General features: G+C 69.2%; 49 protein-coding genes and 2 tRNA genes (1 of these 51 running past the window's edge). 36 read left to right on the top strand and 15 right to left on the bottom strand.

The annotated features are described in order from the left end of the window. The first annotated feature begins 163 nt into the window (after window positions 1-163). The 3 genes from WC971_04980 to WC971_04990 all read left to right on the top strand — a co-directional run bounded on the left by WC971_04980 (window position 164) and on the right by WC971_04990 (window position 1,887). The gene (locus WC971_04980) at window positions 164-1,000 is read left to right on the top strand and encodes a hypothetical protein (GenBank protein ID MFA5844169.1); all 837 of its coding nucleotides are present in this window, start codon (window positions 164-166) and stop codon (window positions 998-1,000) included. 65 nt (window positions 1,001-1,065) lie between these two features. Next, entirely contained in the window at window positions 1,066-1,488 is a 423-nt protein-coding gene (locus WC971_04985; GenBank protein ID MFA5844170.1) for a hypothetical protein, read from the top strand. 48 nt (window positions 1,489-1,536) lie between these two features. Beyond that, window positions 1,537-1,887 carry a cupredoxin domain-containing protein gene (locus WC971_04990; protein MFA5844171.1) on the top strand — a complete coding sequence of 117 codons (351 nt, stop codon included), beginning with the start codon at window positions 1,537-1,539 and terminating at the stop codon, window positions 1,885-1,887. 1 nt (window position 1,888) lies between these two features. Here WC971_04990 and WC971_04995 read toward each other — a convergent pair whose 3' ends face one another. From WC971_04995 to WC971_05015, 5 genes are all read right to left on the bottom strand, one after another. After that, window positions 1,889-3,040, bottom strand: coding sequence for a cystathionine gamma-synthase (locus WC971_04995; protein ID MFA5844172.1), 1,152 nt, complete (start codon window positions 3,038-3,040; stop codon window positions 1,889-1,891). Further along, entirely contained in the window at window positions 3,037-4,404 is a 1,368-nt protein-coding gene (locus WC971_05000; GenBank protein MFA5844173.1) for a pyridoxal-phosphate dependent enzyme, read from the bottom strand. The genes WC971_04995 and WC971_05000 overlap by 4 nt, the downstream gene beginning before the upstream one ends. A gap of 145 nt (window positions 4,405-4,549) precedes the next feature. Then, complete coding sequence (metW, locus tag WC971_05005; GenBank protein ID MFA5844174.1) at window positions 4,550-5,167, bottom strand: methionine biosynthesis protein MetW; 618 nt, start codon at window positions 5,165-5,167, stop codon at window positions 4,550-4,552. Next, window positions 5,164-6,321: a homoserine O-acetyltransferase gene (locus WC971_05010; GenBank protein ID MFA5844175.1), complete on the bottom strand. Its 1,158-nt coding sequence runs from the start codon at window positions 6,319-6,321 to the stop codon at window positions 5,164-5,166. The genes metW and WC971_05010 overlap by 4 nt, the downstream gene beginning before the upstream one ends. 2 nt (window positions 6,322-6,323) lie before the next feature. Further along, window positions 6,324-7,625, bottom strand: coding sequence for a PLP-dependent transferase (locus WC971_05015; GenBank protein MFA5844176.1), 1,302 nt, complete (start codon window positions 7,623-7,625; stop codon window positions 6,324-6,326). A gap of 796 nt (window positions 7,626-8,421) precedes the next feature. On the opposite strand from WC971_05015, the gene WC971_05020 reads away from it, so the two are divergent. The 5 genes from WC971_05020 to WC971_05040 all read left to right on the top strand — a co-directional run bounded on the left by WC971_05020 (window position 8,422) and on the right by WC971_05040 (window position 16,516). Then, the gene (locus WC971_05020) at window positions 8,422-12,450 is read left to right on the top strand and encodes a hypothetical protein (protein MFA5844177.1); all 4,029 of its coding nucleotides are present in this window, start codon (window positions 8,422-8,424) and stop codon (window positions 12,448-12,450) included. A gap of 100 nt (window positions 12,451-12,550) precedes the next feature. After that, window positions 12,551-13,267 carry an HAD-IA family hydrolase gene (locus WC971_05025; protein ID MFA5844178.1) on the top strand — a complete coding sequence of 239 codons (717 nt, stop codon included), beginning with the start codon at window positions 12,551-12,553 and terminating at the stop codon, window positions 13,265-13,267. A 12-nt stretch (window positions 13,268-13,279) separates the two neighbouring features. Beyond that, entirely contained in the window at window positions 13,280-14,569 is a 1,290-nt protein-coding gene (locus WC971_05030; protein ID MFA5844179.1) for an efflux RND transporter periplasmic adaptor subunit, read from the top strand. Between the two features lie 4 nt (window positions 14,570-14,573). After that, a complete protein-coding gene (locus WC971_05035) occupies window positions 14,574-15,323 on the top strand; it encodes an ABC transporter ATP-binding protein (GenBank protein MFA5844180.1) in 750 nt (249 codons plus the stop codon). 5 nt (window positions 15,324-15,328) lie between these two features. Then, window positions 15,329-16,516, top strand: a complete 1,188-nt coding sequence (locus tag WC971_05040; protein MFA5844181.1) for an ABC transporter permease — start codon at window positions 15,329-15,331, stop codon at window positions 16,514-16,516. Between the two features lie 19 nt (window positions 16,517-16,535). Here WC971_05040 and WC971_05045 read toward each other — a convergent pair whose 3' ends face one another. Next, window positions 16,536-17,054, bottom strand: coding sequence for a bifunctional nuclease family protein (locus tag WC971_05045; GenBank protein MFA5844182.1), 519 nt, complete (start codon window positions 17,052-17,054; stop codon window positions 16,536-16,538). Window positions 17,055-17,093: 39 nt separating this feature from the next. Between WC971_05045 and WC971_05050 the strand changes: the two genes are divergently transcribed. The 3 genes from WC971_05050 to WC971_05060 all read left to right on the top strand — a co-directional run bounded on the left by WC971_05050 (window position 17,094) and on the right by WC971_05060 (window position 18,249). Continuing rightward, the gene (locus WC971_05050; GenBank protein MFA5844183.1) at window positions 17,094-17,489 is read left to right on the top strand and encodes a secondary thiamine-phosphate synthase enzyme YjbQ; all 396 of its coding nucleotides are present in this window, start codon (window positions 17,094-17,096) and stop codon (window positions 17,487-17,489) included. A gap of 68 nt (window positions 17,490-17,557) precedes the next feature. Next, window positions 17,558-17,634: transfer RNA gene (locus WC971_05055), tRNA-Ile, on the top strand. Between the two features lie 96 nt (window positions 17,635-17,730). Continuing rightward, on the top strand, window positions 17,731-18,249 hold the full coding sequence (locus tag WC971_05060; GenBank protein ID MFA5844184.1) for a DUF4926 domain-containing protein: 519 nt from the start codon (window positions 17,731-17,733) through the stop codon (window positions 18,247-18,249). Here WC971_05060 and WC971_05065 read toward each other — a convergent pair. Then, window positions 18,246-18,701, bottom strand: a complete 456-nt coding sequence (locus tag WC971_05065) for a GNAT family N-acetyltransferase (protein ID MFA5844185.1) — start codon at window positions 18,699-18,701, stop codon at window positions 18,246-18,248. The genes WC971_05060 and WC971_05065 overlap by 4 nt on opposite strands. 81 nt (window positions 18,702-18,782) lie before the next feature. Between WC971_05065 and WC971_05070 the strand changes: the two genes are divergently transcribed. From WC971_05070 to WC971_05085, 4 genes are all read left to right on the top strand, one after another. Beyond that, window positions 18,783-19,802: an acyltransferase gene (locus tag WC971_05070; protein MFA5844186.1), complete on the top strand. Its 1,020-nt coding sequence runs from the start codon at window positions 18,783-18,785 to the stop codon at window positions 19,800-19,802. Continuing rightward, a complete protein-coding gene (locus tag WC971_05075) occupies window positions 19,723-22,506 on the top strand; it encodes a carboxypeptidase-like regulatory domain-containing protein (GenBank protein ID MFA5844187.1) in 2,784 nt (927 codons plus the stop codon). The genes WC971_05070 and WC971_05075 overlap by 80 nt, the downstream gene beginning before the upstream one ends. A 105-nt stretch (window positions 22,507-22,611) precedes the next feature. Next, window positions 22,612-22,854 carry a hypothetical protein gene (locus WC971_05080; GenBank protein ID MFA5844188.1) on the top strand — a complete coding sequence of 81 codons (243 nt, stop codon included), beginning with the start codon at window positions 22,612-22,614 and terminating at the stop codon, window positions 22,852-22,854. A gap of 44 nt (window positions 22,855-22,898) precedes the next feature. Next, entirely contained in the window at window positions 22,899-23,660 is a 762-nt protein-coding gene (locus WC971_05085; GenBank protein MFA5844189.1) for a hypothetical protein, read from the top strand. Between the two features lie 10 nt (window positions 23,661-23,670). Here the strand turns inward: WC971_05085 and WC971_05090 are convergent, their stop codons facing one another. Beyond that, on the bottom strand, window positions 23,671-32,358 hold the full coding sequence (locus WC971_05090) for a glucoamylase family protein (protein MFA5844190.1): 8,688 nt from the start codon (window positions 32,356-32,358) through the stop codon (window positions 23,671-23,673). Window positions 32,359-32,536: 178 nt separating this feature from the next. Between WC971_05090 and WC971_05095 the strand changes: the two genes are divergently transcribed. Beyond that, on the top strand, window positions 32,537-33,016 hold the full coding sequence (locus WC971_05095) for a rhodanese-like domain-containing protein (protein MFA5844191.1): 480 nt from the start codon (window positions 32,537-32,539) through the stop codon (window positions 33,014-33,016). A 24-nt stretch (window positions 33,017-33,040) separates the two neighbouring features. Continuing rightward, window positions 33,041-33,256: a thioredoxin family protein gene (locus tag WC971_05100; protein MFA5844192.1), complete on the top strand. Its 216-nt coding sequence runs from the start codon at window positions 33,041-33,043 to the stop codon at window positions 33,254-33,256. A 395-nt stretch (window positions 33,257-33,651) separates the two neighbouring features. Here the strand turns inward: WC971_05100 and WC971_05105 are convergent, their stop codons facing one another. Next, window positions 33,652-33,990 (bottom strand): P-II family nitrogen regulator, encoded by a 339-nt coding sequence (locus WC971_05105; protein ID MFA5844193.1) that lies wholly within the window; start codon window positions 33,988-33,990, stop codon window positions 33,652-33,654. Beyond that, window positions 33,987-35,567, bottom strand: coding sequence for an ammonium transporter (locus tag WC971_05110; protein MFA5844194.1), 1,581 nt, complete (start codon window positions 35,565-35,567; stop codon window positions 33,987-33,989). The genes WC971_05105 and WC971_05110 overlap by 4 nt, the downstream gene beginning before the upstream one ends. A gap of 218 nt (window positions 35,568-35,785) precedes the next feature. Here WC971_05110 and WC971_05115 point away from each other — a divergent pair. From WC971_05115 to WC971_05145, 7 genes are all read left to right on the top strand, one after another. After that, window positions 35,786-35,861, top strand: a tRNA-Ala gene (locus WC971_05115). 291 nt (window positions 35,862-36,152) lie between these two features. After that, window positions 36,153-37,259, top strand: coding sequence for a glycosyltransferase family 2 protein (locus WC971_05120; GenBank protein MFA5844195.1), 1,107 nt, complete (start codon window positions 36,153-36,155; stop codon window positions 37,257-37,259). A 37-nt stretch (window positions 37,260-37,296) separates the two neighbouring features. Beyond that, window positions 37,297-38,226, top strand: a complete 930-nt coding sequence (locus tag WC971_05125; protein ID MFA5844196.1) for an ABC transporter ATP-binding protein — start codon at window positions 37,297-37,299, stop codon at window positions 38,224-38,226. 1 nt (window position 38,227) lies between these two features. Continuing rightward, on the top strand, window positions 38,228-39,433 hold the full coding sequence (locus WC971_05130) for an ABC transporter permease (protein ID MFA5844197.1): 1,206 nt from the start codon (window positions 38,228-38,230) through the stop codon (window positions 39,431-39,433). Next, entirely contained in the window at window positions 39,433-40,647 is a 1,215-nt protein-coding gene (locus WC971_05135; GenBank protein MFA5844198.1) for an ABC transporter permease, read from the top strand. Before WC971_05130 ends, WC971_05135 begins: the two co-directional genes overlap by 1 nt. Before the next feature lie 13 nt (window positions 40,648-40,660). Then, the gene (locus WC971_05140) at window positions 40,661-41,278 is read left to right on the top strand and encodes a LysE family transporter (protein ID MFA5844199.1); all 618 of its coding nucleotides are present in this window, start codon (window positions 40,661-40,663) and stop codon (window positions 41,276-41,278) included. 70 nt (window positions 41,279-41,348) lie between these two features. Then, a complete protein-coding gene (locus WC971_05145) occupies window positions 41,349-42,248 on the top strand; it encodes a DMT family transporter (protein MFA5844200.1) in 900 nt (299 codons plus the stop codon). Here the strand turns inward: WC971_05145 and WC971_05150 are convergent. Further along, window positions 42,245-42,526 (bottom strand): acylphosphatase, encoded by a 282-nt coding sequence (locus tag WC971_05150; GenBank protein ID MFA5844201.1) that lies wholly within the window; start codon window positions 42,524-42,526, stop codon window positions 42,245-42,247. The two genes, WC971_05145 and WC971_05150, sit on opposite strands and share 4 nt — an antisense overlap. Before the next feature lie 98 nt (window positions 42,527-42,624). Between WC971_05150 and WC971_05155 the strand changes: the two genes are divergently transcribed. The 4 genes from WC971_05155 to WC971_05170 all read left to right on the top strand — a co-directional run bounded on the left by WC971_05155 (window position 42,625) and on the right by WC971_05170 (window position 45,396). Further along, window positions 42,625-43,419 (top strand): nitroreductase family protein, encoded by a 795-nt coding sequence (locus tag WC971_05155; protein MFA5844202.1) that lies wholly within the window; start codon window positions 42,625-42,627, stop codon window positions 43,417-43,419. A 68-nt stretch (window positions 43,420-43,487) separates the two neighbouring features. Continuing rightward, complete coding sequence (locus tag WC971_05160; GenBank protein MFA5844203.1) at window positions 43,488-44,150, top strand: hypothetical protein; 663 nt, start codon at window positions 43,488-43,490, stop codon at window positions 44,148-44,150. Window position 44,151: 1 nt separating this feature from the next. Next, window positions 44,152-44,844 (top strand): hemolysin III family protein, encoded by a 693-nt coding sequence (locus WC971_05165; protein MFA5844204.1) that lies wholly within the window; start codon window positions 44,152-44,154, stop codon window positions 44,842-44,844. Between the two features lie 33 nt (window positions 44,845-44,877). Further along, complete coding sequence (locus tag WC971_05170; GenBank protein MFA5844205.1) at window positions 44,878-45,396, top strand: hypothetical protein; 519 nt, start codon at window positions 44,878-44,880, stop codon at window positions 45,394-45,396. Between the two features lie 13 nt (window positions 45,397-45,409). Here WC971_05170 and WC971_05175 read toward each other — a convergent pair whose 3' ends face one another. Further along, on the bottom strand, window positions 45,410-46,153 hold the full coding sequence (locus tag WC971_05175; protein MFA5844206.1) for a hypothetical protein: 744 nt from the start codon (window positions 46,151-46,153) through the stop codon (window positions 45,410-45,412). 114 nt (window positions 46,154-46,267) lie between these two features. On the opposite strand from WC971_05175, the gene WC971_05180 reads away from it, so the two are divergent. The 4 genes from WC971_05180 to WC971_05195 all read left to right on the top strand — a co-directional run bounded on the left by WC971_05180 (window position 46,268) and on the right by WC971_05195 (window position 50,517). After that, entirely contained in the window at window positions 46,268-47,044 is a 777-nt protein-coding gene (locus WC971_05180) for a YdcF family protein (GenBank protein ID MFA5844207.1), read from the top strand. Window positions 47,045-47,199: 155 nt separating this feature from the next. Continuing rightward, entirely contained in the window at window positions 47,200-49,269 is a 2,070-nt protein-coding gene (locus WC971_05185) for an EAL domain-containing protein (protein MFA5844208.1), read from the top strand. 34 nt (window positions 49,270-49,303) lie between these two features. Then, window positions 49,304-49,999, top strand: a complete 696-nt coding sequence (locus tag WC971_05190; GenBank protein ID MFA5844209.1) for an FAD-dependent oxidoreductase — start codon at window positions 49,304-49,306, stop codon at window positions 49,997-49,999. Between the two features lie 104 nt (window positions 50,000-50,103). Then, a complete protein-coding gene (locus tag WC971_05195; protein MFA5844210.1) occupies window positions 50,104-50,517 on the top strand; it encodes a hypothetical protein in 414 nt (137 codons plus the stop codon). Here the strand turns inward: WC971_05195 and WC971_05200 are convergent. After that, window positions 50,514-50,936: a peptidylprolyl isomerase gene (locus tag WC971_05200; protein MFA5844211.1), complete on the bottom strand. Its 423-nt coding sequence runs from the start codon at window positions 50,934-50,936 to the stop codon at window positions 50,514-50,516. The two genes, WC971_05195 and WC971_05200, sit on opposite strands and share 4 nt — an antisense overlap. A 298-nt stretch (window positions 50,937-51,234) precedes the next feature. On the opposite strand from WC971_05200, the gene WC971_05205 reads away from it, so the two are divergent. Beyond that, the gene (locus WC971_05205; GenBank protein ID MFA5844212.1) at window positions 51,235-51,621 is read left to right on the top strand and encodes a hypothetical protein; all 387 of its coding nucleotides are present in this window, start codon (window positions 51,235-51,237) and stop codon (window positions 51,619-51,621) included. Between the two features lie 19 nt (window positions 51,622-51,640). Here the strand turns inward: WC971_05205 and WC971_05210 are convergent, their stop codons facing one another. Both WC971_05210 and WC971_05215 read right to left on the bottom strand, forming a co-directional pair. Further along, the gene (locus WC971_05210; protein MFA5844213.1) at window positions 51,641-52,954 is read right to left on the bottom strand and encodes an HD domain-containing phosphohydrolase; all 1,314 of its coding nucleotides are present in this window, start codon (window positions 52,952-52,954) and stop codon (window positions 51,641-51,643) included. Next, window positions 52,951-54,933, bottom strand: coding sequence for a HEAT repeat domain-containing protein (locus tag WC971_05215; protein ID MFA5844214.1), 1,983 nt, complete (start codon window positions 54,931-54,933; stop codon window positions 52,951-52,953). Before WC971_05215 ends, WC971_05210 begins: the two co-directional genes overlap by 4 nt. Window positions 54,934-55,082: 149 nt before the next feature. Between WC971_05215 and WC971_05220 the strand changes: the two genes are divergently transcribed. The 3 genes in view from WC971_05220 to WC971_05230 are tightly spaced (at most 24 nt apart) and all read left to right on the top strand, a layout consistent with a single transcriptional unit that may run on beyond the window. Next, on the top strand, window positions 55,083-56,381 hold the full coding sequence (locus WC971_05220; protein ID MFA5844215.1) for a hemolysin family protein: 1,299 nt from the start codon (window positions 55,083-55,085) through the stop codon (window positions 56,379-56,381). A 24-nt stretch (window positions 56,382-56,405) separates the two neighbouring features. Next, window positions 56,406-56,843 (top strand): PspC domain-containing protein, encoded by a 438-nt coding sequence (locus WC971_05225; protein ID MFA5844216.1) that lies wholly within the window; start codon window positions 56,406-56,408, stop codon window positions 56,841-56,843. A gap of 6 nt (window positions 56,844-56,849) precedes the next feature. Next, window positions 56,850-57,671: the 5' portion of a DUF5668 domain-containing protein gene (locus WC971_05230; GenBank protein MFA5844217.1), read on the top strand. 126 nt of this gene lie beyond the right edge of the window; only the first 822 of its 948 coding nucleotides appear in the window; its start codon is at window positions 56,850-56,852; the stop codon falls past the right edge of the window.

Below are 57,671 nucleotides of genomic sequence, written 5' to 3' on the forward strand. Positions count from 1 at the left end.
CGCTGGGCATCCCCATCGCGGCCTTCGGGCTGCTGCGCCCCGAGATAGCCGGAGCGGCGATGGCGCTCTCGAGCGTCAGCGTCGTGAGCAGCTCGCTGCTGCTGCGCCGCTTCAAGCCGAGCATGGTCAAGGCCGCGTAGGCGACCAGGAAAGGATGACTCCCATGAGACGGATACTCGGGATCGCGGCGACCGCTTTCGGCGTGCTCGCCATCCTCGCGATGACCGGCTACACGTTCGCGAACGCGGGCGACGCCGGCAAGATGTCAGGCGTGATCGTAGATAAGAAGAACGCCGCGATCGAGGTCATGGACCAGCCCGGAGCGAAGGGCTCCATCACGGTCGCGCGCGTGCTCGCCCCCGGACGCTCCTGGATCGCCGTGCACCTCGACGAGGGCGGCAAGCCCGGCAAGCGCGTCGGCCTACTCGAGATCGGTGAGGGCGAGAGCCGCGACGTCAAGGTCGAGATCGACGACGTGAAGCTCAGCGACAAGCTCATCGTCGCGCTCCACGCCGATCGTGGCGTCGCCGGAGAGTTCGAGTTCGCCATGGACGACTTCGCCCTCAGCCCCGACAAGCCCTACTTCGTCGACGGCATGGAGCTCGCCATGGAGGCGAGCGTCGCCGAGAAGCCGTTCGGCGTCACGGCAGCCGAAGGGGAGGCGGCCATCGAGGTCGCCGACCAGCCCGGGGCCGCCGGCTCGATCGCGGTAGCCCGCGCGCTAGCGCCGACCGGCGCCTGGATCGTCGTGCACCTCGACGACGGCGGCAAGCCCGGCAAGCGCGCCGGCTTCCAGCGGATACCCGCCGGAGACAACGCGGACGTGGTCGTGAGCCTCGACCCGACCGTCACACTCACCGACAGGCTCTTCGTCGCCATCCACGCCGATCGTGGCGTCGCCGGCGAGCTCGAGTTCGACATGATGGACAAGTACAACAGCCCCGACCAGCCGTTCTTCGTGGACGGAGAGGAAGTGGCGACCGCTGCTCGCGTGAGGTAGCACCCCTCCCCGGCGCCCCCGCCGTCCCCCCGGCGGGGGCGCCCCCCCTACACAGAGGAGTCCCGATGAGGAAGGTCCGGCCGAGTCTCCCGGCGTCGCTCGCGATCGCCGCCCTGATCGTTCTCGCCCTCGCGCTGTCCGGATGCGCGCGGGCCGCCGCGACCGGCGCCCCCGGGCCCCAGGTCGCGCCGCCGACCGTCAAGCTGCTCGAGCCGCCGGCCGGGGCCGAGGTCCCCGCCGGCGAGGTCGCGGTGGCTGTCGAGACCTCCGGCCTGAAGTTCGTCATGCCCAGCAACACGGTCGTCCCCGGGGAAGGGCACGTCCACTTCACTCTCGACGACGAACCGTTCGAGATGAGCACCTCGCCCGAGTACGTGCTGAAGGACGTCGCTCCCGGGTCGCACCGCCTCAAGGCGGAGCTCGTGCAGAACGACACGAAGCCTTTCGATCCCCCCGTGAAGCAGGAGATCGAGTTCACCGCGAAGTAAGGGGTCGCCATGCGCTCTCTCGACAACACCGGACTCACGAGACGACAAGTGGGTACGCGACTTGCCGCCGCACTGCTCGTAGCGGGCGCACTGCTCGCTCCTGCGCTCGCCCCCCAGCCCGCCGCCGCGCTCGTGACGTCCGGCGTCCAGAGTTTCCGCATCCGCATCGGCTGGTTCGGATACGAGCCCAGCAAGATAGTGGCCGCCGCCGGGCGGCCGATCGTGCTGTACGTGGGAAGAGGATTCGGGTGCGCCGGGGGGTTCATAATGCCCCGGCTGCGGGTCGAGAGGAACAACACCAGGGGGGCCATCACGGTCCGGCTAGGGAGCCTGCGGCCCGGGCGCTACATCTACAGCTGCGGCATGGGGATGATCACCGGCACGCTCGTCGTGAGGTAGGTCAGGCGCTCGCCGCCGCGTGAAGCGCGACACGGAGGTCGTCGAGCAGGTCGCCGACGTCCTCGATCCCCACGGAGAGCCGCACGAGCCCGCCCGAGATGCCCCGCCTCTCGCGGTCGGCCTCGGGGAGCGAGACGTGCGTCATCGAGGCCGGGTGGCACGCGAGCGACTCCACGCCGCCGAGGCTCTCGGCGAGCGAGAAGACCCGCAGGGCGCGCAAGAACCGGTCGGCCGCCGGCAGGCCGCCGCGCAGCCGCGCCGAGACCATTCCGCCGAACCCCGACATCTGCCGCTGTGCGAGTTCGTGCCCGGGATGGGATGGAAGCCCCGGATAGTACACCGTCTCGACCTGCGGGCTCGTCGCGAGCATCGCCGCCACCGCGTGCGCGTTCGTCTCGTGCTCGCGCATACGCACGGCGAGCGTCTTGATGCCGCGCAGCGTCAGCCAAGCGTCGAAGATACCGGGCACCGACCCGGCTGCGTTCTGGTAGAAGCGGATGCGTTCGTGCAGGGAGGCGTCGTGCGTGACGACCGCACCGCCTACCGCGTCCGAATGCCCGCCGAGGTACTTCGTCGTGCTGTGCACGACCAGGTCGGCGCCGAGGTCGAGCGGGCGCTGCAGGAACGGCGTCGCGAACGTGTTGTCCACGACGAGCATCGCCTCGTGCGCGTGCGCGAGATCCGCGGCCGCCGCGATGTCGGTGAGGTGCAGAAGGGGGTTGCTAGGGGTCTCGATCCACAGCATGCGCGTGGTGGGGCGGACGGCGGCCTCGAGAGCGCCCGCGTCCGTGCCGTCGACGTAGGTCGTCTCGATGCCGAGCGGGACGAAGACTCGCTCGAGGAGCCGGACCGTGCCACCGTAAAGGTCCTCGTTCGCGACGATGTGGTCGCCGGGGGCGAGCAGCGACAGCACCGCGGTCTCGGCCGCCAGCCCCGAGGCGAACGCGGAGCCGTACGGCGCTTCCTCGAGCGCGGCGAGGCAGGTCTCGAGGGCGGTCCTCGTCGGGTTCCCCGAGCGCGAGTACTCGTATCCCAGGTGTTCTCCGGGGCCCGACTGCGTGAAGGTCGACGTCTGGTAGAGGGGGACGATCGTCGCCCCCGTGGCCGCGTCGGCGGATTGACCGGCGTGGATGGCGCGCGTCGAGAACCTCACGCGGGCACCTTCTTCCGGCCGGGATGCTGCGAGAGGTAACCGACGAGGTCGCTTCGTGAGAGGAAGCCCAACGCCATGCCCTCGCGGGTGACCACGACCCCGCCGTGGCTGCCGAGCAGCTTGCGGTAGACCTCCTCGGTACCATCCCCCTCGTCCACCTGCGGCATGGGACGGCCCATGACCTCGTCGACGGTGGCCGCACGCAGGTCCGCGTCGTCGTGGAGGCGCCGCAGGAGGGTGACCTCGTCGAGCGACCCGATGACCCGGCCGTTCGACGTGACCGGGAGCTGTGAGATCGCGTAGGAATCCATGAGGCGCGCCGCATCGGCCGCGCGCATCCGCGGACTCGCGGTCACGAGCGGCTGCATCCGCTTCGCGCGCAGGAGGTCGCCCGCGGTCTCGGGCGCGTCTCCATCAAGGAACCCGTTGTCGCTCATCCAGGAGTCGGAGAACTGCTTCGACAGGTAGTTGCGGCCGGTGTCGGGAAGGAGGACGACGACGGTGGCCCCCCGGGGCAGGTCGCGCGCGACGGTCAGCGCGGCGTGGAGCGCGGTGCCGGACGAGCCGCCGACGAGGATGCCCTCCTCGCGGGCGAGACGACGTGCGGCCGCGAACGACTCGGCGTCCGAGACCCGGACGTAGCCGTCGACGATGTCGGCGTCGAACGTCTTCGGGATGAAGTCCTCGCCGATGCCCTCCACCTTCCAGGAGCCGGGCGTGCCGCCCGAGAGTATCGAGCCTTCGGGATCCGCGACGATGACCTTCACCGAGGGGTCGCGCTCCTTGAGGTAGCGTCCGACCCCGGAGACCGTTCCGCCCGTGCCGACCCCGGCGACGAACACGTCGATGCGTCCGCCCGCGTCCTCCCAGATCTCGGGGCCCGTCGTCTCGTAGTGGGCGGTGGGGTTCGCCGCGTTCCCGAACTGGTCGGGCCGCCAGGCCCCGGCGATCTCGTGCGCGAGCCGATCGGCGAGCCGGTTGTAGTTCTCCGGCGAGTCCGGGGGGACGTCCGTCGCCGTGATGACGACCTCGGCGCCGTAGGAGCGCAGCAGCGCCGCCTTATCCGGGCTCATCTTGTCGGGGATCACGAAGAGGCAGCGGTAGCCGCGCACGGCGGCGACCATCGCGAGGCCGACCCCGGTGTTGCCGGCGGTGGCCTCGATGATCGTCCCGCCCGGCTTCAGCACGCCGCTCGCCTCGGCCTCCAAGACCATGGCGAGCGCGATGCGGTCCTTCGAGCTGCCGCCGGGGTTGAGGCACTCGAGCTTGCCGAGGATCGTGACGCCGAGTCCGGCGGAGATACCGGGCAGCTCGACGAGGGGCGTGCGTCCGAAGGCTTCGAGGATGGATGCGTAGCGAGCCATGGCGACCTCCCGCGGTCTGCGCGTCCGCGGAGGCGGGCGCGACCGATGCTGACCTCACCAGCATGCGAGCGCCGGGGGATGAGCCGCAATGGCTAGCAACGCAGTATGTCTATGCGAAAAGTGAGAAACGCACTCGGCCCGTGCGTTAGGCAGTCCCTCGCTCGACGACGGCGAGGACGGTGTCGGCCCTCAGATTCGGCGCGAGACGCACGGCGTGAAGACTCCCTCCGCGCGAGACGAGGGGCAGTTCCTGCTCGACGACGCCGCCGCTGTCGGCGACGAAGTCGCGGAAGTCCTTGAGCGTGGTGTGGTGGATGTTCGGCGTCTCGTACCACGCGTACGGGATCGAGCGCGAGACCGGCATGCGTCCGCGCAGCGCGAGGTGCGCGCGTATCCGCCAGTGAGCGAAGTTCGGGAATGAGACGACCCCGCGCGTCCCCACCCGCAGCATCTCGCGGACGACGAGATCCGGGCGGCGCACGACCTGCAGCGTCTGCGAGAGGACGACGACGTCGAAAGAGTCGTCCGGGAACCCGGCGAGGCCGGCGTCGAGGTCGGCCTGCACGACGGGGACGTCACGGCCCACGCAGGCGATGATGCCGTCGAGGTCGAGCTCGACGCCGCGCACGATCGCCCCTCGCTCGCTGCGCAGCAGCTCGAGCAGCGACCCGTCCCCGCACCCGAGGTCCAGCACGCGGGCGCCCCGCGGGACGAGGGAGGCGATGAGCCGGAAGTCGTTGCGCAGCAACTCGGCGGCGGTCACGCGGCGTCCTCTCCCCTCAGGATGTCGCGGCACGCGGTCGCGGCGTTGGCGAGGAAGGGCCGGATCAGCGCGGACTGTCGCTCGACCTCGAGAAGGAAGGCGTCGTGTCCGTACCCGCTCTGGATCTCGGCGACGGTCACGTACGCCCCGTTCGCGAGCAGCGCGTCGGCGAGCTCGCGTGCCTGGTACGTCGGGAAGAGCCAGTCGCTGCTGAACGATAGGACGAGGAATCGCGCGTCGACACCGGAGAGGGCCTCAGCGAGCGAAGGAGCGTCGCCCGTGAGGTCGAAGTAGTCCATCGCCTTCGTCATATGGAGGTAGGTGTTCGCGTCGAAGCGCTCGATGAAGCGGCGTCCCTGGTGCTCGAGGTACGTCTCCACCTCGAACTCGTGGACGAAGTCGTAGGCGTAGCCCGCGCCGTCGGCCAAGCGGCGCCCGAACTTCGAGCCCATGGACTCGTCGGAGAGGTATGTGATGTGGCCGACCATCCTGGCGATCGCGAGTCCCGAGTCGGGTTGCTCCTCGCGGTCGAAGTAGTCGCCGCCCGCGAAGGCCGGGTCCTCGAGGATCGCCCGGCGCCCCACCTCGTTGAAGGCGATCGCCTGCGCGGTGATGCGTGGCGTGGTGGCGTCGGCGACGCATGCGGTCACGCGCTCGGGATAGCGCTTCACCCAGGCCAGCGCCTGCATGCCGCCCATCGAGCCGCCCACGACCGCGGCGAGACGCCGCACGCCGAGCGCGTCGAGAAGGCGCGCCTGGACGTCGACCATGTCCTCGATCGTGACGAGCGGGAAGCGCGCGCCGTACGGGCGTCCGTCGGCGGGGTCTGTCGACGCGGGACCGGTCGTGCCGCTGCAGCCGCCGAGCAGGTTCGAGCAGACGACGAAGAACCGGTCGGTGTCGATCGCGCGGCCCGGGCCGACCATCGGCTCCCACCAGCCCGTCCGCTCGCTCTCGCCGCTCGTGACGTGCGAGTCGCCCGACAGCGCGTGGCAGACGAGGACGGCGTTCGACGCGTCGGCGTCGAGACGGCCGAACGTCTCGTACGCGACGACGACCTCCTCGAGACGCCGTCCCGAGGCGAGGTCGATCCCGCCGGTGAGGGTGAGGAGCCGGGCGCCCTCCGGCGGGGCGCCCGGGACCGTGCCGCCCATCGTCAGACCTGCGCGAGCGCGCGATCGAGGTCGGCGATGATGTCGCCGATGTCCTCGATCCCCACCGAGAGGCGCACGAAGTCCGGGCCGATGCCGGCGCGCACGAGTTCTTCTTCAGAGAGCTGGGAGTGTGTCGTGGACGCGGGATGGATGATGAGCGACTTGGCGTCGCCGACGTTGGCGAGGTGGCTGAAGAGCTCGACCGAATCGATGAGCTTGCGGCCTGCCGCCGATCCGCCCTTCACGCCGAAGACGACGACCCCGCCATACCCGTTCTCGAGATAGCGGTCGGCGTTCGCCTTCGTGGGATGGTCGTCGAGGCCGGGGTAGGAGACCCACGAGACCTTCGGGTGGGAGGCGAGGTGCCGCGCGACGGCGAGCGCGTTGTCGCTGTGGCGCTGGACGCGAAGGGAGAGCGTCTCGATGCCGAGCAGGAACTGCTGCGCGTTGAACGGCGAGAGCGACGCGCCGAGGTCGCGCAGGAGCTGTACGCGCGAGCGGATGGCGAACGCCACGTTGCCCAGGCCGGGGAAGTCGCCGAAGACGTCCCAGTACTTGAGCCCGTGGTAGCTCGGGTCCTCCTCGGTGAACTGCGGGAAGCGCCCGTTGCCCCAGTCGAAGTTCCCGCCGTCGATGATGGCGCCGCCGATGGAGGTGCCGTGGCCGCCGAGCCACTTGGTGAGCGACTCGATCACGATCGCGGCGCCGTGCTCGAACGGCCGCGTGAGGTAGGGCGTCGCGAAGGTGTTGTCGACGACGAGCGGCACGCCGAGCGCGCGGCCCGCGGCGGCGAGCGCGGCGAGGTCGGGCACGTCGAGGCGCGGGTTACCGATGGTCTCGATGAACCACGCCTTGGTGGTGTCGTCGGTGGCCGCCGCGAAACCGGCGGTGTCGGTCGGCTCGACGAAGCGCACGGTGATGCCGAGCCGCTTGAACGTGTGCAGGAAGATGTTCCACGTCCCGCCGTAGAGCGAGGTCGAGCTGACGATGGAGTCGCCCGAGCCGGCGAGGTTGAGCAGCGCCAGGACCTCGGCGGCGTGCCCGGAGGAGACGGCGAGCGCGGCGCTGCCGCCGTGGAGTGCGGCGAGCCGCTGCTCGAGGACGTCGTTCGTCGGGTTCATGATCCGCGAGTAGATGTTGCCGAAGGCGCGCAGGCCGAAGAGGTCGGCGGCGTGCTCGGTGTCTTTGAACTGGTACGCGACCGTCTGGTAGATGGGGACGGCGCGCGAGCCCGTGGTCGGGTCTGGGGAGGCCCCGCCGTGGACGGCGAGGGTGTCGAACCTGGGTGTGGCCGAGTCGCTCATGGTGTTCTCGCTTTCCGCTCAGTGGAGGATGGGATGAAGCTGGATCCGCCCGAGTCCGACGCATGCGCCGAAAGACCCGGGCTGGGCCATCATCATGTCCATCGCCATCGTACAAGCGGTGCGAGATGTCATGGGGCTCGGTCTCACCTCCTCGGTGCCGTTCGGGGGGCGTTCTCGCCCCGGAGTGGTGCGATACATAATAAGGAGGTGCCGGGGTCGCGTCTACGGGTTCCAGCGCACCTTACCCGTGCGGGATCGAGTCCCTGCTGGTGAGAGCATCCTCATCGTCCGCTCACGGAAGTCTCATGTGGAAGCCTGAGGCTACATAGAAGTAGGCGTAGTAGGCGGCGGGTCTCTCCTCGCCGTAATGGATCCGGTTTCCCGATGTTGCCGAGTGGTATAGAAGCCACGAGGGATATGCGCGGAGGGGACCGGTTCCAGGTTTCCCAGAAGATGGGACGTCCGTGCTTGTCGCCATCGGAATAGTAGTGCTAGGGTGTCACAAGGTCCGACATGCGTCGGGCTCTTTGCCGTTCGCTTTTGAGCAGGGGACAGCGGCGAAGTGTGGCATATCCCGGGAGGGTATTCCTTCCCGACCATGCCAAGGAGGTGGGGCCTGAAGGACAGCTGAGCGTGTTCGGCCGTGCGTACGCGTTCGTTGTCTAGGCGAACCAAGCTCCAAGGCATGGCGGCTCGCGAACCGGTTCGATCATCGACACATTGAACAGATGAGAGCCGGCATCGCGAGCAGAACGAGTCACAGTAGGCTCTAGATATGAACAGGGAGGGATAGTGTATGAGCAGTCATTTTGGGAAGAGTCGGCTCCGCAAGAGCATCTCTAGCGTGCTCTCGGTAGCCATGGTGTTGTCGCTTGTCATCCTGCCGGTCACGCCGACCGTCGCCGCAACCGCGGCGACTGGTGGTCCTACCGTGACTTCCGGCGGGACCAACCTCTCGTCCGTCGTCTCTACGACGACCTCGAGTAACGGCATCAACGGCACCCACAGGCTCGACGTCACCGGCACCATCGCCACGCAGAGCGAGTTGCGTGGCGCACGTTACGTGCAGGGCGGCGACTTGATCGCGGATATGAATGTGACGAACACGATCATCGCGATTCAGACGACCGATACCGCCGGATACTCTACGATCACCACGATCACGGGTCTCCTGTCCACGGCGACCGTCAACGTCGTCATCGCCGCGATCAACTCGCAGGTGACATCGGTCACGGCCAGTATTAGAGGCCAGTACATCTACATCACGGCCAAGAAGGTCGGGGACTACGGCATCGGCGTATTGGGCATCAGCGGTATCGCCACTCCGGCAGCCGAAGGAACCCGCTCGCTGGCCGCGAAGCTGTTCAGCCTCGGGCCGAATGACATCTACTACTACGGTGCTCCCTATATCACGGGGACGAACACCGCTTACGGCACGGCGTACGGCACCATGCTGGTGCGCGGCGACGACTACGGCGCCTCGCCGTACGGCGGCGCTGTCGCGTTCACGGTCAGCGACAGGTTCGTCGGCTCGACCATGACCTCGTATGCGCCGTTCGCGCAGCCTGTCTCTGGCCACCTGAACGCCAACTTCAGTCCCGCGAGGTTCGAGGCGACCGTCGAAACCGCCACCGGCTTCAAAACGGCCGTGCGGCTCGGCGAGGGCTATGACCTCGTGCTCTACACGGGCAGCGGCAGCACGGGTCTCGGCAAGGGCACCGCGCTCGTGTCGGTCTCCGGCGGCGCACGCGACAACGTCGTGCCGACGAGCTTCGAGGTGTCGGCGGGCCCGGTGGGCACGTCGTTCGTCACGACGCTCGCAGCCGGCGTGGTCGCCACGCAGGTCGTCCTTTCGCTCGACCCGACCGCCGCTGTGCTCGCAGCCACGGACGAGACGCACGTCATCGAAGCCGCGTCGTTCACGGCCCCGACAGGCTTCGTGGTCTCGACGGCAGTCGCGGCTCAGGCGCGGGCGCAGGTCAGCCATGACGACGGCTCCGGAAGCGAGCCCGCCAGCGTCACGGTCAGCGGCCAGGTCATCTCGGTCACCAACTTCTCGATGAACCCCACCGAGTCCCTCTCCGTGACCCTCACGGTCAACGCCCCGACCGCGATGGGCGTCTACACGTGGACCGGCACATACACCAACATGAGCGACACGGCGCGGGCGATGTTCAGCGATCCGAACGTCACCACAGACGGCAACCGTGACATCACGGTGTGGCCGCTCTACGCGGTGTCGTCGATCGCGTTCACGCAGCCTTCCGGGTACTACGGTCGCGCCGGTACGACCATCACGGTCTACGCCCGCGCTTTCGACCGCTACAGCAACCCTGTCGGCAACTACTGGCCGACGCACTTTGTGTACTTCGACGTGCCGGGCTCCTCGCCGGTCGTCCCGACGACGACCGTCAACGCATTCGACACGGCGAGCCAGATGTTGCAGTACACCTACAAGATCCCGTCCACGCCGGGCACGAGCACCATCCGCGCATTCATTGCGGGTGAGGCCACCACGACCGTCAACGTGATCTCCACCGGCGTCGGCGCTCCCGCCGCCATGGTCCTGTCTTCGGCGAAGAACCCGAACCCCGCGCCGACCGGCGCGACGGCGGGTACCGCGATACCGACGACGTTCACGGTCTCGTTCGTGGACGCCAACGGCAGGCCCGCGGGCTTCACGTCCTCCGACCTACCGCCGGTCCGCAACATCAAGATCTTCTACGGCTCGGCCGGCGTCAGCAGCACGGTCGTCAGCCTGTACGGGACCATCGCCACCATGACCTCCTCGGAGATCACCTTCACTCTCAACGGCTATGCCGGTGAGACGTGGAACATGTGGGCGGCGGACTACCAGGTAGGCGCGCTGCCGCAGAGCAACGTCGTAGCGCAAAGCTTCGGCGAGGCCGCAGCGGCTGCCGTGGTCTCGACCGCGATCAGCGTGACGGTCTCCCCGGTGACCCTCGTCGGTTCCTCGACGGCGGGCTACGCGGCGGCAGACGGTCTGCACCCCGTGACTCTCACGGTCCGCGGTGTCGTCGGTCACACGATCTCCGTCGTGGCCAGCAACGCAGTCGGCGGTCTTGACGACTCAGTCCTTCCCGGTAGCCTCTCCGCCTCCTCAGCGGTCGTGGGGACCAGCGGTGTCGTGACCTTCAACGTCCTGTCGACGTTCCCGTCGATGCGGGGCACCACGCGCGCTTGGAAGAACTGGCAGATCTCCGACGAGACCTCCGGTGTCGTCGTCGTTCCACCGCTGCTCGTCCAGACGCACTTCTTCGCGCCGACGCTCAGTTCGCCGCTCGCCGTGGACAAGACCCACGTGCTGGCGAACAACGCCGACGTGGCGCTCTACTCCGCTACGGTCCGCGACCCGATCGCCAGCGCTCCGGTCGTCGGAACGACCATCTGGTTCAACAAGACCGCCGGTTCGGTCGGCACGCTGTCCTCAGCGTCCGCGACCACGAACGCCAGCGGCATCGCTCAGGTCTCGATCAAGTCCGCGGTCTCCGGTAACGCTACCGTCACGGCCCGCGACTTCTCGGGCACGAACGAAGTCACTGCGGCCGTCGTCACGTTCGACGACATCCAGGCCCAGGCTTCGTCGACCGCGGCGATCACCGCGCAGCAGTCGCTTCGCGGCCCGCGGCCGAGCTTCGGCATCAAGCTCGTCGACAGCTCCAACAACCCTGTGACCTTCAACGTAGCGAGCATCGACTCCATCACGGGCACCGACACGGTGAGCGGTATCACGACCTCGGTCGCGGGTAACGTCATCTCCGTCACGTGCACGCTGCCCGGCACGTCCGTTGCCTCCAGCACGCCGGTCCAGCTTGTGATCTCCGGTCGCGCGTGGGTCACGGACGCCCTTGGCTCCTCGAGCCTGAAGAGCTTCCAGGGCATCATCCCCGTGACGATCGTCAACAACGCGACCGCCACCGGTAGCGGCTCGAACCTGGCCGCTGGTGGTACCTTGAGCGGCACCGGGTTCCGCGTGCCGTCTGTCACGGCGACGGAATCCTGCACCGTGTTCCTGAAGTTCGGCACCAGCTGGTTGTCGATCGGCACCGTGATCGTGGGTGCGGACGGCGTCCTGCAGCAGGTCGCCATCGACTGCCGCGGCGTCATCGCCGGCACGTACGACCTGAAGATCGACGGCATCACGTTCACCCAGGGCTTCTCGGTCACCAACGTGCTGTCCACGACCCCGGTGAACCTGACGCTGTACCGCGATCCGATGTCCACGGCGAACGTCGCCCCGGGCACCGCAGTGGTCGTCCGCGGCGCCATCACGAACGGCGTCAACGGCGGGCGTCTGGCGAGGCACATCGTGCTCCAGTCCGCGGCCGTCGGCTCGGACACCTGGACGAACATCGACCAGGTCGACACCAGCTCTGAGGGCATGTACGCCTGGACGGTCCGCCCGACGGTGAGCACGCAGTACCGTGCCCGCTTCGAGGGTGACGCCGGATACGCTGCCGGCAACAGCACCGCTGTCACCATCGGCGTGACGACCGCTCCCGCGGTCACCCGGATCTACGTCAACTCTCCGGATGGCGTTGCGTACGTGCAGCGGCACGGTTACGCCGTCAACGTCAACGGCTGGGTCTCTTCGGCCGCTCCGCGGGTTCGCGTGTACATGTACCGTTACTACAACGGCGCGTACCGTTACGTCCGGTTCTACTATGCGGTGAAGAGCGGCACGAGGTATTCGGCTCGTATCGTCTTCCCGTACGCCGGCAAGTATCGCCTGCGGGCCTACGTGGTGCCTACCGCGACCACGAGCAGGGCCTACTCGATCTACCGGTACTATTCGGTAAGGTAGGCGCTCGCAAGCATCACCGTTCCTGACGAAGGGGCGGGGCCTCGAAAGAGGTCCCGCCCCTTCGGCGTGCGCCGCGCGCGACCATGGTAGAATCGTCGCCGTGACCCCGCCCCCGCCTCTCAGACCCGACGCTGTCGCGCGAGCTCGCGCGGCGCGTGCGGTCCTCTTCGACCTCGACGGCACGCTCATCGACACCGTCGAGCTCATCCTCTCGTCGTTCCGGTACGCGACCAAGCGCGTGCTCGGCGCCGCGCTCCCCGACGAGGCGCTCATGCGCAACGTCGGTGTCCCGCTCGCCCGCCAGATGCGCGAGTTCTCGCCCGAGCACGCGGACGAGCTCCTGCGCGTCTACCGCGAGCACAACGCGGTTCACCACGACGCGATGGTTGGCGAGTACCCGGGCACCAAGGAGGTCCTCGAGGAGCTTCGCTCGCGCGGCCTGCCGATGGGCGTCGTGACGTCGAAGGGGACGACGATGACCCGCCGCGGTCTCGATCTGTTCGGCCTCGGGCGCTTCTTCGAGGTGGTCGTGACCGCCGACGACGTTCAGACGCACAAGCCCGACCCGCACCCGCTGCGCGTCGCGGCCGATCGCCTGGGCATACCGCTCGAGGAGTGCGTCTACCTGGGCGATAGCCCGCACGACATGCTGGCCGCTGTCGCGGGCGGCACGGTCGCCGTGGCGGCGCTGTGGGGCGCTTTCTCGGCCGAGGACGTGCTCGCGCCGGGACCGGACTTCGCCCTCTCGAGCATCCGCGGGCTGCCCGCGCTCCTCGATGGAGATGCGGTAGAGTATTCGACGGCAGAAAGCATCTGACGGGAGGCGCTGGTGTCGAAGCGCGGCAAGATCATCGCGGGGGTCGTCACGCTGTTGGTACTGGTGGCGATAGGAGTGGGCGTCGCCCTCGCGAGCCGGAACATCGGCATCACGGTCACGACGGGGAAGGTCACGAAGGGCGACCTCGCGGTCACCGTCGCGGCTTCGGGGAAGGTCGAGGCCGGGGTCCGCGCCGACATCTACCCGCCGACCGGCGGCACGATCCACGAGGTGCTCGTCGAAGACGGTGCGCCCGTGAAGGCCGGTCAGACGATCGCCGTGATGGACACCGGCCCGCTGGAACTCGCCGTCGACCAGGCGCGGGCGGGGTACAGGGCCGCCGACTCGCAGCTCGACGCGGTGCGCAAGCAGGTGCCGACGACGGTCGACCGCCGCGCAGCCGCCGCGAACACCGCCGTCGCTGCCGACGCCTACCACTCGGCCGCGGACGCCTACACCGCTCTCAAGGACGTCTACGACGCGCTGCCCTCCTCCATGCGGTCCTCGATGGAGGCCACCGTCACGGCCCTGAGGCAGGCGCGCGACCGCTCCCACGCCGCGTACCTCTCCGCGAAGGCCCAGGAAGCGAAACTCTCCGTCGCGGGCGGCGTGAGCGCTCAGCGCTCGGCGGCACGCGCGTCGCGCGACCAGGCCTCCGCGGCGCTGCGGCTCGCCGAGCTCAACCTCGACCGTGCGACGCTGACCGCGCCGATCGCCGGCGTCGTCATCTTCAACGCGATGGGCGTCCCGGGCGCCGACGGGACGACCCCGAAGGCCGGGCCAGGTTCGGCGGTCGGGCCGCAGGCGGCGCCGTTCACCGTCTACCAGCTCGATTCGCTGCGCTTCGACGCTGACGTCGACGAGGTGGACGTGCCCTCGGTCAAGATAGGCATGAAGGGGATCGTCAGGCTCGACGCCTTCTCGAAGGAGACGTTCCCGACGACGGTCTCGCACATCAAGCCGACAGCGACCCAGACGATCACCGGCGGGACGGTCTTCCCCGTCTACCTCGATCTCGCCGACACAGGCAAGGGCATCCTCATCGGGATGAAGGGCGACGCCACGATCGAGCTTCAGAGCATCCCCGACGCCGTGCAGGTGCCGATCGAGGCCGTGCTCGACGAGGGCGGCGTGAGCTACGTCTTCGTCGTCTCGAGTGGCAAGGCGAAGCGCGTCGACGTGAAGGTCGGGACGATGACCGAGATCGCCGCGCAGATACTCTCCGGCGTGAAGCCGGGCGACGAGGTCGTGCTCTCCGGCGGCGGCGTGCTCAAGGACGGCATGCCCGTCCGGACGAAGTAGCGCCATGGCCGACGCAGTCGACGGAGGACGCGAAGTCCTCGCGGTGGAGAACGTCTCGAAGTGCTATCACCTCGAGGGAGTGGATGTCCACGCCCTGCGCGAGGTCGACCTCGTCGTGCGCGAGGGCGAGATGCTCTCCATCATGGGTCCGTCGGGCTCCGGCAAGTCGACGCTCATGCACATCATCGGACTGCTCGACCGGCCCACGACGGGCAACGTGACCGTCGAGGGTGAAGAGGTCAGCCACATGTCGCCGAACGAGCTCGCCACGGTGCGCAACAAGCGCATCGGGTTCGTCTTCCAGTCGTTCAACCTGCTCGCGCGTACGACCGCGGCGGCCAACGTCGAGCTGCCGCTCATCTACGCCGGCGTGCCCGGCCCGCGCCGCGCGAAGCTCGCGCGCGAGGCGCTCGAGCGGGTGGGCCTCGGCGACCGCATTCGCCACGTGCCGAACCAGCTCTCGGGCGGGCAGCAGCAGCGCGTCGCCATCGCCCGCGCGCTCGTGACGAACCCGAGCATCGTCCTCGCCGACGAGCCGACCGGCAACCTCGATTCGGTGTCGGGCGTGGAGGTTATGACGATCCTCCAGGACCTGAACCGGCAGGGTATCACCGTCGTCCTCGTCACGCACGACGCCTACGTCGCGTCTCACGCGTCACGCGTCGTCTCGCTGCGTGACGGGCGCGTCGTCGACGAAGCGGCAGTCGCCGAGCGGATCCTCGCCGGCGGGGAGCCCCAGGCGGTGATCGAGTGAACCTCATGGAGAGCTTCCGCGTCGCGCTGAGGGCGCTCACCGCGAACAAGGTGCGCAGCAGCCTCACGATGCTCGGCGTCATCATCGGCGTCGCGGCGGTCATCCTGCTCGTAGCCATCGGCACGGGCGTGCAGAACGAGGTCACCGGCCAGATCGAGGGCCTCGGCAGCAATCTCCTCTTCGTCTTCCCCGGCAACATGGAGGGAGGGCAGGGCGGCGGAGGCGGGGGCGGTATGTCGATCACGAAGCAGTTCACGCGCGACGACTCCGACCTGCTCGATCGGCGGCTGGTGGGCGCGGACGCGGTCGTGCCGGTCGTGCAGGCCGCCGGGACGCTCCGAGTCGGGAACCGGACGTGGCGCTCGACCATCGCCGCCGGGACCGAGAAGGGCTCCGAGGTCTTCAACGCGACGCTCGTCAAGGGGAGGCACTATCGGCGCAGCGAGGTGCTGGCCGGCTCGCGCGTCGTCGGCATCGGCTCGACGGTGCGAGACCAGCTCTTCCCGGACTCCGACCCTGTCGGCAAGACGCTCGCCATCAACGGCCAGCGCTTCACCGTGATCGGTTACTACGAAGCGCGAGGAGGCAGTCTCGGCGGCGACCAGGACAACCAGATCTACATGCCGATCACGTCGGCGCAGCGCCTGCTCGGCACGAACCAGGTGGGCATGATAATCGTCAAGGCGGCGGACGCGCGCGACGTCGACCGGGTGCGGGCCGAGGCCCAACGCATCCTCAAGCCGCGCTTCGGCGACGAGTTCACGGTCTTCACGCAGAAGCAGACGCTCGGGATGCTCTCGACGCTGCTGGGCACCCTCACGGTCATGCTCGCCGGCATCGCCGGCATCTCGCTGCTCGTGGGCGGCATCGGCATCATGAACATCATGCTGGTGAGCGTCTCAGAGCGCACCCGCGAGATCGGCATCCGCAAGGCCGTCGGCGCCAGGACGTACGACATCATGAGCCAGTTCGTCATCGAGGCGGTCATGCTCTCGGTGCTCGGCGGCATCATCGGTATCGCACTGGGGTCCGGCGGGGCGGCCGTTCTGCGCCGATGGGTCCCTACGTCGGTCACGGGGTGGTCGGTCGCGCTGGCGTTCTTCTTCGCCGCCGGCGTGGGCGTCTTCTTCGGCGTCTACCCGGCGTACAAGGCGAGCATGCTCGATCCCATCGAGGCGCTCCGGTACGAGTAGCGTGGCGCGCCTGGGCCGGTCAGGACAGGAAGTCCGCCGGGTCGACGTGGTCGAGGAACTCGCGGAACTGCTCGACCTCCTCTTCCTCGTCCACCGCGCCTTCGAAGACGACCCCGGCCTCGTCGAGCACGGCGTCTTCGAGGAAGATGGGACATCCCGCGCGGGCCGCCATCGCGACTGCGTCGGACGGGCGCGAATCGAGGGAGAGCTCGCCGCCGGGCCCGAGCAGGCGCAACGACGCGAAGAAGGTGCCGCCGTCGAGGCGGGTGATCTCGACGGCGACGATGTCCCAGCCGCACGCGACGAGCGCGTCGTGGAACAGGTCGTGCGTCATCGGCCGCGGCGGCCGCTCTCCGCGCATCGCCAGGAGTATCGCGGTCGCCTCGTACTGGCCGATCCAGATGGGTACCAGCCGGCGGTCGTCGGGGTCGTCGAGCGAGCGCAGCATGATGACCGGCTGTTCGGTCACCATGTCGACGTTGATGCTCGCGACCCGTACGCGGACCACGGCTCCCCCTTCCGGCTCGATGAGTGTCACCTATGATAGTACCCGGGGACTCGGCGGGGGGAGGACGATGTGGAGCGCTTCGAGGTCGCGACCGCGCGTCGCGAGGAGTTGACCGACGTCACGCGGCAGGTCGCCGACGCCGTGCGCGCGATTGGTGTGGCCGAGGGGTGGGCGCTCGTGAGCTGCCCGCACACGACGGCCGGGGTGACCGTCAACGAGCACGCCGATCCCGACGTGGCGAGCGACATCGTCGCGGGGTTCGCCCGGCTCGTGCCGCATGCCGGGGCGTGGCGTCACGCGGAGGGCAACGCCGACGCGCACGTCAAGGCGACGCTCGTGGGATCGAGCGTCACGCTGCCGGTCAGCGAGGGAAGGCTCGTCCTCGGAACGTGGCAGGGCGTCTTCCTCTGCGAGTTCGACGGCCCGCGCAGACGCTCGCTGCTCGTCTCCGTCCTCGGGGCGTAACGACCCCCGCTACCTGCCCGACCTTGACGCTTGCGCGACGCCTGGGCTATGGTGTCGGAGCGTTTCGAGGGCCCGTAGCTCAGCTGGTTAGAGCGCACGGCTGATAACCGTGAGGTCGTTGGTTCGAGTCCAACCGGGCCCACCACGGACTTGAGGACCCGTCACCCGTGGGAACACGGGGAGGCGGGTCTCTTCACGGAAGGGTCAGGCCCCGGTAGGGCTCGCGTCGTAGCCTTCGGGGATGGCTACCTTACCCGACTACGGATCCGCGATCATCCCGGAGGAGAAACTGCGCTACTGTCTGGACCCGGCACACAGCACGGGTCGGCACAAGGCGCGGGTCTTCAAGTCGGCGCTCGGCCTCGATCTCGACGGGATCGAGATCCTCGAGCGGATGCTACGACAGGGGATCTCATCGCACGACGCGGAGGTGGTCTCCATGCTCACAGATGGTACCGAGCGGTGGGTGGTAGAGTGGATCGTACTCGGACGTCTCGCGGCTGACGTCGTGCTATCTGAAGAGGGTGAGGCCGTGAAGCGCAAGATCGTCGAACTGGACGTCGTCGAGATCACCTCGGACTTGCCACAGGGCTTCGTCGAGGGCGCGCGCGGCACCGTCGTGGCGGTCCACGGCGACGGTTGCACCGTGGAGTTCCTCGATCCCGACGGATACACGATCGGCCTGTTCGAGATCCCGATGGTCGACCTCGAGGTCATCGAGGGCGCCGGGATCGGTGCGCCGGTCGTGCGGGAGGACTAGGGGACCCTCTTCTCGAGGTAGACGAGGTCGACGCCCGGTCCGGCGGGCCTCCGGTCGTACTCGCGGTATCCGAGACGTCCGTAGAGGCTCAGCGCTCGCTCGCTGCGGTCGCCGGTGAAGAGTTCTAAGCGCGCCACGTCGCCGACGGCCTCCTCGAGCGCGTGCATGAGCGCGGTGGCGACGCCCCGGCCTTCGTGGTCGGGGCGGACGACGAGCCGGCCCACGTGGCACGTCGCGCCGCTCACCTGGCCGCGCACGGCGCCGACGACGAGGCCGTCCTCCGTCGCCTTGAGCACGACGTGGCGCAGGATCGCCTCCCGCACGGTCTCGACGGTCTCGCGCAAGGGGGGGAGGTCGTCGACGGAGTACTCGAGCGCCACCTGGCCGAACGCGAGGAGCTGGACCGCGAGGACGGCGGCGGCGTCTTCCGGACCGGCGCGCTCGATTCGCATGCGTCGTCCTCTCGCTCGGGGGTGGGTCCAAGGTACCACCGCGAGCGAGGGTCCCGCGACGGCCTCCCGTATACTTGTCCCATGGGAGATCGGCGGTTGCTCCAGATCGATGTGATGAGAGGGCTCGCGATCATCGCGGTCGTGGTGACGCACAGCCTGACGGTCGACACACTCGTCGGCTCGTGGGCGGTGCTGCACGTCTGGCAGGCCGTTCCCGTCTTCTTCGTCATCATGGGGATGAACTCCGCCTCGGCCGGCTGGTCGCGCCTTCCGGGACGTCTGCGACGGCTGCTCGTCCCCTTCGCCTTCGCATGGCTCGCGTCGCTGGCGATCGGCCTCTGGAAAGGGACCGTCTACACGGGGTGGGAGAGCCTGCTGCTGCGGCTGCCGTTCCCGGGGCCGGGGAACTACTTCACACCGGTGGCGATCGCGTTCGCGATCGCGGCGCCCGTTCTCGTTCCCGCATACCGGCGATGGCCGGCAGCTACCGTCGTGGCGTGCGTCGCGGCCGACCTCGCCTTCGAACTCGCCGCGGCGCGCCTGGCGCTCTTCGCCTCGCACCCGTACGTCTACAGCGCGATGGCTCCGCGCTACCTCGCCGCCTTCGCCCTCGGGATGTGGCTCGCCGACGATCGCTTCGAGGGCGCCGCACGCCGGCGCTCGCTCCTTGCGTTCGCTGCTTCGAGCCTCGCATACCTTGTCGCGGCGAACGGATTCGGCGTTCAGGCCCCGTTCGTGACCGCGTGGAGGACGCAGAACTTGCTGGCCGTCGGGTACCCTGTTCTCCTCGTCGCGACCGGTCTTTCGTGGCTCCCTGCGGCGCCCGGCGGAAGGGTCGCGCGCGCGCTGGCGGCGGTCGGACGGTCGAGCTACGGGATCTTCCTGGCGCAGATGACGTGGTTCATGGTCGTGCCGCAGAAGCGGCCGGTATGGCTGGCGGCCTCTATCGTGGTCTCGGTCTGTGCCGGGATGCTCGCCACAAGGCCTGACGCTGGCGTAAGGCTTGCTTGGAAGGTCGTGGGTGGGTATCGTTTCGGAGGAACCTTCCCCGGCCGCGAGGGCGGCCGCGATCCCGGATCGGGACGTGATCCACATCGGTGACGAGAGCGCACATCCCATGCTCCGGCGTATGCTCGCGGCTTGCCTCGCCGCGGCGCTGCTCGTCGCGCTCGTCCCAGTGAGCGCGACCGCAGCCGGTACGTCCACCCTGATGGGCCGCGTCCGCAACCTTCAGGGCAACGCGGTCAACAACGTGCGCGTGTTGCTCTACCAGCGCTTCGGCGGAGTCGAGACCCTCGTCGGCGAGGCGCTCACCGAGAACGGCGGACAGTTCCAGTTCTTCAACCTGCTCGCGGCGACGTACGGCCTCAAGGTCGTCGACGATTCCGGCACGTACGCGCCGGCGTGGTACGGCTCGAGCGTGACCCTCGGCATCGGCGAGCTGCGCCAAGGGATCGAGTTCACCGTCTCGCGCGCCGGCTCGATCTCGGGTGTCGTGTCGAACAGCGCAGCGCTTCCTCTGAGCGGCGTGATCGTGAACGCCTACCCGCGCAGTCCGGAAGGGCCCTTCGACGAGTACGCCGCGGCGAGCACCGTGACCGGCGCCGACGGCGGTTACACGCTTGCGGGGATGAGCGCGGGGACATATGCCGTGCAGTTCTTCAGCACCTATCCCGAGTACCCGAGCCAGTTCTATGGGATGTCTTCCGCACTCGAGGCCGCCGAACCGGTGACGCTGGCGGAGGCGAGCACCGTGAACGGCATCGGCGCGACGCTGCGCCGCTGGGGAGGCATAACGGGCTCCGTGACCGCTACCGGCGCCGGTGTGCCGAACGCGATCGTGCGCTGCTACCGTCGCGATGGGGCGACTTGGACGCTGCAATCCGCCGCGGTCACCCTCACGAAGGACCCGGACACGGTCGAGCCCGGACAGGTGGTCGGCTCGTTCGCGGCCGACCGGCTCTATCCCGGGACGTATCGCGTCGCCATCGAGACGACCGACCTCCCAACCGCGCGGCCCGTACAGTTCTACGGCGGTGCGAGCGGGCCTTCGACCGACATCCGTTTCGCCGCCGACGTCGAGGTGGTCGAGGATATGGTCTCGACCGGCATCGGCGTGGACTTCACCGATGACCGCCTTCCTCCCACGACCTCGCTGTCTCCGCTGCCCGCGGGGTGGCCGCGGTCCGTCACCATCACGCTGACCGCCGCCGACGGCGCAGGCGGGTCGGGCGTGGGCGCGACCTACTACTGGTTCGATTCGGGTGCTCCGACCGTCTACACGGGGCCGTTCACATACGGTACCGACGGAGGACACACCCTCTCGTGGTACTCGGTCGACCGTTTCGGCAATCCCGAGAACGTTCGCACGGCCGACGTCCTCGTCGACGGCCTGTTCCCCGTGACCAGTTCGGACGCGGTCTCTGAGTACACGGGCTCGGCGCGCGTCCAGCTCATCGCAGCCGACAACAGGACCGGCGTCGCCGCCACGTATTACTCGCTAGACGGGGGGGACGCGGTCGCCGGCACCTCGGTGGCGTCCAGTCGCTGGGGCATCCACTCGCTGAGATACTGGTCGGTCGACGGTGCCGGCAATGTCGAGCCCGCACACACCGACTCGTTCTTTATCTACTCGTCCGGTGGTAGCGGCGGAGGCGGGGGCGGCTGGATCCCCGGCGGCTCCGGGACGCCCACGTCGACGGTCGACACCACTCCGCCGGTGACCACGATCATCGGCGTGCCCGCTGGTTGGTCGACGTCCGACGTCGAGGTGTCGTTCGTCGCCACCGACGACACATCGGACATCGGGGCGGTCTACTACCGTCTCGGTGGCGGCTCCGCCACGACGTATACCGCCCCGGTGGTCGTGACCGCGGAGGGCGTGACGACGATCGACTACTGGGCCGTCGACGCGCGCAACAACCGCGAGACGTCGCGGAGCTCCGTCATCCGCATCGACCGGACCGCTCCGGTCAGCGCGGCGAACGTGAGCGAGTTCTACCTCGATTCCGCTCGTATCTCCATCGTCGTGTCGGACTCGGTCTCGGGGCTCTCCGCGATCCGCCGCTCGCTCGATGGCGCTCCGAGCACGGGATCCATCATCGATGTGAGCGAGCCGGGCACGCATACCCTGGAGTGGTCGGCGGTCGATGTCGCGGGCAACGTCGAGACGACACACTCCGCTTCGTTCACCGTGACGCGCGGGACGCGGACGACGCCTTCCGCCCGAGCGCTCTATCCCGCGTACGGGGCGTGGGCGACGCTGTCCGGGGCGCTGGCCGACTCCGCGGGCACGCCGCTGCCGGGTCGTGTCGTGCATCTCGAGACCTACTCCGGCGGCGCGTGGGTCGAGAGCGCCTCCAACACCATCACGGGCCCGAACGGGACGTGGAGCTTCAGCGTCCGCCCGAGCTCCCTTACTCGCTACCGCGCGGCCTTCTTCGGCTCGGTGGGTTACCTCCCGAGCTCGGCGACGGAGACCGTGGTCGCACCGAAGGTGTATCTCACGGCGCCCTACGCCCCCACGAGGGTCGTCAGGGGTCGCGGGTACACGGTCTACGGCTACCTGCGCCCGAAGCATACGGCGAGAGCATACTCGGTGCGCGTGCAGTGCTATCGGCTCGAGAACAGGCGATGGGTGCTGCGCAAGACCGTCTGGGCCCGCAACGCCGACTACGGGTCCTCCACCCGCTACTCGGCGGTCGTCGCGCTCCCATATGCGGGGTCGTGGCGGCTGCGCGCCTATCACGCGGACTCGGGCCACGCGGCGACGTACTCGTCCTACCGGTACGTCTCCGCCCGGTAGGCGTCGCTGCGCCAAGTCCGGGCCGGTTGTCGATTCGCCACCTCACCTGCTATAAGTGAATGACCGGCGCCGCGCGCGCCTCGGACATCATGGTGGGGGCGTGAGATGAGCGTGGCGGAGACGACGCGGGCCGAGATGGTGGTCGAGATCCTCGAGCCGTTCCTCGGTCGCGTCGCGGCGGACACTTGCGTGCGAGCGAGCGCGCTGGCGCTCGGTACGACTTCCGACTCCCTCGGCGCCGAGCACATGTCCGCTGTGATCGACCGTATCGTCCGCGTGCTCTCGCCGATCGCTCCTCGGACGACCATCGACGCGGTGGTCGGGGACATCAAGGCGCAGACCCGGTGACGGTCAGGGCTTCCATCTCGCGACGCACCTGGGCGGTCCTGGGCGTGAGCGTCGTCGCAGTCGCGGCGATGTACGCGGCCATCCTCGCCGGCGGGGACGCCGCACTGTACGCGAGCGACATCGGGGAGACGGCGATCGTCTGGGCCGCGGCCGCGTTCACGCTCTCGGCGGCGCTCAGCTTCAGCCCGGGCGAGGAGCTTCGCCGACAGTGGCTGCTCATCGGCATCGGTGTCGTCATGTATGCGATGGGGGACACCGTCTGGGCGTTCATCGAGCTCGTGCAGAAGCGCGAGGTGCCGTATCCGGGTCTCGCCGACCTCTTCTACGTCCTGCAGTACGTCTTCTTCGCGGTCGGCGTGAGCCGCGCCGCGCTCGCGTTCCGCGGGATCTTCGACGTGCGTAAGCCGGCGATCTACGCGGGCGGTATCGGCGCCGTCCTCGCGGGAGCGCAGTACGTGTTCGTGCTGCATCCGATCGTGGTGGGCGAATCGGGGATCGGCGAGAAGGCTCTCAATCTGTTCTACCCCCTCGGAGACGTGCTCCTCGAGCTCGTCCCGGCGTTGTTCATCCTCTTCGTCGTGGCGAACCTAGGCCGAGGCAGCCTCGGCTGGCCGTGGCGTGCCGTCGCCGTGGCGATGGCCGTCATGGCAGTGACCGACACGGCCTTCGTGTGGCTGCAGAACCAGGACCTCTATGCGTCGGGGATGGTCGTCGACGTGGGATGGGCACTCGGCAACGCGGCGATCGCCGTCGGCGCCTCGCTCGCCCGCGATATCGCGCATCCGTTGCGCGCGGGTGGCGCCTAGGCCTCCGGCTTCAGCCTCCGAGCAGGGTCACGCGCACTTCGCGCACGCCCGCGTCGCGCTCGATGCGCACGCGCAGGTCGGGTACGGCGGAGCCGTCCACCTCGACGCGAGCGACGCCGCGGTTCACGCCACGGGGATTGAGCACGCGGATCCGGTACGTCGTACCGTCGCTGCGGTACGTCATCTCGTACGAAGGCCACGCCTTGGGGATGCAGGGATCGACGACGATGTAGCGCTCGCCGTCCTCGGCGACTATGTCGAGCCCGAGCAGGTTGCGCACGGCCACCCTGTGCATCCATGCCGCGGCGCCCGTGTACCAGGTCCATCCTCCGCGACCGACGTGCGGCGGGACGGCGTACACGTCGGCCGCGACCACGTACGGCTCGACGCGGTATACGTCCGCGGCCGCGCGGTCGAGAGAGTGGTTGACCGGGTTCAGCAGGTCGAGCAGGTTGAGCGCCATGTCGCCGTCGCCGTGGAGCAGGAACGCGAGGACGACCCAGACCGCGGCGTGCGTGTACTGTCCGCCGTTCTCGCGCACGCCGGGGACGTAGCCCTTGATGTAACCGGGGTCGGCTTCCATGTGGTCGAACGGCGGCGTGAGCAGGCGGACGAGCCCGTCCTCCCATCGCACGAGGTTCTCCGTGACCGCGTCGAGGGCACGCTCGGCGCGCTCGCGGTCGCCTCGGCCCGAGACGACCGCCCATGCCTGCGCGATCGCGTCGATGCGGCACTCGTCGGCGGTGCTCGTTCCGAGTGGCGTGCCGTCGTCGAAGAACGCGCGCCGGTACCAGGCGCCGTCCCAGCCGTGCTCCTCGACGGCGGCGACGAGCCGGTCCGCCCAGGCGCGGTAGTCCGCCGCGCGTTCGGCGTCTCCCTTCGCCTCACACAGCGGCGCGAAGCCGCGGAGGGTGACGTCGAGGAACCACGCGAGCCAGACGCTCTCGCCGCGGCCCTCGCGACCGATACGGTTCATGCCGTCGTTCCAGTCGCCCGAGCCGATGAGGGGCAGCCCGTGCACGCCGGTCGAGCGGCTCGCCTCGAAGGCGGCCACGCAGTGCTCGTAGAGTGTCGCCTTCCGCGCCGAGGTCGTCGGCTGCAGGTAGAGGTCCTCGTGACCTTCGGGCACAGCCTGTCCCTCGACGAAGGGGATCTCCTCGTCGAGGACGCCGGCGTCGCCGGTCGCACGGACATACTCGGCCGTCACGTAGGCGAGCCAGTGGCGGTCGTCGGAGAAGCGCGTGCGCACGCCTCGTCCGGAGTAGGGCTGCCACCAGTGGAGGACGTCTCCTTCGGGGAATTGGCGGGCCGCGTGGTCGAGGATCCGTTCGCGTGCGATGTCCGGGCGCAACGGGAGCAGCGCAAGGGCGTCCTGGAGCTGGTCCCGGAAGCCGTACGCCCCCGACGACTGGTAGGTCGCCGTACGTCCCCAGACCCTGCAGGCGAGCGTCTGGTAGAGCAGGTGGCCGTCGAGGAGCCGGTCGAGCTCGGCGTCGGGCGTGTGAACGACGAGGGCGTCGAGGGTGTCGGACCAGTACGCGCGTACGCGCTCCAGCTGGGCCTCGACGGTGCCGGACGCGCGGTACCGCTCGAGCAGCGCTCTCACCTGCGCGTCGTCGTCGCACTGTCCCAACAGGAAGGTCACCGAGACCGTCTCGCCGGGCTCGACCGTGAACTTGCGCATGAGGGCGCCGCAGTTGTCGTGGAAGCGCCCCGTCGTTCCACCCAGGTTGCGCTGCCGCATCGCAGCCGGCGCGGCGGGATCCCCGTTGCGGCCGAGGAACTCCGTGCGGCTGCCGGTGTGCGAGTCGATCTCGCCGTCGCAGGCGAGGAAGGCCGGGCGTCCGGGGAAGTCGAGGTTGAACCAGTTCTGGGCGAAGAGGATCTGCGTGTCCGCTTCGTAACGGGTGATCACGCGCTGCTGGGCCTTGCTGCGCGAGTCGCCGAGCGACCACTCGACCAGATGCGTGACGGAGAGGTCCCGGGCGGCGTCGCCGAGATTGGTGAGCGTCAGCCTCACGACGCGTACCGGGTCGTCCACGGGCACGAACCAGTCGACCTCGTGGCGCAGGCCATGGGACGAGTGCTCGAAGCGGGTATAGCCGCGGCCGTGCCTGATGACGTGACCCCCGGCCGACCGGATCGGCAGCGGCGTCGGCGACCAGCTCTCGCCCGTCAGTTCGTCGCGCAGGTAGAGGGCCTCTCCGGAGCCGTCGCTGACGGGGTCGTTGTTCCAGGTGCTGATGCGGTTCTCGTGACTGTTGAGCGCCCACGTGCAGCCCACGCCCGCCTCGGAGACGAGCGCACCGAACCCTGGGTTCGCGAGCACGTTCACCCACGGCGCGGGCGTGGTGTCTCCGTCGGCGAGCACGATGACGTACTCGTGCCGCTCCTCGTCGAAGCCGCCGTAGCCGTTGAAGCACGACAGCGCCGGATGTGGTGGCTGGGCGAGCGGCCAGTCGGGGGCCTTCGCGCGAGCGATGAACGGCTCGGGGGGATAAGGCCGTGGAGCGGGCAGGTCGAGTTGGAGGCGGATCGGGCCGCCGTCGCCGTCGAGGACCGCGCGCGCGACGCTCATGAGCAGATCCAGCACCTCGGGGGACATCTGGTCGGCGGAGCGCAGGAAGACGCCGCCCGGCTTGTCGGCCAACTGCAACGCGTGTCCGGTGCGCAGAAGCAGGCGCAAGCGGTCCTGAAGCTCCGATGCGTAGGCGCTCGGACGGGTGTTGAGGACGACGAGGTCAGTGCGCAGGCCCTTGTGCCGCCAGTACTGGTGCGCGAGCAGCGCTTGACGAGCGAGAGGCATCTCCTCGACACGCTCGATGCGCACGAGGAGGATCGGCAGGTCGCCCGAGATGCCGAGTCCCCACAGCGAGGAGAGCGGCAACTGCGTCGGGACGTCCGTCTTGACCTTGAGACGCGAGTACGGATCGATCAGGAGCAGCCGCGACGCGAGCCGGTCGAAAGTGACCGCCTCCTCCGGGCTGATGCCGAGGTCGCGCAGCTCGATCTGCGTCGTCGTCCACGCGAGGTCGGCTGCGCGCTGCGCGCTGCGCAGGTCGGCGTACTTCGAGGCGAGCTCGACGGCGGAGTCTCTCGACGGCGCGACCCCGGTCGAATAGGCGAGGCGGGCCGTCTCGCCCGGGCCGAGCGAGACCGTGCGGCGGATCGCACAGACGGGGTCGAGCACGGGTCCGACCGTCCCGGAGAGCGGGACTCCCTCGAACACCATCCGCGGAGACCGCGCCTTGCGCAGGCGGCCGAGGAACAGCGCCCGGTCGGTCTCGAACGAGGCCGGGCCCGCCTGCAGGGCCTCGCACGCGAGCGTGTGGAACCCCCACGGCCGCTTCTCGTCGGAGGCCCGTGGCCTGCGGGAGAAGAGCAACGCGTCGAGCCCTTCGGGCTGCTCCGTCTCCAGGAAGAGGTTCGAGAACGCCTTGTGGGCCTGGTCGCTCGCCTGGGGGGCGAGGGCGATCTCGAGGTAGCTCGTGACCTCGATGCGGCGCGGGGTGCGCCCATGGTTCGTGATGGTGAGGCGCCTGACCTCGACGTCGTCCTCCGGGGAGACCACGACCTCGGTGTGCGTCTCGATCGAGCCGTCCTCGCGCCGGTACTCCGCCTTGTCCGCGGAGAAGGTCACGTGGTACTCGTCGGGCTCCGACAGGGTCGGCTGGTAGGTCGCGGACCACACGGCGCCGGAGTCGACGTCGTGCAGGTAGAAGAACGTCCCCCAGCAGTCTCGCGTGATGTCCTCCCGGTACCGCGTCACGGCGAGGTCCCGGTCGATGCTGTAGCCGCCGCCCGCGTTCGTGACCATGACGGAATACCGGCCGTTGGAGAGGAAATGCGTCGCCGGGACGATCGTGTGCGGTGTGGGGTACGAGCGCGTCACGGGGGGCGGGAGCGCCCGGACCGAGCGGACGAATCGGACCTCCTCGACGTTCGGCTGGCTGAGGCGCACGTGCCGCGGGACCCGCTCCTGCAGGAGGAGCTCGGCCGACCTCACGAGCGGGTCGTCGTGGAACCGCTGACGCATGAGCCCGTCGCAGAGCTCGTTCGCGAGAGCGAGGAGGCCCATCCCCTGGTGATGCGCGAAGTACGCCTTGATGACAGCGCGCTCCGCTCCGGCGGGTACCCGGCCCGGGGTGTAGTCGACCGCCTCGTAGAAGCCGTAGCGCCCCTCGGCGCCGTGGAGCGAGAGGGCGGCGAGGTTGTCGAGGGCGGCGCGCGTATCGACGGCGAGCGCGAGCAGGGTGGCGTACGGCGCTACCACGACATCGTCGGAGAGCCCGCGCTTCAGGCCGAGTCCCGGCACGCCGAACGCCTGGTACTGGTACGTGAAGTCGGCGTCCTTCGCATTGAACGCCGATTCGGAGACCCCCCACGGGACGCCGCGCTGCCGCCCGTAGCGGACCTGTCTCCTGACGACCGCGCGATACGTCTGGCCCAGGAGGGTGTCCGGCCAGCTCTCCATCACGAGCAGCGGCATGAGGTACTCGAACATCGAGGCGCTCCACGAGACGAGCGCCCTGCCGCCGTCGGTCACGGTGAGCTGCCGGCCGAGGCGGAACCAGTGTTCCTGGGGCACGTCGCCCTTCGCGATCGCGAGGAAGCTCGCCAGTCGGCACTCCGAGGCGAGCAGGTCGTAGAAGGAATCGTCGAGCCTTCCTTCGGCGGTGTTGAAGCCGATGGAGAACAGTTTCCTGTTGGAGTCGTAGAGCATGTTGAAGTCGGTGTGCTCCCACATCTCGCGGGCGATGTCCGCGAGCAGGAGCAGCCGCGCGAGCAGCTCGACGGCGACGGGGCGGTTCGAGCGGATCGACTCAGCCACGCGGGCGCACCAGGTGCATACGCTCGCCTGGGAGACCGGATCGTCCCCGAAGGGCTCCACCGAGAGCGCTTCGAGCACCTCGATCTGCGCGTCGAGCCCTTCGGCGAGCGCGCGCAACGTGGGGATGCCGTCGACGATCGGGGCCAGCGCGGCCGCGCGGCCGTCCTCCCGCAGCTCGGGGGGCATCTCGCGCAGCATGTCCGCCCACGGGGCGATGGAGAGGAGGTCGTCGAGCATCGCGGAGGCGTCGGGGTCCGACGGCGCGATCGACCGCAGGAGCCACACCCATTCCCCGAGGTCCGCAGGGCCGCGCTCGAGGTCGAGGCGGCGCAAGGCCTCCTCGAGCCGTAAACGGTCGTCCGTCTGGGACGCCGGGACGTCCTCGAGGGAGAGCCTCACGCCGTCCGAGATGCCCGCGAGGGCGACGTCGCGCACGAGCGGCGCGTCGAGCGCTTCGAGCAGGCCGGCGCGCAGCACGAGCAGGTGTCCCGCGAGGTTGCCGGAGTCGACGGTGGAGACGTAGCTCGGGCGCAACGGCTGGAGAGTGGCCGTGTCGTACCAGTTGAAGAAGTGACCCCTGAACCGCTCGAGGCCCGCCATCGTCTGCAGCGTGCCCTCGACGCGGCTCACCAGACCGCCCACGCTCAAGTAGCCGAGGTCGTGTGCAGCGAGGTCCGCGAGCAGCTGGAGGCCCATGTTCGTCGGGGAAGTGCGGCGCGCGACCGAGCCGAGGGGCTCCTCCTGGTAGTTGTCGGGAGCGAGCCAGTGGTCTTCGGGCGTCACGAAGGTCTCGAAGAAGCGCCAGGTGGCGCGGGCCAGATGACGCATCGTGGCGAGGTCGGCGCGCCGCAGGGGAGGCGGCTCGTTCACTCGCGGCCGGGCCGAGGCCCAGGCGAGCGTCGGTCCGGCCCACCACAGCGCGAGCAGGGGCGCCGCGCCCGCGAGCCGTGACGGATCGAGAGCGATCGCCGGTGCGGCCATCGCCGCCGCGACGACGAAGGCTCCCCGCATGCGCCGCTGGTAGGAGACGAGGTCGCCTTCGGAGTGCCGTTCGGACTCCGCCGCCGTCACCCATTCGAGAAGGCGATGCTTCGAGACGTTCACTCTCCAGCACGCCCGGGCCACCGCGTCGGCGTTCACGAGGGAGCGGTGCGGCAGCGTCGCCAGGTCGAGTCCCGAGCGCAGGGCGTCCCGCCCCGCGTCCCGCAACGTCGCTCGCGCCGAGGCCGCCAGGTCTGCCTGAGGCGGCCGGACGAGGACCGAGTCGAGCAGGCCGATCACCAGCGGGAAGAAGTAGATCGCGAGCACTGTCGCGGTCCAAGGCAGTCCGTTCCCCGGCAGCAGGGCCCACCCTGTCGCGAAGAGCAGCGCCCATGCGGGGGGAACCAGACTGCGACGCAGGTTGTCTATCAGCTTCCATCGGTCGATGGCGGGCAGGGTCGAGCGGATGCGGGACCCGCTCGGCCCGGGTACTCGCGGCAGCGCCCAAGCCGCCGCCTGCCAGTCTCCGCGGACCCATCGGTGCATCCGTGCCGTCTCGGAAAGGTGGCTCGCCGGGTGGTCGTCGACCACCTCCACGTCGGAGACGAGCGCGGTCCTCAGGTAGGAGCCTTCGAGCAGGTCGTGGGAGAGGAGCCGCCCTTCGGGGAAGCGGTTCTCGAGTAATGTCGCGTAGACGTCGACCTCGAAGATGCCCTTCCCCGTGAAGCTCCCTTCTCCGAAGACGTCCTGATACGTGTCGGAGACGGCGCCGGCGTACGGGTCGATGCCCGTCGGACCTGCGTGCAGCCAGGCGTAGAGCGAACGCTCGGCGGAAGGCAGCGACATCGCCACGCGCGGCTGGACGAGACCGTAACCGCGGACGACACGTCGGCGCTCGTCGTCGAAGGTGGCGCGATTCAAGGGGTGCGCGATGGTCGCGACGAGCTTACGCGCAGCGTCGCGAGGCAGCACGGTGTCGGCGTCGAGGGTGATGACGAAGGCGACGTCCTGCAGGAACGTCTCGTCGCCGACGCGCACCTCGAAGCTCGTGTCGGACGCTCCGCGAAGCAGCCGGACGAGTTCGGCCAGCGCGCCCCGCTTCCTCTCCCATCCGAGCCAGTTCCCCTCGCGCGGATCGTGGCGGCGTTCGCGCACGAACAGGTGGAACGGGGCGATGTCGGCCCCGGCGCGCTCGTTGAGCGCGTCGATCGCCTCGCGTGCGGCTTCGACTATCGCGTCGTCGGCGGCGCTGCGCCGCGCCGCGGCAGCCGGGAGATCGGCGAGGAGCGCGAAATGGACGTTCGGGTCGGTATTGGCGAGCCGGTCGACCTCGAGAGCGGCCACGAGGTCGCGCGCGGCTCCCGCCGACGTCACGAGCGCCGGGACGACCACGAGGGTCCGGTGGGCTTCGGCGACCGGGTGCCGGGGGTCCAGGCGAGGCAGCCGGCGAGGGAGCCAGACGCGTGCGGCGAGCCGGTTGACGACCTCGAAGCCGATCTCGCTGCCCGCGACCGCCGCCAGCACCGCGAGGGTCGCGGCGGCTCCGATGTCCGCGCCTGAGACCCGCGCGAAGAACCACACCCCGGCCGCTACCGCGGCGGTACCGGCTGTGAGAAGGCTTCCGTACACGAGGCCGCGCGCGGCGAGCGGCCCGCGGTGCGTGAGTTCGCGCAGGCGGGGGCGGTAGTGCACGGCGCGCTCGAAAGCGTACCGGCCATCCGAGACGAGGTAGCGGCCGACGTGTCCCGCAAGAGTGTCCGCGGGGTTCAGGTCGTGTCCTTGGAGCGCGAGGGCGACGGCCGCTTCCGCCAGGCCGATCTCGGACAGCGGGCAGCGGCGGGCGATCGCCTCGAGCGCGTGCCGGTACCGGTCGCGGCTCGCGAAGTCCATCACAGCGTAGACTCCCGCCGGATCTTCTCCGAGGACGTGCTCGACGAGGCTGCACTCCTCGAAGAAGACGTTCCAGTCGAGGGCGTCGAGGAAGCGGACGCTCGTCACCGAGTTCGCGATGGAGACCTGGTCGATCGCGCGGCGGTGCTGCTCGGCATGGGCCAGGATCTCCAGGTTCGTCCCCGTGGAGGCGAGCCGTTTCTCGAGCCAGAACGAGGCCGGTGCCAGCGATGCGTCCTGATCGCGGAGACGCTGGGCGAATCTCACGAGGAACGGGCCCGAGGAGGACGGCGCCCGGCGTTCGAGATCGGCGAGCGCGGCCTTGAGCGCCGCCGGGGGTGCGGGCGTTCCGTCCACGCGAGGCTTCGCGGCTTCGAGGAGCCGGTTCGCCCAACCGTCGGCGGCGGCATCGTCGTCGTGATCGCGGCGCACGACGGCGGCCAGACGGCGCAGGTTCTCGACGAAGCCGACGCGCAGCATGATGGGCACCGCCCAGACCTCACCGATGGTGAGAGGCGAGACGTCCTGGTAGGCCATGATGAAGTGCACGAGGTAGTCGTGGTCGAGGCGGGCGTCCGTGTGCGCGATGAGCGCAGCTGCGGCCGCGTACACCCGGGGGAAGCCCTTGAGGGGCCCGGCCGTCAGTCGCGGGAGCTCGACGCCGAAGTCGGCCGGCAGGTCCTCTTGCACGGTCTTGACCTGCTGCTCGATGAGGTAGTAATTGTCGAGCAGCCATTCGACCGAGGGCGAGACCGCCGCCTGGTCGCGCACGGTGCGCGTCATGTGCGCGTTGACGGTCGCGAGCTCGCGACCCGCCCTCTCGACGAGAGAGAGCAGCGGGGTTCCTCGCACGAGGCCTTGCGTCGTCCAGGTGTGCTCCGCCGCCAGTTCGCGGGCGCGCTCGACGAGTCGGTCGAGTCCGAGCAGCTCGCCGCGCAGCGGTTCACCGCCTGACGCGTTCGAAGAATGTCCTGCTTGCAGTGTCGTGTCTGGCATGCGCCGTCCGCTCGCCTCGGGGCTTCACACTCGGCATCGGGCTTGCATCCGAGGAGCCGGACACGTGCCCATTCTCCCGCTCCGGTTCATGCCCGTCGAGCGGGAATGACCGACGTTGCGCGGTGGATACCCACCGGGGTATGCTTGTCGTGACGCGACGACGATGGAGGGACCCCGCATGCGAGGCAGGTCATGGATCGTATGGATCGCGGTCGTCGCGCTCGTGGCGGCGTTCGTAGTGGCGGTCGCGCGTCCTAAGAGCGATCCGGCGGGTCTTCCCACTAGCGGCAACGTCACCAACGTGCAACTCCTGTCACTCCAGAAGAGCGGGGCGCGCGTGCTGGACGTGCGCACGGCCGCCGAGTACGAGGGCGGGCACATCGCGGGGGCCGAGAACGTCCCCATCGAAGGCTTCACCCAGGCCGCCCAGGCGTGGGACCGCGCGACCCCGGTCGTCGTCTACTGCGCCACGGGCGCGAGGTCGCTCAACGCGGCGCAGTGGCTCTCCGCGAACGGCTTCGAGCACGTCTACGACCTCACCGCGGGGATCGTGGCTTGGGACGGCGAACTGTCGCACGAGGCCGCGACGGCGGTCGCCCAGGCGCCGTCGGAGCCGACGAAGCTCCCCGTGTTCTACGAGTTCTTCACAGGCTGGTGACCCAGCTGCAAGAAGATGAAGCCTGTGGTCGACAGGCTCGAGAAGGAATATCAGGGCAAGGTCGAGTTCCGGCGCTACGACGTGGACAAGGACGCGGAGGGGCAGAAGCTCGCCTCACGGTTCAACGCCCAGTACGTGCCGACCTTCGTTCTGCTCAATAAGGACGGCTCGACGGCACAGACACTCGTCGGCGAGATGCCCGAGGCTAGACTGCGAGCGGCGCTCGATGCCCTTCGCTGATGGGCCGCGCGGGGGTATAATGGTCACAGGCGCCGGCGGGTTCTTCGCCGCGGCCGTCCGGCACCCGAGTCGCTCGCACCCGAGCGCGGCCGAAGAGGTGGTTCTCGTCACGGTGGAGAATGAGCACGAAGACGGGTCCTACTGGAGCGGCAGATGAAGGGCCTTTCCCCGGCGACGGGCTAGGGCACCGGGCATAAGCTCCTGGAGACTTCGCGGGGGTGAAGCCGAGCAGGCGACACTTGGTCGGTCGACAACCCCTGATGACATCCGCAGAAGCGGTACTCGAGCGGTGCGAAGGCCGCTCCGCGATCCGTCCGAAGACGAACGTGCGAGGAGCGGGCCCCTTTCCGGGACCCGCTCCTCGAGCGCTGTCGCGGTCGGCAGGCGCTGGGAGCTCAGACCGCGTCGGGGCCCGACTCTCCAGTCCTGATCCGGTATACCTGCTCGATCGCGGAGACGAAGATCTTGCCGTCGCCGATCATCCCGGTCTTGGCGACCGCGCTCACCGCCTCGATGACGTCGGCCGCCTCGTGATCGTGCACGACGGCCACGACGCTGACCTTCGGGAGCAGGTCGATGGTGTACTCTTGCCCGCGCCACTGCTGAGTGACGCCCTTCTGGATGCCGTGCCCCTTGACCTCGGTCACCGTGAGGCCCGCGTGGCCGAGGGCGACGAGCGCCTCCTTGACCGCTTCGAGCTTGTCGGGCCGGACGATCGATTCGATGCGCTTCACCGTGCATCACTCCCTGCGAAGTCCGGGTACGCGAGCACGCCCATCTCGGTCGCGTCGAGCCCGGCGAGCTCGTCGGCCGCGCTCGAGCGGATCCCCTGGACGCGGTCCTGCACCTTGAAGAAGACGAACATGGTGCCGAAGGCCCACGCGGCGACCACGACCACGGCGATCGCCTGCGCGCCGAGCTGTCCGAACCCTCCTCCGTAGAAGAGGCCGGTGACCGCGCCCTCGATGCCGTTGAAGCCGTCACCGTACGTGCCGTCGGCGAAGAGTCCGAGCGCGATCATGCCCCAGAGGCCGTTCACCCCGTGGACCGAGATCGCGCCGACGGGGTCGTCGATCTTGCACACGCGCTCCCAGAAGATGACGGAGCCGACGACGAGCAGGCCTGCGACGATACCGATGGCGAAGGCGCCCGCTGTGCTGACGAACGCGCAAGGGGCGGTGATGGCGACGAGACCGGCGAGCATGCCGTTGGCGGTCATCGAGGGGTCGGGATGGCCCCAGACCTTCCATACGAGGAACATCGCCGCGATGGCGCCGGCGCTCCCCGCGATCATGGTGTTCACGATGATGACTGAGAACCTCAGGTCGCCCGCGGCGAGTGTCGACATGCCGTTGAAGCCCATCCATCCGAAGACGAGGATGATCGTGCCGAGGATCGCCATGGGGATGTGGTGACCGGGGATCGCGACCGGCTTCCCGTCCTTCGTGAACTTCCCGATCCTGGGCCCAAGGACGTAAGCCCCCGCGAGCGCCGAGAATCCGCCGACCGCGTGCACCACCGAGGAGCCGGCGAAGTCGAGCGCGCCGTGGCCGAGACCGAGCGTCGAGCCGAGCTGCGATAGCCAGCCGCCGCCCCACATCCACATGCCGTAGAGCGGGTACGTGAAGACCGCCATGAAGACGCCGAACGGGAGGAACGCCGAGAACTTCCAGCGCTCCGCCATGCCGCCGGTCACGATCGTGGCCGCGGTGTCCATGAAGACGAGCTGGAAGAGGAAGAACGCGTACACGCCCACGTCGTACGTGCCGCCGCTCGTCAGGAAGAAGCCCTTCGTGCCGAAGATGCCCCACCCTTTCGCCAGCGCGAACGAACCGCCGAGGACCGACGACCCTCCGAGCGTGCCGAGTGCGCCGAAGCCGCCGAACTGGAGCCCGAACCCGACCGCCCAGTACGCGAGCGTCCCGACCGCGAAGATCACGAAGTTCGTCATCGCGACGTGAGCGGCGTTCTTCGAACGGCAGAACCCGGTCTCGACGAGCATGAACCCGGCCTGCATGAAGAAGATGAGCGCGACGCCTACGATGACGAAGAACATGTTCGTGCCGACCTTCAGGTGCCCGAGGTCCTGAGCGACCTCGACGAGCGTGGGATTGCCCGCCGTGGCGGCGGCCACGTCGGCGATGCCGCCCGTCGCGCCGCCGGTGGGGTCGCCCGAAGCCATGGCCACGCTGGCCGCGGCCATGAACGTGAGGGCGAGCAGTGCGAGGATGGCGGTCCGCACCGCCGCGGTCTTGAGGATGCGGGGTAGTCTCCCTCGCCAGTCGTAGGAGCGATCGATGAACGAACTCAACGCCGTCACCTCCTTGTAGTGTCCGCGGCCCGCTTAGCGCGGGCCGCAGCCGTCAGGGGGTGCCGCACGTCGTTGGACGGCACTGGGAAGGGCGCGTCCGCCCTCGCCGTCATCCACACTAGAGGCGAGGTGTTGCGCGCCCGTTTCACCGCGGGTGCGGTCGCGTGAAACCTTCGTTGCGTCGCATGCCGGGCGTGATGCTATACTCGCCCCGCTTCGGGGACGTAGCTCAGCTGGGAGAGCGCGGGCTTTGCAAGCCTGAGGTCGCCGGTTCGATCCCGGTCGTCTCCACCAGGTCACCCCATCGGGTCGCGGCGATCGCATGCCGCGGCCCGATGTGTATCCGCTCAGCTAGGTAGATAACGGCGGGCGTCGTCTCGCACCTCGCCGAGATGCTCGGCGGGTCGCTGACGCTGACGAGCGAGCCGGGCGCCGGCTCGACGTTCGTCCTTCGCGTGCCGGCGGACCGCACGGGGACCCGCGCCGAGGACCGACGGCGCCACACCCCGGAGCGTAGGCTACACTGCGAACGTCGGTCTGTGTGAGGAGGACGCGATCGCGATCGCAATGTGGTCCGCATCGGCAGTGCTCGGTGTCCTCGTCCTCGTAGCGCTCTCGAACTCGCTGGTGATGCGCCGCTTTGGGACCGCGCCCGCCGCTTCGGACGTCCCGCTCGTCTCCGTGCTCGTGCCCGCACGCGACGAGGAGCCCAACGTCGAGAGGTGCGTGCTGTCCCTGCTCGCCCAGGACCATCCGCGTGTCGAGGTCCTCGTGATCGACGACGAGTCCGGTGACGGCACGTGGGCGATCCTCGAGCGGCTCGCACGGGAGGACGCCGGACCTGAGGGCACGGGGCGCCTGCGCGTCGTGCGCGGGACGCCGCCGCCGCCGGGATGGATCGGGAAGAACTGGGCTTGCCGGCAGCTCGAGGACCACGCAGGAGGCGATCTGCTGCTCTTCACCGACGCCGACACCGAGCACGACCCGCGCACCGTGCGCGAGGCGGTCGCCGAGCTCGAACACGCCCGCGCGGACCTCGTGACGGCGATCGTGCGTCACGAGGTCGAGACGTGGCCCGAGCGCGTCGCGGTGCCGATGATGCCGTGGGCGAACATGACGTTCGTGCCTCTCGCGCTCGCCTACCGGACGACCTGGCCGGCCGTATCGACCACGATCGGCCACTTCATGCTCTTCCGGCGAGAGGCTTACGAGCGCATCGGCGGATATGCCTCGGTCGCGGGCAGCGTCATCGACGACGTGGCGCTCGGAAGGCGACTCCGCGCACACGGGCTGCGCTGGTGGCTGCTCGACGGGACCGGCCGCATTCGCTGCCGGATGTACCGGACCGTGCCGCAGATAGTCGAGGGTTTCGGGAAGAACGTCTTCGCGTTGCTCGACTGCCACGTGGCCCTCGGCGCTCTCGCCTGGCTCGCGCTCGCCGGGCTGTTCCTGGCGCCGCTTCTCGCCCTCGCGGCCGGGCACGCCGCCGCCGCGCTCCCAGTCGCTCTCGCGCTGGTCCTCTTCGCGATCGCCTACGCGCGCACTCGCGTGCCGGTCGGCCTCGCCCTACTCTATCCACTCACCGTCGTGTCGCTGCTGGCTGTCGGACTCATCTCGATGGTCGGCACGGTCCGCGGAACGACGACGTGGAAAGGGCGCGTCGTCGTGCGGCAACGGATAAACTGGTTGTGAGGACGGTTCGGCCGGACGGAGGGGCAGCGTGGCGGACATCATCGAGGTCCGAGACCTCGTCAAGCGATACGGAGAGAACGTCGCCGTCGACGGCGTGACGTTCTCCATCCAAGAGGGGGAGACGTTCGGGCTCCTCGGGCCGAACGGCGCCGGGAAGACCACGATCATCTCCGTCGTGTGCTGCCTTCTCGCCCCGAACGGCGGTGACGTCTTCGTCGACGGCGCGTCGGTACGCACGGACCCGCAGCGTGTGAAGCGCTCCCTGGGCGTCGTGCCGCAGGACATCGCCCTCTACCCTACGCTGACCGCACTCGAGAACCTGCGGTTCTGGGGCCGCATGTACGGTCTGTCGGGGAAGACCCTCGACGCCCGCGTCGGCGAGGCCCTCGAAGTGGCCGGCCTCACCGACAGGGCGAAGGAGCGCATCGAGGCGTACTCGGGCGGCATGAAGCGCCGCGTGAACATCGCCGCGGGCATGCTCCACCATCCGCGCGTGCTGCTCATGGACGAACCGACCGTCGGCATCGACCCGCAATCGCGCAACCACATACTCGAGACGGTCCGCCGTCTGGCCGAGGCCGGCACGACCGTGGTGTACACGAGTCACTACATGGAGGAAGTCGAGGCGATCTGCGACCGCGTCGCGATCGTCGACCACGGCAAGGTGATCGGCCAGGGGACGGTGGCCGAACTCCAACAGCTGATCGGCGACGAGAACGCGATCATGCTGCGCGTCGAGGAGGTCCCGGACGAGACGCTGGCGTCGCTGCGTGCGGTACCGGGCGTGGACCGGGTCACGTTCGCCGACGGCGCCCTCGAGGTGCTCGCCCGGGACACGGCCGCGGTGCTCTCCCCGGTCGTGTCGGCGCTCGACGCGTCGGGCGCGCGCGCCTCTTCGATCGACATCGTCGAGCCCAACCTGGAGACCGTGTTCCTGCACCTGACCGGGAAGAGCCTCCGGGACTGACATGATGCGCATCCTCGCCATAGGGCTGAAGGACGTCCGCGTGACGGTGCGCGACAAGCCCGCGCTCGGGATCCTCCTCGGTATGCCGATGGTGCTGATCTTCATCCTGGGTTCCGCGCTGGGCGGCATCGGCAAGGGCGGCGCCGGCCGCGTGCCTATCGCGGTCGTCGCGCTCGACCGTGGAGAAGCGGGGACGCGCATCGCCGAAGCTTTCGAGAGCACGGAGCTCGAGGACGTCTTCGAGGCGCACCGGTTCGTCACCGAGGCGGCCGCGAGACGCGCCGTCGAGCGCGGCGACCTCGCGGCGGCCCTCGTCATCCCCGAGCGGTTCTCCGATGACCTGACGGCGGGATCCGGCGTCAGCTTGCGCGTGTGGGCCGACCCCGGGCGCGAGGTCGCGGCGGGCATCGTGCGCGCGGTGGCCGAGTCGCTGGCGACGCGGGTGTCGGCGGTCGCCGTGGCCGCCCAGGTCACGGGAGAGGCCGTCGGACGCTCCGGGCTCTCTCGCGATCCGAGGGTGGCGATGGCGGCGGCCCGCTCGGCCGCGGACGAGTTGGGGCGCGCCGACGGGCTCGCGAGGGTGCGAGTCGCCGAGGCGAAGGCCCGGCTCCAGCACAAGATGACCACGCTCGATTACTATGCGGGCGGGATGTCGGTGATGTTCCTGCTCTTCGGCTCGATGTTCGGCGCGTTCTCCCTGGTGGAAGAGCGAACGGGGGGCACCCTCGCTCGCTTGCTCGCCGGTCCCGTCTCGCGAGTCCAGGCTCTGGCCGGGAAGACGCTGGGCGTCTTCGTCGTAGGTGTCGTCCAGGCGCTCACGCTCTACGGCTTCACGAGACTGCTCGGGGTGGCGTGGGGACCGGACGTCCTCGCGCTGGGGCTCATCGGCTTCAGTACCATCGTGGCGGTCACGGGCATGGCCCTCATGCTGTCGACGCTCGCGAAGTCGGTGCGCGGAGTGGGCGCGATCGCCCCGCTCGTCATCCAGGTCCAGGCGGCCGCGGGCGGCAGCTTCTTCCCCGTCTCTGCGTTGCCCGAGTGGCTGAGGCCCGTCCACTACCTGACGGTGAACGGGTGGGCGCTCGACGGCATCCTCGCGGTCATGCGCGGGGCGGGCGTGGCCGAGGTATGGCCGAAGGCGTTGGCGCTCCTCGGTCTCGGCGCCTTGTTCTTCGCGATCGGTGTCTGGCGGTTGGAGACCTCGTGATGCGGAAGGTGTTCGCCCTCGTGCGGCTCGACGTCGCGCAGGTCTTCAAGGACCGCTCCCAGCTCTTCGGCATGATCGCGCTGCCGTTGCTGCTCACGCTCTTCTTCGGGCTCATGCTCGGCGGTTCGGGCGAGTCGCGGGTGAGCGTCGCGCTGGCCGACGCCGACGGGTCGGAGGCCTCCATGCTCGCGGCGCGCCTCGTGCGCGAGGAGTCGTCGTTCCGCGTCGTCGAGGCGACGCCCGCGCGCGCACGGGCCCTCGTGGGCAGGGGTGACGCCGCCGCCGCGGTCATCCTGCCGTCGGGGTTCGGGAACGCCGTCCGGCTGGGGCAGCGAGCAGAGATAGAGCTGGTGAAAGACCCGCGCGACACCGCGGCGATCGCGGTCGGGCAGGTGATCGAAGGCGTGGCCGGGAGGATCGCGGCCGACGCGCGGACCGCCGACATCGCACTGCGGACCCTCGAGGACCTCGCGGCGGCGCCGGGCGCCCGGCCGCACGGCCCGATACCGTCCTTCGACGACCTGTACAAGAACGCCGATGCCGCATGGGAGCCGCGGCCGCCCGTCACGGTCGACTCTCGCGAGGTCCGCGCCTCGGCCGTCCGCGGGGACCGCACCGTCCCGATGGGCTTCTCCCAGTTCTCGCTCGGGTTCACGGTCATGTTCGTGCTCTTCATCGCGTTCAACGGAGCGGGCGGCATCCTGGAGGAGCGGGAGAACGGCACGTTGGCCCGCCTGCTGACGACCCCGACGCCCAAGACCGTGCTGCTCGCGGGGAAACTCCTCGGCGTCTACACGACGTGCCTCGCGCAGGCGCTGATAATGATCTCGGTGGGCGCGTTCGTCTTCCGCGTCCCGTGGGGCAACGACCCGTTGGGCGTCGCGGTGATCGTCGGGGTCTACGCGCTGGCGGCGACCGGACTGGGCCTGCTGCTCTCATCGATCGTGCGCACGCGCAGCCAGATATCCTCCCTCGGCTCGGTGCTTGCCGTCGTCCTGGCGATGCTCGGCGGATGCTACTGGCCGATCGACATCGTCTCTCCGACGATGCGCTCCATCGCTTGGTTCACCCCCACGGGCTGGGCGATGCGCGGACTCACCGATATCGTCGTGCGCAACCAGGGCCTGGGACAGGCTTGGACGCCCGCCCTGGTGCTGCTCGGTTTCGCCGCGGTCTCTTTCGTAGCGGGCGTGCGGGCACTCCGCTTCGAATGATGGGCGACGAGACGTGACAGACTGGTTCCTGAAAGGTCTAGCGGTGGGCTTCGTCATCGCGGCCCCGGTAGGCGCCATCGGCGTACTGTGCATCAGGCGCACGCTCGAGGGAGGTCTGCCGCGCGGGCTTGCGAGCGGCCTCGGGGCGGCGAGTGCCGACGCGTGCTACGGCGCGATCGCCGGATTCGGGCTGACGGCGATCTCCGGACTCCTTCTCGGTCTCGAGGCGCCGCTGCGCGGCGCCGGGGGCCTCTTCCTGGTGTGGCTCGGCGTGCGGACCTTCTTCTCCCGCCCGAGAGCAGGCGCCTTCCGGACCGAACCGGCCGGACTCGCGGGGGCGTGGGCGTCGACCTTCGGACTGACGCTCGCGAACCCCTCGACGATCCTCGCGTTCGGCGCTGTCTTCGCGGGGCTCGGGCTCGCGGCGCATCCCGGTGGTCCCGGCGCCGCGGCCGCGCTCACGGTCGGTGTCTTCGTGGGCTCGGCGGTCTGGTGGCTTCTACTCACCACGGCGGTCTCCGTCGTCCGGGGGCGCATGGACGATCGCGCGATGGTCGCGCTCGACCGCATCTCGGGCTCCGTCATCGCGGTGTTCGGCGTCGTCGCTCTCGCGAGCTTGTTCGCTAGCTGACACCGCCGAACACCGCCGCTTCTGTCATCATCGCAAGGAACGCCTGCCGTCCCGAAGGGGCCCGACGACCATGGAAGACCGGCCCGACGCACGTACACTGGTGGCCGTCATCGTCGCGCTCGTCGTCTGGGCATCGGCGTTCCCCGGAGTGCGGGCCCTCGTCGACTCGCGGCACCCGATCTTCGGCCCCGGCCAGATGGCGCTCCTTCGCTTCCTCGTCGCCTCCGCCGCGTTCGCGGTCCTCGCCCTAGCGCGGCGCATGCGGCTCCCCGCGCTGCGTGACGTCCCGCGCATCGCGCTCGCGGCGCTCTGCGGCATCACCATCTACCACCTGGGGTTCACGTTCGGCGAGTCGACCGTGACGGCGGGTGCGGCGGCGCTGATCATCGCGTCGGGACCGATCTTCACCGCTCTGCTCTCCATCGTCTTCCTCGGTGAGCGGTTGAACGCCTGGGGATGGGGAGGCGTGCTGCTAGCCTTCTCCGGGGTGACGCTCATCGCTCTCGGTGAGGGCGGCGGGTTCTCCGTCGAGCGAGGCGCGCTCTTCGTGCTGATGGCGGCGATCGGCACGGCGTTCTACTTCGTGCTGTCGAAGGGGCCGCTGAGGGTGTATGGCGCGCTGGAGTTCACGTCGTACGCGGTCTGGTTCGGGACCGTGCCGATGCTCTTCTTCCTGCCCGGGCTCGCCGCCCAGGTGAGCTCCGCGCCCTCCTGGGCGATCGCTACGATCGTCTACCTCGGCGTCTTCCCCGGGGCCGTCTCGTACGCTCTGTGGTCGTACGGCCTGGCGCGCATGCCCGCCACCAAGACCGCGAGTTTCCTTTACGCGCAGCCCGTGCTGGCGGCGTTCATCGCGTGGGTGTGGCTGCGAGAGGTCCCCGCGTGGCTGACGATCGCCGGCGGGGCGATCGCGCTGGCCGGGGTCGTCGTCGTCGGCACGAGAGGGAAAGCCGTCACGCGCAGGCCCTAGCGGCGTACGGAGAAGCCCGTCTCCCCCAGCGGGGTCTCCCGCGTGACCTCGACGCTCGAGACTCTCGCCCCCCGAGGCCCGGTGCGCGTCCACTCGATGGCGGCTTCGACCGAGCCAACGGGTCCCTCGAAGACCGCCTCGACGCTACCGCCCGGGAGGTTGCGCACCCATCCGGCGAGGCCCAGGCGCCGCGCCGCGTCGACGGTCGACGCGCGGAAGTACACGCCCTGCACGAGACCCGAGACGATCACGCGCGCCCGCGACACCGCTTGATCCATGACCCGCCCTTCGAGCCGGGCTCCCGCCCGAGGTCCGCCGGACGGGAGTAGAATCGCACATCAGGCGGGGATGCGGCCACGCCGGGAGAGGGGGAGACGTGGAGGTGCCTGTCGGACGATGGGCCGATGCCATATCCGTTCGGCGGTCCCGGCGCGCTTTCGACGGCGTGTCCGTCGCCGGCGATCTTCTCGACGCCCTCGACGAAGTCTGTCGATCCTTCAGACCTTTCCCGGAGGTCCGCACGGTCCTATTGAGCGATGCCCCAGCCGACATCTTCACGGGTCTCGTCGCGGGCCTCGTCGGCTCCTACGGTCGCGTGACGGGCGCGCCGTCGGCGCTGCTCTTCATCGGCGTGCCTGGCCCGAAGACGCCGGAGCGCATCGGCTACACTGGTGAGGGCGCCGTGCTCGAGGCGACGGCCCTCGGTGCCGGGACGTGCTGGGTGGGCGGCGCTTTCGACCGCAGGCGCGCGGCGGGACTCGCTGACCTCGCCGAGGACGAGCGTGTCTTCGCGGTCTCGCCCGTCGGGACGCCGCTCGCGCCGCCCGCCGCCACGGAGCGGCTGCTCTTCGGTGCCGGGAAAGAGAAGCGCCGGCGCCCTCTCGACATCATCGCTCCGGGCCGGGAGGACTGGCCCCGGTGGGCGATCGCCGGCGTCGAGGCGGCACGGGTCGCGCCGTCAGCGCTCAACCGTCAGCCGTGGAGATTCTCGCTCGTGGGGGGCGACGTCCTGCTGAAGCACGCCGGACCCGACACCCCGGGGTCCTCGAAGCGGCTCGATTGCGGGATCGCCATGCTCCACTTCGAGATCGCGGCGCACGCGGCCGGCTCCGAGGGGGCGTGGGGGCCGGGCGTAGATGGGACGCTGGCCAGGTGGGCGGAACCGGGGTGATTGTGATTCGTGTCACTATGGTATCATCGACCTAGGAGAAGGATCGGCGCTCGGAAGGGGGACGACCGGTGAGCCGGCGTACGATGGCGCGGCGCATATCCGACGGACTCGTCTCCCCGCGCGGAAGGTTCTTGTGCGCGACCGGAGTCGTCTTGCTGCTCACCTCCGCCGGGGCATTCGCCGATCCGTGGTACCTGCTCAGCGCGGTCATCTTCGTCGGCATCTGGGGGCTTTTGTACCGCCTTTCCCGCGTCTGCGTTCTCGTGCGGCAGCCCCGCTACGCGGGAGCGGCCGTCTTCGTCGACCGGTTCTGCCTCCTCTTGCTCGTCATCGGAACTTACGCCCCGTTCGCGATGGTCGTCCTCACGGGCATGCACGGCTGGATGTTCTTGGCGCTGTTCGGATGTCTCGCCGTCTTCGGTGTCGCGTTCGGCGCCGCGGTCGTGCATTCGCGCCGCTTCCTGACGACGATGGTCCATCTCGTCTGCGTGTGGGTGGGGATCGTCGTCCTGCACCCCGTCGCCGACCGTTTCGGACTCGTCGGGAACGTCGTCCTTCTCGGCGCCGGGCTCGGCGTGACGCTCGCTGTCGCCATCTCGGTGCTCCGCGGGGTCACGAAGCCGAGGATGCTAGCGAAGGTCTTACGCATCGCATGGCTGGCGGTGATCACCCCGCAGGCATGGCACGGCGGGGCGCTCCTGCTGACCGAGCTCTCGGAGCTGGGGCTCTAGGATGATCGCAGGGAACGACCCGACCGCACCCGACACAGGGCGTTCCCGGCGGTCGGGCGCTTCGGGATACACCCTCGGCGAGGAGATAGCCGCAAGCGTAACGCACGGCGTCGGCGTCGCGGCCGCCATCACGGCGCTCGTGCTCCTCGTGGCGTTCGCGTTCGCCCGCGGCACAACGACTCACGTGATCAGCGTGGCCGTGTACGGTTCGACTCTGGTGCTCCTGTACACGGCGTCCACGCTCTACCACAGCGTCACCCACGAGCGGGCCAAGCACGTGCTCAAGGTCATCGATCACGCGAGCATCTACATGCTCATCGCCGGTACGTACACGCCGTTCACCCTCGTGACGCTGCGCGGCGTATGGGGCTGGTCGCTGTTCGGGACGGTGTGGGGGCTCGCTCTCGTCGGGGTGCTGCTGGAGGGCTTCTGGGTGTGGCGTCCGAAGTGGGTGTCCGCGCTCGTATACCTCGGGATGGGATGGCTTGTCGTCGTCGCGATTCGTCCTCTCGTCGCGACACTGCCTCGGGCCGGGGTGGCATGGCTCGTCGCGGGGGGGCTCGCATACACGCTCGGGACGGTATTCTATGTGATGAAGCGCGTGCCCTACATGCACGCGGTCTGGCATCTTTGGGTGCTCGCCGGCAGCGCGTGTCACGTGGTCGCCGTCCTCTTCTACGTCTTGCCCCGCTGACTCCACCGCGACGTCGCGACGAAGGGGGGGCCGATGGCCCCGGAAGTGAAGGGACCGTCGAAGGGCGCGATGCCCGGGATCGTCCTGGTAGTGGCGGGACTCGTGCTGTTCGCCCTGCAGTGGGCGCCCGACGCCGCCGATTCCGCTGTCCTGCTCGCGATCGGCGCGGCGTTCATGACCGTGTACGTGATGCGCGGTCAGTACGGTCTCCTCATCCCGGCGTGCGTCCTGCTGGGCATCGGAGCGGGCGTGCTACTCGAGGATCTCGGCATCGGGCTCTCGGACCCCGTTCCTCTCACGCTCGGAGTCGGCTTCATCGCCATCTGGGCCATCGACCTCGTCAGGCGCCGCTCGACGCCGTGGTGGCCGCTCGTCCCGGGAGGGGTCCTCGTCTTCGCGGGTGTCGCCGACGACTTCGCCGGCGCCGAGGAGGCGCTGGCGAAAGCATGGCCTCTCGCCATCGTGATCGTGGGTGTCGCCATCATCGTCGGGTCCGTGCGGGACCGGGAGCGACCGGCGGACGGCGAACGTACGGAGGAGTCGGGCTCCTAAAGGCGTGGGGAGTTCAGCCGACTTCCGCGGCCGCGTCCGGGTCGAACGGGTTCGTCCGTACGGCGAACGAGTAGAGGAACGGGTAGTTCTGCTGGAGGTGCCCGAGATACGAGACCCACTCACCGAGCAGGGCGGAGTAGGCTCGCCGCATGTCGACGGTCAGATGAGCGTGGTCGGCCTCGGACGTCGACGACAGGTCGGAGCGCGCCGCGAGTTCCTCGCTCAAGTGGAAGAGCGCCCACAGCAACTCCGTGAAGGACTCGTGCTCGAGCAGGTTCGGGTTCTCGAGGAGTCCGAGAAGGAACGAGCGCCGAGACACCAGAAGGTCGCGGAGGTCCGCGAGATCCGCTGCGCGCGAGTCTATCCGATGCTCCCTCGACGCTACCGCGGCACGGGCACGCGCGAAGTCGGCGGGCGTCCACTCCGGCGAGAACCTGAGCAGCGACCTCAGCGCAGCGGGATCGGTGTCGAACGTCGTGATGCGACCGATCGCATCGGTCCCCACCTCGGCGAAGAACGCTCCGATCACCATGTTGAGCTTGTGGAGCATCGAGCGCTTCTCGCGCATCGCGAGCAGGCGGTTGATGATGAGGCCTACGATGAGCACGCTCACAGGGATGAACGCGAGATCGAGCAGCGAGTAGAAGACGGTGTCCGTGTGGCGGTGAGGGAAGCCGAGCCACATCCCGGCGTACAGGACGAGGGTGAGAGCGGCGAGTGATGCGGCGAGCGTGACGGGCCGGTCCTTGGCGCGCATGGATCCTCCCTCGATCGGTCCACTCCGATTCTCGCCCCGGCACGTCGTCCTGTGAAGCGCCGGCTGTGATAACGTCGCAACATCCGGGAGGCGGGAAGGGGCTGGGAAACGATCGTGGCTACGGTTCTCAAGCGCCTCGTCGAGTCGCTTCTCGTCCCGCCCGGGGTCGTCGTGGCGCTGCTCGTCTTCGCGGTGGTGGGAGCGCGGCATGCTCCGCGCCGCGTGCGTGCGCCCTTGTGGGCCGCGCTCCTCATCCTGTGGGCCGCTTCGATCGGTCCCTTCCAGACGCTCCTGTCCGGGCCTCTCGAGCGTGCGTACCGGCCGTATCCCGTGGCGGGCGCTCCCGCAGGCGGAGTGCCGGACGCGATCGTCGTGCTCGGTTCCGGGGTGCGTGGTTCAGCCAAGGAGGCCGTCGGAGGTGAGACGCTCTCGCCGGTCTCGCTCGCGCGGCTCGTCTACGCCTTCGAGCTGCACGAACGCACCGGCGCGCCGCTCGTCGTGTCGGGAGGCGACCCGCTCCGTTCCCAGCAGCGCAGCGAAGCGAGGCACATGGCCGACCTGCTCGCCTCGTTCGGCGTGGACAGGTCCGATGTCTTCATCGAAGAAGGCTCCGAGGACACCCTCGGGAATGCGAACGGCGTCTCGAAGATCCTGGTCTGGGAAGGATTCCGGCGCCCGGCGCTCGTCACGTCCGCGGTCCACATGCCCAGGGCGGTCCGTTCCTTCCGGTCCGTGGGCGTGACCGTCGTCCCGGCGCCGACCGACTACTCCGGCGGCGGCTGGACGGGAATCGGCTCGCTCCTTCCCTCGGCGGATCGGCTGCGTCTGACCGTAGCGGCGCTGCACGAGTGGATCGGGCTCGCCTGGTACCGCGTCGCGCGGGGCGTCTAGGGCTCGCGCGGGTCTTCGTCTCATTCCCGGTCCCTCCGGTGGTCGTCTCGAGGTGTGTACCTCACGCGCGGCACCCGCACTCGATGTCCGAGAGCAGTGGACCGGCGCCGCGGAGGGTATCTAGAACCGTGGAGGCTACACCCGAGGAGACGCGGATGACCGAGGAAGACGAACCGATGCTCCTCTTCGAAGAGGACCCTCTGCCCGCGTGGGTGTGCGATCCGCTCACCCTGCGGGTGCTTGAAGCGACCCCGGACGCATCGGCGTTGTTCCCGGACGGGACCGGGACGATCGTCGGCTCGTCGGCAGCGGACCTCGTTGCGCCGGAGGAGTCCGCGGCCCTGTGCACGTGGTTGCGCGCCGCGGGCGCCACGTCGCGCACGCGTGTTTTCCGATGCGGGCGCCCCGGTGGCGTCGCGCACGTCGAGTTCGCCGTCCGGCGCGCGACCCGGGGAGGCGTCGAGCGCATCCTGTGCCACGGACGCGACGCGACCGCGCAGCGCGATGCGGAGGCGCGGGCGCGCGGTTGGGAGGAGAGATACAGGGCGCTCACCCTGGGAGCGAACGACGGCATGTGGGAGATCGACCTGCCGGCGCAGCGGCTGAGAGTCTCCCCGCGACTCGCGGCGATGGTCGGTCTCGACGAGGACGATCTCTCGGGCGACCCCGAGGGATGGCTCGGGCTCGTCCACCCCGATGACCGGCCCGACGTCGATCTCGAGATCGACCTGCATCTCAAGGGGCTCACGCCCCACGTCGAGCGCGAATGCCGCATGCTCGCCCGCGACGGCACGTATCGCTGGGTGCTGCTGCGGGGCGAGGCCGTGCGCGACGGCGACGGCGTCGCCGTGCGCCTCGCGGGCTCCCAGACCGATATCGGCGACCGCAAGCGGTTCGAGGAACAGTTCGTGGCGCACGCGCTCTACGATCCGCTGACGGGCCTCGCGAACAGGGCGCTGTTCACCGACCGGCTCTCCTTCATGCTCGCACGCCTGCGCAGGGACCCGCGGCTCCAGTTCGCGGTCTTCTACATCGACATCTACCGCTTCACGGCGGTCAACCAAGGACTGGGCCACGCGAACGGCGATGCGGTGCTGCGGGAGGTGGCGCGCCGGATCGCCGAAGACGCCGGGAGTGGGGCGACCGTCGCCCGTTTCGGGGGCGACGACTTCGCCCTCCTCATGGAAGAGCCCGATGCGGTGTCGGAGCCGCTCGCGCGAGCGCGAGGACTGCTCGCCTCGTTCGGCGAGCCGGTCCGCATCGGGGGCGAAGAGGTCTTCGCCCGGGCGAGCGTCGGCGTCCTGGTATGTTCCGATCCCGATACGGGACCCGAGGATGTCATCCGCGACGCGGAGACCGCGATGCGCCGGGCGCAGGAGGAAGGCCCGGGCGGCGCGGTCCTGTTCGTCCCAGGGATGCAGGCGGATGCGGCGCAGAGGCGACAGGTCGAGGCCGAGCTGCGCCGAGGGCTCTCTCGTGGCGAGATAGTGCCGTACTTCCAGCCGATAGTGTCCCTGCGCGGCATGCGTATCGTCGGCGCCGAAGCGCTCGCGCGCTGGGTCCACCCCGAGCGCGGGGTCGTCTCCCCGGTGGACTTCATCCCCGTCGCGGAGGAGACCGGGTTGATCGTGGATCTCGGGGAGGCAGTCCTTGCCGCGGCTTGCGTGAGATGCCGTTCGTGGCTCGACGACCATTCGCCGGACGTCTCGGTCGCGGTGAACCTCTCCGCACTGCAGTTCGTCCCGGAACGACTCTCCGCAGTCGTCGCGAGCGCTCTGGCCGACAGCGGTCTCGAACCACGCCATCTCGAGCTGGAGGTCACGGAGAGCGCCGTGATGCATGATCCCGAATCGTCGCTCGCGATCATGAACGATGTCTCCGCCTACGGGGTCAGGTTCTCTATGGACGACTTCGGGACCGGATACTCGTCGCTGTCGTATCTCAGGCGCTATCCGTTCGACTCGATCAAGGTCGACCGTTCGTTCGTCACCGACGTGGCGACGGACGCGGACAGCGCCATGATGGTCGCCGCGATAGTCGGTCTCTCCCACGGCTTCAAGGCGTCGGTGGTCGCCGAAGGGGTCGAGACCGTCGAGCAGCTCGACTTCCTCCGCGCGCTCCGCTGCGACCAGGTCCAGGGGTTCCTGCTGGGAAGACCGATGCCGCCGGACGACTTCGCCGCGCTGCTCGACGCCGGACTCCCGGGATACCTGCTGCGGGCCTAGCGTGTGTCCCCGAACGGAAGGAGTGCCGAAGCCGGTGAGGACATCGCGGTTCCTGGAGAGGGTCGACCTCGTCGAGGGCGTAGCCTCCTTCCGGTTCGAACGGCCGAAGGGGTACGCCTACGAGCCCGGGCAGTACTTCGACGTTCGACTCGAGGCTGTGCGAGACGGTCGGGATGTCGAGCGCTTCACGATCTCCTGTGCGCCTGGGGACGCATACCTAGAGTTCACGACCCGCCTCTCGGGCTCGGCCTACAAGACCGCGCTCCAGGCGTTGCCCGAGGGCGGGGCCGTGGCCGTGTCGGACGCGGCGGGTCGACTGGTCGTCCCCCCCGGCGAACTCGAGACCGGCTTCCTCCTTGGCGGGATCGGGATCACTCCCGCACGCAGCATCCTGCGCGATGCGGCGCAGCGCGGCACGGGTCTGTCCGCGACGCTCTTCTACGGGAGCCGGGACGCGTCCAGCGTGGCGTTCCGCAACGAGCTCGATGCCTACGAAACAGGAGGCGCCGGCGTTCGCGTGGTCCACGTGCTCGCGGCACCGTCCCCGGGTTGGGCCGGGGAGACGGGATTCATCACGGCCGAGATGGTGCGCCGCCACGTGAACGACCCGAGTCGGCTCTGGTGGGCTGTCAGCGGACCGCCGGCGATGGTCGCGGCGATGCGTACCGTCCTCGACGACCTCCGCGTTCCCCCGGACCGGGCGGCCTTCGAGTTCTTCGCGGGATACTGACGCGGATGGCCCGGAAGAGGGTACATACACTTGTGAGCATGATACCCGCTGGGGTATGAGAGGGACCGCGGGATCCCCGCGGTCCAGGAAAGGGAGTGGCCCAGATGCAGATCGCGGCGCGCGTGTGTCACTACGAGCGCATGAACTACGAGAGGTTCTTTGCTCGGGTCTTCGTGGCGCTCGGAGGTGTGTTCTGGATCATCGCGGCGTTCAGCTCTCAGATGGTGTTCCGCGGAACGAACGCTCTCGGTGCGATGGGCACGGCTGTTCTCCCGCTCGGGATCACCGTCGGCGCCCTCGTCGTCGGCTGGTTCTTCGAGCGGGTGGCGGGGATCGCGCTCCTGGCGGGCGCCGTCGCTTCGCTGGCGTGGGGTCTGGTCGCCGGCTGGGAAGCCGGAGTCTGGTGGACGACGCTCGGAGAGTTGACCGTCCCTCTGGTCGTCTCGGGCGTGCTCTTCCTGCTCGCCGCGCGCATGCAGGACATCTGCGCGTCCGCGACCGCGAGGTCGACGGACTAGGTCTCGACGACCTCCACAAGCTCTATCTCGAACGTCAGCGTCTGGCCCGCGAGCGGATGGTTGAAGTCGAGCGTGACGCTCTCGTCGCCGACGGCCGTTATCGTGGCCGCGAGTTCCTGACCGTCCTCGGCGACGAGGCGCACGACGGCACCCACGTAAGGGTCACCGGCGAACGCTTCGAGAGGGGCTATCTGCACCGCTTCTTCGACGCGCTCCCCGTACGCGTCTTCCGGAGAGAGGCGTACCGAAGTGGTGTCGCCGATGGCGAGTCCCGAGACGGCATGTTCGAAGCCCGGGATGATCTGCCCCGAGCCGAGAGTGAACTGGAGCGGGTCACGTCCGGCACTCGAGTCGAACTCGGAGCCGTCATCGAGTGTCCCGCGGTAGTGGACGCGGACGGTCTGTCCGTTGCTGGGCATGGCTCCTCCGGTCGTCAACGGGAGCGGACGTGTCCACTCTAGCATCCTCCGGGCCGGGTGGCCGTCGGCCGGTCGTCGCCGATTGTGACGCAGGACACAGTTCGTGCTACCGATGGTCGGCCCGGTCGTCGCATCGGCATACCGTTCAGACTCAGTTCACGCCCGCTGGACTCCATACCCTCACGGACTCCAAGGAATTGGGTAAACTTTAGAGGCTCCACCGGCCGATAACAACGGTGTCCATCATCCGCCGGACAAGGTGCCGTCTCGCTCTTGAGGCGTGCCGAGGAGGGATGGCGTGGGGACACCGAGCGAGGACGGGAGCGACGTGTACGACCTCGAGGGCGTTCTGGGACCTTCGGTCATGCAGTTCGTCGACCACCACGTCAGATCACTTCTGACGTGGGATATCCTCGTGTTCTTCCACCGCAACCCCGACGCGGTCCTGGATGTGGAGGGTCTGGCGTCGAGGCTCGGTCGCCGCGTGGACGAGCTGGAACCCGAGATAGATTCGTTGTGCGCCGGCAGGATACTGCAGAACGCGGGCGGTCTGGTCCGCTACAAGCCGAGCGCCGAGATGCGCGATGCCATCGGGAAGTTCGTCGAGGCGTGCCAGGAGCGTGGCCGCCGGCTCGCGCTCATCGCGCTCGTCCTGCACAAGATCAATCCGCATCCCGGCCAGTAGCAGGGCCGCACACGCGGGATCACAGGTGGTCCGCGACCGCCGCGTCGAGGCTCTCGGGTTCGACGACCTCGACGATCGTGAGTTCGGACTCGGCGAGGTCGACGTCGACCGGTTCCGCCGCCTGCAGTCCGTCCGGGCCATAGACGATCCTTACCACGGGCGTGAGAAGGTCCGTGCCCTTGCGGCACACCACGCCGACCGACAGGTCCGAGAGTCGGACCATGCAACCGATCGGGAAGACGCCGAGCGCACGCACGAATAGTCGCGTGAAGACAGGATCGAGCGCTTTTGACTCCTGAAGAAGCCGGACGACGGCCTTGTCGGGAGTGCGGCTGTTGCCGGACGCATCCGGTTTCGTCAGCATCTCGTAGCGGTCCGCGATGGCCACCATCCGGCTGAACGGGTGCGGGACGTAGAGGTCGTCCCTCTCGGGGAATCCGCTGCCGTCCACGCCCATGTGGTGCTCGTACGCGACCAGCATCGGAGCGCGGTCGTCTCCGGGCATCCGCGCGAGGATCTCGGCGCCGACGACGGGGTGCATCGCGCGCGCAGCCTCCGCCTGCTCGGGATCGGAGACGTCGTACATAGCCTTCCCGATATCGTGGAGGAGCGCCGACAGCCCGAGCGATTCGAGGCCCTCCTGCGGAAGGCCGAGCTGCGCGCCTAGGGTGAGTGCGTAGATCATGACGTTGATGGAATGGAAGAGACTCTGCTCGCTCGAGGCGCGAAGGGTCGCCATGCCCAGCACCGCGGCCTCGTCTTCCATCAGCCGGCCGAGGATGGATTCGACCATGCCGCCGGCCTGCACGATATCGGGCTCCCCGCCCTGCTGGATGCGGGCGGAGACCCGGCGCATGACGCCGACGAGTTGGTGGTAGAGCGCGCGGTCCTCCCTCCGTTTCCGGTCGCGGTCCTCGCGGTCGTCGTCGGGATCGGCGAGCTCGGTCACTGCGACGTTCGTCGCCCCCCGCGCGAGAAGGGCCGCGTCGAGGTCGGGCTCGAGGTCGGGCCTGAGCGACAGCACCTCCGCGACCGCGACCGCGTCCGTCTCCGTGAACCCCGGCTGGAACGTGAGGGACACGAGACGGCGCGCCTCGAACGCCTCCGCGAGTGCGCACACGCCCGGTGCGTCGTCGGCGAGGATGTGGCTGCCCGCGTACAGACCGCCTTCATGGATGTTGAGCGAGAACGGGCCCGATGCCGCGCAAGCGCGTATCGCCCCCACGAGCGCTTCGAGCGCTTCCCGGTGACGCGGGTGGGTCGGAGGGTAGAGCTGGAGCGCCTTTCGCGCCCCGGCGATCGCGGCGACGGCTGCAAGTGCGATGTCGCTCATCGCTCGCCCCCCTTCGCCTGGATCTCGAGCGCCTGTCGCGCGAGTTCCTGTACCTGGGCGAAGTCCCCACGCTTGATCAGCGCGCGCCGCTGCACGAGCGCGCGCAACGCGTCGGTCGCGGCCGCCTCGGGCACTCGCGCGAGGCAGCCGATCAGCTCGCGCGCGAACCGGAAGTCCTTGCCGTCGACGTCGATCTCACCGAGGCGGGCGGCGATGGCCGCGCCGGACCCCGGGATACCGCTGTGAGCGGTCAGGCGGGCTGCCGCGATCGCGACCTCCATGCTCGGGTCCCGCATGAGCGAGGAGAGGCGCGGGAGCGCCGACGGGCTTCCCGAGGCGGCGAGTCCCTTGGCGGCCTCGCGTCGCGACTGATCGTCGCCTCGCTTCAGCAGACAGTCGAGCGCGGCGCTCGCGCGCGGATCGCTCGCACACGCGAGACGTCTCGCGATGGGAGCGACCTGGAACCACTGGGCGTTCGCGGCGAGGGCGGGAAGCGTGTCCACGAGACGCCGCCCGAGCAACGGCTCGGCGAGCTCGAGGCCGTCGCGACCCGGGAGCGCGAGGGCGGCGGCGGTGAGCGCAGTCTGGGCGACCTCGCCGCCGCGACGGAGGATCTGCTGCGCGACAGGCACGAGGCCGGCGTCCTCGTCGACCGCCTCCAGGAGCGCGGTCATCGTGGCCTCGGCGAGAGAATGCTCTATGGCGGCCGTGAGGACCGCGGTAAGTTCGGGCCACGGCTGCACCGCGCGTCCTTCGCGCGCCGCGAGCTCGGCGATCACTCGGTCCGCGAGCTCGAGTTCGCGCTTGCGGACGAGCACGCGGACCATCCCGGCGAGGCTCTCCACGCTCTTGCGGTAGAGAGCGAAATCGCTCTGCTGGTCGAGGAGGGAGAGCATCGTGGCCACCGCGCGGGCCTCGGTGCGGCCGACGTCGGCGGCGACCTCTTCGCATGCCCGTGCCGCGGCGTCCTCGTCGACCGACGCGACCTCCGCGACCTTCAGGTAGCCGTGTTCGGCCTCGAGCAGCGGCTGCTCCGCGGCGTTCGAAGAGCGCACCGCGAGCATGTGCCCGAGGAAGTCGACCTCCTTCGGAGTGTGGCCCGCCGTGGGGAGCAGAGACCTGACCTCGGAGAGGACCGCGTCGAGACGTCCACCGAGCGGGAGGCACGTCAGCGCGTTCGAGAGCGAGAGCATGTTCTTGCCGTAGAGGCCACCGGTGACGGCTCCGGCCACCTGGTCCGTCCCGAGGCGGGCGAGGAACTCGCCGACCAGTGGTCGCGCGGCGGTCTCGTCGATGCCCAACCCGAGTATCGCGTCGCGACCTTCGGGGTCGAGGCCGCCGAAAGCTTCGGCGAGAGAGGCGAGAAGGCGCGAGCGTCCTTCCGCGCCCGAAGCGTCGGCCAGCTCGAGAAGGCCGTCGGCGAGAGTCGCCTGATCTCCACGTGCCGCCGTGCTCAGCCAGGTCGCGAGTCGCCCGGGATCCGCGGCCAACTCGGCGAGGAAGTCGTCGGCCATGTCGTCGCCGATCTCAGCGAAACCTGCCTCGACGACGGTCAGGGCCACCTCCATCACGCGCACCCGCTCGACGCCACGTGCCAGTAGGGCTGCCGAGAGCCCGCCGTCGGCGAGGACCGCCTCTGGTTCGGCGAGGACCGCCTGAAGGAACGAGAGGAGCTCGTCGGTCGAGCACCCGGGAAGGACGTCGAGTTCCGCGACGCCGTGGCCGCGAAGCGTCTGAGCGAGGTCTCCCACGGCCGGGGAGACGGCCACCGGCAGGCCGGCGGCCGAGAAGCCGGACCGGGTCACGGCCAGAGACAGGACCGGCCTTCCAGAGAGGCACTCGGCGATGGCGTCTGTCGCCTGCACGAGCGATTCGCGCGGGATGGGGCTCGACGGTGGATAGAGGCGGAGGCTGCGCGCCGCGGAGGCCATGGCGCGAACCATCGCGTCCACGCACTGTTCTCCCTGGTTGTCCGGCATCCTCACCATCCTCGCGACGAGCCTGCGCCGAGCCGACGCTCCGTGCCGCCGGGTAGATTCTCCGGCAACGCCTCGGCCGCGTCCATCATCCACCAGGACCTGCTTGCCCGCGCTGTTTGCGGCCGGTGACTCCTGGTAATGTATCGTCCATGGGCAGCTACCTGGGCGAGATGTTGCTGATCGTTGCACTCGTCGTGTTGAACGGCTACTTCGCCGCCGCCGAGATCGCCCTCATCAGCGCCCGGCGCGCGAGCTTGAAGGCCGTCGCCGACGCCGGGTCGGAGGGCGCGAGGGTCGCGCTGCGGCTGACGGAGGATCCCTCGCGGCTGCTCGCCGCCGTCCAGGTCGGCATCACCTTCGTCGGCTTCCTCGCTTCCGCGACGGCCGCCGTCAGTCTCTCGCAAGGCGTCGCAGGGTGGCTCCGTTCGCTCGGATCCCCCGGGCTCGCGCGGGTCGCCGGTGGGCTGTCGGTGGTGCTGGTCACCGTCGCGGTCTCGTACCTGACGCTCGTGCTGGGCGAGCTGACCCCGAAGCGTTTGGGCCTACAGCGGGCGAACGCCGTCGCCGTGAGGGTGGCGAGGCCGATCGCGGTGCTGGCGGTGGTCGCGGCGCCGCTGACCTGGCTGCTGACCGTCTCGACCGACCTTGTCGGGCGGCTCTTCGGTCTGCCGCCGGGAGCGGGTCGCCCCGGCGTCACCGAGGAGGAGATCAAGCTCCTCGTGACGGAGCAGGGGACGCTGCTCGACGAAGAGAAGCGGATGATCCACGAGGTGTTCGAGCTGGGGGACACCGTCGCGCGCGAGGTCATGGTCCCCCGGGTGGACATGGTGCTCCTCGAGGACACGGTCACTCTCGGGGAAGCGCTGGGTGTCTTCACACGATCGGGATATTCGCGCCTTCCGGTCTTCCAGGAGGACCCCGACACCATCGTCGGCGTCGCGCTGCTGAAGGACCTCGTCGGTCTCGCGGCGTCCGGCCGTCTAGGCGAGCCGATCACGGAGCACATGCGCGGGCCGATCTTCGTGCCGGAGACGAAGCCGGTGCTGGCGCTCCTCTCGGAGATGCAGCTGACGCGCACGCACCTCGTGGTCGTCGTCGACGAGTACGGGGGCACGGCGGGGCTCGTCACGATCGAGGACATCGTCGAGGAGGTCATCGGCGAGATAGCGGACGAGTTCGACAAGGAGCGCCGATACGTCACACAGACCTCCGACGGCGTATGGGCGGTGGACGCGCGGTTGAGCGTCGAGGAGGCGCGGGAGACGTTCGGGTGGCCGGTGCCGGAGTCCGACGAGTACGAGACCGTGGCCGGTTGGGTGCTGATGGAGCTCGGCCACATCCCGGTCCCTGGTGAGACGGTGTGGATGGAGGGTTTCGAGGTCCGGGTGGAGGCGGTCCGCCGCCGGCGCATCGCGCGCCTCAAGGTCAGCAGGGAGTCCGGCGCCTGACGCCGGGTGGACGAGGAGGAGCCCATGGGCAAGACGCTCTACAGGAGCCGCGATGACCGCACGATCGCGGGAGTCTGCGGCGGGATCGCGGAGTACGCGGGGCTCGACCCCGCGCTGGTGAGGCTCATCGCCGTCGCGCTGGCGGTGATCACGCACGGCGGAGCCATCCTCGCCTACGTGATCATGGCGCTCGTCGTGCCGGAGACGCCCCTCGACGGCGTCGCGCAGTCCCCGGAGGCGACGACTCCGCAGCAGGCGGCGTCGAGTCCCGCACCCGCGCCGGTCGCCCCGGCACGCAGCGGCAGCGGACGCGGAGGAGCGACGTTCGGCCTCGTCCTCGTCGCGGTCGGCGCCGTGCTGCTCGTCGTCCGGTTCGCGCCGGGGCTCGATCTCGGCAGGCTCTGGCCACTCATCATCGTGGCGGTCGGCGCCGCGATGATCTTCGGCGGACGGAGGGGCTGAACCGACATGGACGTGAAGCGTGCGTTCGAAGGGCTGACCGTCATCGCGGCCGGCTCGATCCTGCTGGGGAACTCGCTCGGCTACCTCCCTTGGTCGGTCTGGGCGTCGATCCTCTCTCTCTGGCCGCTGCTTTTAATCGCTGCGGGCATCGACATCATCGGGCGCAGTCTCGACAACACGTGGTTGAGGGCGCTGTCGAGCTTGCTCGTGATCGGCGGGCTCGCGTTCGGGGCGCTCGTCATGACGCCCGGCGAATTCGGCCCATGGGTGATCGCCTCGCCGTTCGCGGAGCGCGGAGAGGCGAAGGACTTCTCGTTCTCCGAACCGCACGACGCCGCTGTCGAGCGCGGCACGCTGCGCGTGCGTGGAGGCGTGGGCAAGGTCACGTTGAGGGGAGGCTCGGACCTGCTCTCCGCCGAAGGGCGGACGCCGTTCGGTCCGTTCGTCTTCGCCGTGGAGAAGGATGGCGCCGATGTCGATGCCGAGGTGGCTCCGGGCAGCGGTGATGTGACGGGCGACTTCGGCGACGCGGAGACGACGATCTCGCTCGACCGGCAGGTGCTATGGGACCTGCGGCTCGACGCCGGGGTGAGTGACGTGCGCGCAGACCTCTCCGACGTGCGCCTGAGCGCCGTGGACGTGCGGATGGGAGTGTCGAAGGGCACGCTCACCCTCGGCGCGCCCGGTCAGCCTTGGAGTTCGAAGCGCGAAGTGGGCACGGCCCGCATCGACACGGGGGTCTCTTCGTTCACGTTCAGGGTTCCGCGCGACGTCGCGGTGCGCGTCGAGTCCCGAAGCGGTATCGGCAGCGTGGACGTCGGCGACGGC

Source organism: Coriobacteriia bacterium (assembly GCA_041658765.1).
Taxonomy (GTDB): Bacteria; Actinomycetota; Coriobacteriia; order Anaerosomatales; family JBAZZO01; genus JBAZZO01.

What these genes read in the sequence shown, in the direction of transcription:
- WC971_04980 (MFA5844169.1), top strand. Translation starts at nt 164, where the DNA reads ATGAGACGGATACTCGGGATCGCGGCGACCGCTTTCGGCGTGCTCGCC.
- WC971_04985 (MFA5844170.1), top strand. Translation starts at nt 1,066, where the DNA reads ATGAGGAAGGTCCGGCCGAGTCTCCCGGCGTCGCTCGCGATCGCCGCC.
- WC971_05000 (MFA5844173.1), bottom strand. Translation starts at nt 4,404, where the DNA reads ATGGCTCGCTACGCATCCATCCTCGAAGCCTTCGGACGCACGCCCCTC.
- WC971_05010 (MFA5844175.1), bottom strand. Translation starts at nt 6,321, where the DNA reads ATGGGCGGCACGGTCCCGGGCGCCCCGCCGGAGGGCGCCCGGCTCCTC.
- WC971_05015 (MFA5844176.1), bottom strand. Translation starts at nt 7,625, where the DNA reads ATGAGCGACTCGGCCACACCCAGGTTCGACACCCTCGCCGTCCACGGC.
- WC971_05020 (MFA5844177.1), top strand. Translation starts at nt 8,422, where the DNA reads ATGAGCAGTCATTTTGGGAAGAGTCGGCTCCGCAAGAGCATCTCTAGC.
- WC971_05035 (MFA5844180.1), top strand. Translation starts at nt 14,574, where the DNA reads ATGGCCGACGCAGTCGACGGAGGACGCGAAGTCCTCGCGGTGGAGAAC.
- WC971_05040 (MFA5844181.1), top strand. Translation starts at nt 15,329, where the DNA reads ATGGAGAGCTTCCGCGTCGCGCTGAGGGCGCTCACCGCGAACAAGGTG.
- WC971_05060 (MFA5844184.1), top strand. Translation starts at nt 17,731, where the DNA reads ATGGCTACCTTACCCGACTACGGATCCGCGATCATCCCGGAGGAGAAA.
- WC971_05065 (MFA5844185.1), bottom strand. Translation starts at nt 18,701, where the DNA reads ATGCGAATCGAGCGCGCCGGTCCGGAAGACGCCGCCGCCGTCCTCGCG.
- WC971_05070 (MFA5844186.1), top strand. Translation starts at nt 18,783, where the DNA reads ATGGGAGATCGGCGGTTGCTCCAGATCGATGTGATGAGAGGGCTCGCG.
- WC971_05080 (MFA5844188.1), top strand. Translation starts at nt 22,612, where the DNA reads ATGAGCGTGGCGGAGACGACGCGGGCCGAGATGGTGGTCGAGATCCTC.
- WC971_05090 (MFA5844190.1), bottom strand. Translation starts at nt 32,358, where the DNA reads ATGCCAGACACGACACTGCAAGCAGGACATTCTTCGAACGCGTCAGGC.
- WC971_05095 (MFA5844191.1), top strand. Translation starts at nt 32,537, where the DNA reads ATGCGAGGCAGGTCATGGATCGTATGGATCGCGGTCGTCGCGCTCGTG.
- WC971_05130 (MFA5844197.1), top strand. Translation starts at nt 38,228, where the DNA reads ATGATGCGCATCCTCGCCATAGGGCTGAAGGACGTCCGCGTGACGGTG.
- WC971_05135 (MFA5844198.1), top strand. Translation starts at nt 39,433, where the DNA reads ATGCGGAAGGTGTTCGCCCTCGTGCGGCTCGACGTCGCGCAGGTCTTC.
- WC971_05145 (MFA5844200.1), top strand. Translation starts at nt 41,349, where the DNA reads ATGGAAGACCGGCCCGACGCACGTACACTGGTGGCCGTCATCGTCGCG.
- WC971_05150 (MFA5844201.1), bottom strand. Translation starts at nt 42,526, where the DNA reads ATGGATCAAGCGGTGTCGCGGGCGCGCGTGATCGTCTCGGGTCTCGTG.
- WC971_05165 (MFA5844204.1), top strand. Translation starts at nt 44,152, where the DNA reads ATGATCGCAGGGAACGACCCGACCGCACCCGACACAGGGCGTTCCCGG.
- WC971_05170 (MFA5844205.1), top strand. Translation starts at nt 44,878, where the DNA reads ATGGCCCCGGAAGTGAAGGGACCGTCGAAGGGCGCGATGCCCGGGATC.
- WC971_05175 (MFA5844206.1), bottom strand. Translation starts at nt 46,153, where the DNA reads ATGCGCGCCAAGGACCGGCCCGTCACGCTCGCCGCATCACTCGCCGCT.
- WC971_05185 (MFA5844208.1), top strand. Translation starts at nt 47,200, where the DNA reads ATGACCGAGGAAGACGAACCGATGCTCCTCTTCGAAGAGGACCCTCTG.
- WC971_05195 (MFA5844210.1), top strand. Translation starts at nt 50,104, where the DNA reads ATGCAGATCGCGGCGCGCGTGTGTCACTACGAGCGCATGAACTACGAG.
- WC971_05200 (MFA5844211.1), bottom strand. Translation starts at nt 50,936, where the DNA reads ATGCCCAGCAACGGACAGACCGTCCGCGTCCACTACCGCGGGACACTC.
- WC971_05210 (MFA5844213.1), bottom strand. Translation starts at nt 52,954, where the DNA reads ATGAGCGACATCGCACTTGCAGCCGTCGCCGCGATCGCCGGGGCGCGA.
- WC971_05215 (MFA5844214.1), bottom strand. Translation starts at nt 54,933, where the DNA reads ATGCCGGACAACCAGGGAGAACAGTGCGTGGACGCGATGGTTCGCGCC.
- WC971_05220 (MFA5844215.1), top strand. Translation starts at nt 55,083, where the DNA reads ATGGGCAGCTACCTGGGCGAGATGTTGCTGATCGTTGCACTCGTCGTG.
- WC971_05225 (MFA5844216.1), top strand. Translation starts at nt 56,406, where the DNA reads ATGGGCAAGACGCTCTACAGGAGCCGCGATGACCGCACGATCGCGGGA.